The following is a 53,982-nucleotide window of genomic DNA, read 5'->3' as shown; positions in this document are numbered from 1 at the left end:
ACTTAAATGTCTAACCAGTGCGGAGCGGTAGTTCAGTTGGTTAGAATACCGGCCTGTCACGCCGGGGGTCGCGGGTTCGAGTCCCGTCCGCTCCGCCACTTATTTTAAAAGCCTCGCTTAATGCGAGGTTTTTTCGAATCTAGAATATGAAAAATTCTACAGGGGTGTAGCTCCAATTGGCAGAGCAGCGGATTCCAAATCCGCGTGTTGGGAGTTCGAATCTCTCCACCCCTGCCATATTTAAGGCTCTAGTTGAAAAACTAGGGCCTTTTTAATAGTAACTACTCTAATGAAATAGAGCATTGGATTCGCGTATTAGCAAAATAGCGTGAGTCATGAGTTTGAATCTCTCCGGCACTCCTCATTCATATCTAAGGCTCTAGTCGCAAGACTGGAGCCTTTTTCGTTTGGCTGTATTACCAAGTTATCAATGGGCAAACTCGCGGAGCCCCAAAATTACAAGAAATTGGGCGTGTGATAGCGATATTGTCCTAATACGTTACTCCTGTAACTTTTTAAATTTCAAACTTTGTTTGAGTCCATATGTTTGATTTTATTGTTCGAAAAAGGAGCACTCATCGTTACAATAGTAAGTCATTTATTAGGGGGAGTTATGGGGCAGTTTTATATTCTTGGTTTTATTGCAGTCGGTGGTGCGTTCGGTGCCTGCTCTCGCTATTTGATTTCTGAACTTTGTGTGTCGCTATTTGGTCGTGGATTCCCCTATGGGACACTTTCCGTCAATGTTATCGGTTCGCTGATAATGGGATTACTGATCGCTGCTTTTGAAAACGGTACATTAGCGACGGAGCCGTGGCGTCAGATTATCGGTCTAGGCTTCTTAGGTGCATTAACGACCTTCTCGACTTTTTCAATGGATAATGTGCTTCTGATGCAACAGGGCGCCTTTATCAAGATGGGATTGAACGTACTACTTAACGTGGTATTGAGCATTTCAGCTGCTTGGGTAGGCTTTCAGCTACTTATTAAAAGTTAAGCCGTATAACGTATTAAATTTACACAACTCAGCTTGGTTTATCTAAGCTGATTTTATATACTCGTAACACTTGTCGGAGTGCCATAAGGCTGAGACCGTTAATTCGGGATCCGTTGAACCTGATCAGGTTAACACCTGCGAAGGGAACAGGAGTAGATATCTACACTAGTTTTCTATCTAGTGGTCTATCAAACGCTCGAGCGTGGTTAATAACTCGATTATTCAAACACCACAGTTCGACGCCTCTTGTCGCATCTATCCGCCAAGCATTTTTATCCAACTACTTTTTATCTAGCATAACAAAGCAAGGAAAAATGCTATGTCGAGTCGCAAACAAGCGAGACTGGAAGCAAAACAGTTTATTGATACCTTATCGGTACAACCATACCCAAACTCTAAGAAAGTTTACGTTGAGGGCTCTCGCCCTGACATTCGCGTGCCTATGCGCGAAATCACCCTCGCCGACAGCTTAGTCGGTGGTACAAAAGATAACCCAATTTTTGAGCCTAATGAGCCTATACGCGTTTATGATACTTCAGGCGTGTACACTGACCCTGATTACGCTATCGACCTTTACAATGGCTTACCGAAGCTTAGAGAAGGTTGGATTGAAGAGCGTTCGGATACTGAAATCCTTGATGATGTAAGCTCGGTATATACGAAAGAAAGGCTAGAAGACGAAACGCTTGATGAACTGCGTTATGGAAATCTACCACGTATACGACGTGCTAAAGAGGGGCAATGTGTTACTCAGCTTCACTATGCACGCAAAGGTATTATCACGCCGGAAATGGAGTACATCGCTCTACGTGAAAATATGGGCAGAGCGAAGTATCGTGACGAAGTATTAAACCAACAGCACCCTGGACAAAGTTTTGGTGCTAACTTGCCTAAAGACATTACCGCTGAGTTTGTCCGTAAAGAAGTAGCAGAAGGTCGAGCAATCATTCCTTCGAATATTAACCACCCTGAATCTGAGCCAATGATCATTGGTCGTAACTTTTTGGTCAAAGTTAACGCAAATATTGGCAACTCGTCGGTGACATCTTCTATCGAGGAAGAAGTCGAGAAACTGGTTTGGTCTACCCGTTGGGGTGGCGATACTGTAATGGACTTATCGACAGGGCGTAATATTCACGAAACGCGCGAATGGATTTTGCGTAATAGCCCTGTGCCGATTGGTACAGTACCTATGTATCAAGCGCTAGAAAAAGTGAATGGCATTGCTGAGAACCTCAACTGGGAAGTGATGCGCGATACGCTTATTGAGCAAGCAGAGCAGGGCGTCGACTACTTCACGATTCACGCTGGTCTGTTGCTACGTTATGTACCAATGACGGCTAAGCGTGTCACCGGTATTGTTTCTCGTGGTGGTTCTATCATCGCCAAATGGTGTCTTGCCCATCATCAGGAAAGCTTCCTATACACCAACTTCCGTGAGATTTGTGAGATTTGTGCTAAGTACGATGTCGCGCTTTCATTAGGTGATGGCCTGCGCCCTGGCTCGGTTGCAGATGCCAACGATGAAGCGCAGTTTGCTGAACTACGTACTTTAGGTGAATTGACCAAGATCGCGTGGGAATACGACGTCCAGGTTATCATCGAAGGCCCTGGTCATGTGCCAATGCACATGATTAAAGAGAACATGGAAGAGCAGCTTGAGCATTGTCACGAAGCTCCTTTCTATACGCTTGGTCCTTTGACAACCGATATTGCGCCTGGATACGACCACATTACGTCTGGTATCGGTGCGGCAATGATTGGTTGGTACGGTTGTGCAATGCTTTGCTACGTTACGCCTAAAGAGCATTTAGGTCTGCCTAATAAGGAAGACGTAAAGACCGGCCTGATTACCTACAAACTTGCTGCTCATGCAGCTGATCTGGCAAAAGGACACCCTGGAGCTCAGGTTCGTGATAATGCACTGTCTAAAGCACGTTTTGAGTTTCGATGGGAAGACCAGTTTAACCTAGCGCTGGACCCAGATACCGCGCGCGCTTTCCACGACGAAACGCTTCCGCAAGAGTCAGGAAAAGTTGCTCACTTCTGCTCTATGTGTGGACCTAAATTCTGTTCAATGAAGATCTCTCAAGAAGTTCGTGAATACGCTAAGGACACTAAACAAGTCGCAGCTGACCAAGCGATCTCGGTTAAGTTGCTCGATGATCCACTAGAGGGAATGCGTCAAAAGTCTGAGGAGTTTAGAGCAACCGGCTCTGAGTTATACCACCCAGCAGTGACGGCAGAAGCGGAGGAGTGATGACTAAAATCCTTATTCCTGCTGAGTGTCTTGAGCTGACTGGCAGCGTTCAGCAATGCTTGTTATTAGCAGGGGAACAACGATTTATAGTCGACGATATTGAGTTGGGTGTAAGCCCGACTCATACCGTTTTGGTATCTAAGCAAAACGATACCATTGGCTTAGTGGCAGATCTGTATACCGATCTGCCTCCTTGTGTCAGCCAAGACTATTCATTCTCATATACCCTTGCCTATAACAGTAATTTACAGCTTTGTGATGATTTCGGACGAACGGAAAACACGGTGTACCTCGCTGTTCATGATGAAAACCGTTCCCTTGATATTTGGCATCACTGCTTAACTGGTGAGACGCGCGCGTTGTCTTTTAGCTCCGCTAATAAGGCAGATAACTCGCTTCACTTTTCTTGGGTTATCACTCTGCTTGCCATCGATTTTCCGCTTGAAGATTGTCTGACGTTGGCGCGTGCGATGAGCTATGTTTCACGTGAAACATGGACGAATGATTACTCCCATTTTCCAATCCCGGTTATTGAAGACTCACGTTTAGGTATCAAAGTGGGTTGGGGAGTGAACCAAGATACGATCCATTTTCCGACCTTATCTAAACCTAGCCTAGGACTCTATCCTGTGGTTGATAGTGTCAATTGGATAGAACGCTTACTTAACCTAGGTGTGAAAACCCTTCAACTTCGAATTAAGAATCCAGCGCAAGATGACCTTGAGCTACAGGTAAAGCGAGCGATTGAACTTGGCAGACAATTTAAAGCTCAAGTATTTATTAATGATTATTGGCAACTGGCGATAGAGCATGGGGCCTATGGTGTTCACTTAGGGCAGGAAGATCTTGAAGAGTCTAACCTCAAACAGTTGAGTGATGAAGGCATTAGGCTTGGACTATCAACACACGGCTATTACGAACTGTTGCGAATTGTTCAGATTGCACCGAGCTATATTGCGTTGGGACATATCTTTCCAACCACAACTAAGCAAATGCCTTCCAAACCTCAAGGCCTAGTCCGCTTGTCGTTGTACCAAAAACTCATTGATACCATCCCTTATGGAAGTGAGATCGGTGTGCCAACGGTTGCCATAGGCGGTATTGATCTAGCCAATGCAAGTGACGTTTGGCAATGTGGAGTGTCGAGCTTAGCAGTTGTTAGGGCTGTTACTTTGTCTAATGAACCACAAAAAGTGATTCAAGCTTTTAGCCAGATCATGGCCGCACATTCACATAATCAGGAGCCGAGTCATGTTGAGTGATAGCGCATTCCTTAGATACCAACGACAAATTGCGTTGCCAGAAATTGGTGAGATTGGGCAATCGAAGCTTAAACGTTCTTCGGTGTTGATGATTGGTTGTGGTGGTTTAGGAAGTGCCGCTGGGATGTATTTGGCTGCTGCTGGTATTGGTCAGCTCGTGATCTGCGACGATGATATTGTTGAAACCAGCAACCTACAGCGACAAGTGATATACCGCGCGAACGATATCAATACTGCTAAAGTGGACGCAATGGCAAGTCAGATGCAAAGCATTAACGACGAGCTTAAAGTCAGAAAGCTGAATAAACGTCTTACTCAAGAGCAACTCTATCTCGAAGTTATGATGGCGGATGTAGTGCTGGATTGTAGTGACAACTTATCAACGCGCCACTTGGTTAATCGTGTCTGTCAGAGTCAAGCTAAGCCCCTCATTTCAGGCTCGGCGATCGGCTGGCAAGGACAATTTGTTGTTTTTGATTTCGCAGAATCCCAAACCGGGTGCTACCAGTGTTTGGTTCCTGATGAAGTGCTTGACCGCCCAAACAAGTGCAGCGAAAGCGGTATCCTTGGTCCGGTGGTGGGCACGATAGGTAACTACCAAGCGTTAGCGGCTTTGCAGATCATCGCCTTAGATAAAGTCGGTTTTAAAGCCAGCGAATTGCACCTTTTCGATGGCATGAGCCTCAAATGGCAAACTCTAACTATTAGGCCTGACTCGAAATGTCGCATCTGCGGTAAGCATGAAAAAGTGAGTTGAAGTATGGAAACCGCGCGAATTTTAATAAATGACCAAGCTCATCATGTGCAGCTCAATAGCTCGCTATCGACAATCATTGAGCAACTTTCATTGCCCGCGTTAGGGTGCGTATTTGCCATTAACAATACGGTGATACCACGTAGCGAGTGGTCGAGTACACACCTAAATGACGGTGATGCTATCTCACTTTTTCAAGCCATCGCAGGAGGGTAATTGGATGCTGACGATTGCGAATAAAACATTTCAGTCACGCCTGTTTACAGGTACGGGCAAGTTTGCCAACAGTCGAGTTATGGCCGATTCAATTAAAGCGTCGGGCTCTCAACTGTCAACGATGGCACTCAAACGTGTCGACGTGAATAACCAGCAGGACGACATTCTCAAGCCGATTATCGATATGGGTGTGGACTTGCTGCCGAATACATCCGGTGCCAAAAATGCTAAGGACGCCATTTTTGCCGCTCATTTGGCACGTGAAGCACTTGGAACCAATTGGCTTAAATTGGAAATTCACCCTGATCCAAAATATCTGATGCCAGACCCAATTGAGACTTTAGCTGCAGCAGAGCAGTTGGTGAAAGATGGCTTTGTCGTTTTGCCATACTGCCATGCGGATCCGGTCTTATGTAAGCGTTTGGAAGAAGTCGGTTGCGCAGCGGTCATGCCGCTCGGTGCACCAATTGGATCGAACAAAGGGATCGCGTCTCACGATTTTATTGAGATCATTATTGACCAGGCAAAAGTTCCGGTCATCGTTGATGCAGGAATCGGTGCACCTTCTCATGCCGCAAGAGCGATGGAGATGGGGGCTGATGCGGTACTCGTTAATACGGCCATTGCGGCTGCGGCAGATCCTATGGCCATGGCGACGGCGTTCAAACTGGCGGTGGATGCGGGTAGAACGGCTTATGAAGCTGGCTTGGCGGGTAAGGTTTCACACGCCGTTGCATCCAGCCCGTTGACTTCGTTTCTTGATAACTGAGGTGAGAGGTGAACATGAGTTTCGTCGAACACTTTAAACAGTTGAACTGGGATGACGTGTCTATCTCAATCAACAGCAAAACGGTCGCGGATGTCGAGCGCGCGTTGAGTAAGCCAAAACGTGATTTGGAAGACTTCAAAGCGCTGATCTCTCCGGCGGCTGAAGGTTATCTTGAGCAAATGGCACAGTTGTCGTTTACTCTGACGCGTAAGCGATTTGGCAATACCATGTCGCTTTATATTCCTTTGTACTTGTCTAACCTATGTGCCAATGCGTGTACGTACTGTGGCTTTTCGATGGAAAACCGCATTAAGCGCAGAACGCTCAGCCAACAAGAGATCGATGCCGAGATTGACGCTATCAAACAAATGAAGTTTGATAGCGTACTATTGGTCACTGGTGAACACGAAACCAAAGTAGGGATGAACTACTTTCGTAAGGTGCTACCGCAGATCAAACAGCGCTTCAATTATCTTGCGATGGAAGTTCAACCGCTTAAGCAAGAAGAGTATGTAGAGCTTAAAAGTTTAGGCTTAGACGCGGTGATGGTTTATCAAGAAACATATCATCCGTCGACGTACGCGCAACATCATTTACGCGGCAATAAGATGGATTTTGAGTTTCGCCTTGAAACCCCCGATCGGTTAGCAAAAGCTGGGATAGATAAGATTGGTATCGGTGCGTTAATAGGGTTAGAGGACTGGCGTACAGACTGCTTCTTTACTGCTGCACATCTAGATTACTTAGAGCGCACCTACTGGCAAACTCGTTACTCGATTTCGTTTCCGCGTTTACGACCGTGCGCAGGCGCGTTGCAACCCAAATCAGTGATGAGTGACAAGCAACTGGTCCAACTGATTTGTGCCTACCGATTACTTAACCCTGAAGTTGAGCTGTCTCTCTCAACACGAGAATCACCTGAGTTTCGTGATAACGTACTGCCACTTGGAATTACTTCTATGTCGGCGGCATCCAAAACCCAGCCGGGTGGCTATGCCAACGACGACGTTGAACTGGAACAGTTTGAGATCAGTGACGAACGAAGTGCTGCATCGGTTGAATTGATGATTCGTTCAAGAGGGTTCGATCCGGTATGGCGAGATTGGCACTCGGCATACTCCGGATAATGAGTGTTTCACGTGAAACATAAAAAAGGGATTGATGTACTCATCAATCCCTTTTGTGTATCTAAAACTCAGGTAGTCTTAGTGATGGACTAGCGGTTGCGTTGCTGCTCGTAGCCAGTCTTTGACTTCACCTTCGACTAATGGGCTGATGTCGTCCCATACTTTTTGATGGTAGTCGTTCAACCATGCTAATTCAGGGCGAGTAAGCATATCGACATTGATGTTACGTGCATCGATAGGGCAACGTGTGAGAGACTCAAACGCCAATACAGGGAAGTCTCCTTGGGTTGCTTGCTCAACCACAAGTTCAAGGTTTTCAATACGGATACCAAATGCATCAGCACGGTAGTAACCAGGCTCGTTAGATAACACCATGCCTTCAACCAATGGTACATCGATTTGGCGCTTTGAAATGCTCGCAGGTCCTTCGTGAACACTTAAGAAATGACCGACACCGTGGCCTGTGCCATGGTCGTAATCGTAACCTTCTGCCCATAAGTGTTGACGAGCCAGTGTATCGATTTGATAACCGCGAGTGCCTTTCGGGAAGCGTGCGCGAGCTACGCCGATATGACCTTTTAGTGCTAAGGTAAACTGTTTCATCATTTCGTCACTCGGTTGGCCAATAGCGATAGTACGCGTGATATCGGTGGTCCCATCAAGGTACTGACCGCCAGAGTCCACCAAGTAAAGCGTGTTCATTTCTAACTGACCGGGTGTCGGCTGGTTTTCGTGATTGTAGTGACACATCGCTGCGTTGCTTCCCGCGGCTGAGATAGTATCAAAGCTTAAGTCCATTAACGTCGGATCTTGTTTGCGGAAGCTCTCTAACTTATCTGAGAGGGTGGCTTCGTCGTGCAGTCGATGATTTGCTACTTCGCTATCCAACCAGCATAGGAACTTGCTCATCGCCACACCATCGCGGATGTGACATGCTTTCATCCCGGCAATTTCAACTGCGTTTTTCGCGGCTTTTGGCATCAAGCAAGGGTCGGCAGAGTTAATCACAGTGGCGCCTGCATTTTGCAGCACGAGCTTAAACCAAGCGTTGCTGATTGCAGGATCAACTAAAACGCTTTTGCCAGTTAATGCTTCTAAACGAGTTTGTAGTTGCTTCGGTGCGAAGACAGATAACCCAGAACCTACGTGAGCCTCAAACTCGGCAGGTAAGCGTGCTGGGTCAAGGAAAAACTCCACACTTGCATCGCTGTGTAGGATCGCGTGCGATAGTAATACTGGTAAGCGCGAAACATCCAAACCTCGGATATTAAGCAGCCAACAGATGGAATCGAGCGCGGTAATGACAGCGCTGTCTGCGCCAGCTTGTTGAATCAGCTTAGCGATTTGTTGGCGTTTGCTTTCACTCGATTGGCCGACAGATTCAGTCGGCATTAAGCGAACATCTGATACCACAGGTGCCGGACGGTCATGCCAAATCTGATCAATTGGGTTAGCATCAAGTACTTTGAGTTCGATAGAACCAGCCAGCTTGCTTTGTGCTGCGTTGAGCCAAGCTGCACTGTGCATGCGTGGGTCTATCGCTAGATTTGAACCAGAAGCCAAATTCTGTGTAATCCAATCTAAAGCTGGCTCTTCAATTAAGTGGCGGTATTCAAATAACTCGGCAGGTACCTGTTTGGTTACTTGAACGGTATAACGACCGTCAACAAAGATCGCTGCTTTATCTTGCGTAACCACCGCAGCACCTGCAGACCCAGTAAAACCAGTCAACCAGTGCAAACGTTCATTGTGTGCAGGTACGTATTCGCCAAGGTATTCGTCCTCATGTGGGACGAGTAAAGCATCGATGTTGTTCTGAGCAAGCCATTCCCTAATGGCTATCAGTCTTTGTTCTGTCGTAGTTAGCATCTGTTAATCCTTCAATAGGTGTAGGGCGTCCATTCTGTAATGCGGACGATGGAGATAAGCTACTCTTTTTAGTCTATGGCTGCAAATTATCTCAAGAGGGTGGTTTTTTCAGTAATCATCTGCCTTATCCAAGATAGTGCAGGATCATTCTCTCTATCTCTATGCCAAAACAGAGTATATGCCATCGGTGGGAACTTAATGGGTAACGGCAGTACCGCTAACCCGAGTTGCTCTGATGCCAACTCGACAAAATGGCTGGGTGCGGTAAAGATAAAGTCCGTGTAGGAACATAAGCTCGCTGCGCTGTTAAAGTCAGGAACGGTGATCGCGATATCACGTTCATGCCCGTTGTCGGCCAATCGATAATCGAGCAGCCAGCGGTCGTTGCCATCGCAGCGTACTTGAACGTGTCGGTAAGAGAGGTAGCTCGATAAATCCCAAGGTTTGGTAAGCGCGGGATGGTCACTTCGCACCAAGCATTTTTGCGTATCGCGATAGATTTCCTGCTCGCAGATATCATTGGGTGGCAATAAGGTCAGCTTGGCGTCGTTGATGTCGATATCTTTACCTGTCAGCCCGAGATCGAGCTCGCCACGTTGCAGCATTTTAAAAGTGTTGTCTGTCCACGAATGTGTACTGATGGTGACCCCTGGTGCTTGCTGAAATATAGCGGGTAAGAAGTGAGGTAGTATCAGCGGATAAACACTTTCAACGGTGGCCATTTGAAAGCGATAGCTGCTGGTTTGTGGCGAGAACGTTTCCGGCTGGGTAATTTGCTCAAGTTGATTGATCAATATGTCGAGCTTGGGCTTTAGGAATAGTGCCTTTGGTGTTGGTGTTAAACCGTGCGAATGACGGACAAAAAGAGGGTCATCAAACTGAGTGCGAAGTTTAGCAAGGTTTTTACTCACTGCAGATTGGCTTAAGCACAAACGGTGGGCGGTACGCGTGACGTTCAGTTCTTCCAAAAGCACTTTTAAGCAAACGAGCAGGTTGATATCGACTCTGACCAGCTTTTCGAGATTCATGTGAGTTTCCTATATGGAATATCTTTAATGATGAATAATCATTGGTTGGCATATCTAAATGTATCCTACAATACGCATAATTTCATTCGTTATTGTGGAGACATCAGTGCAAACCCCTCAACCAGCCGCGCATGGCAGAACTCAACTTGTTCTGCTGACATTATTGGTGCTATTCAGCCCACTTGCCATTGATATCTATCTACCGGCATTACCGCTGATCTCGGCTGCGTTTCACGTGGAACACGCACTGGCACAAGATACGATTACATGGTTCTTGTTCGCGATGGGTGTCGGCCAATTATTTGCCGGTCCTTTGGCGGACAAATACGGACGTCGAACTGTTGCATTGGGTGGTATCACCATCTACGCGTTGAGTGCTTTATTGGCGTGGAGTGCTCAAAACATCGAGTGGTTGTTGATATCACGTTTGCTACAAGGCTTAGGTGCGTGCGCGACATCGGTAGCAGCCTTTGCAACAGTTCGCGATATTTTCGGTCCGCAGAAAAGCGGCAAGATGATCAGTTACCTAAATGGTGCGATTTGTTTTATCCCGGCACTAGCACCAATACTAGGCAGCTGGTTGACTCAGCAATTTGATTGGCGAGCAAACTTCAGTTTCCTTGCTGGCTTTGCGAGCATCTCACTGGTAGCCATGGTTGTATTCATGAAAGAAACTAACCCAGCGCCAAGTACAGAGCCAGTATTCCGCCCAAGCCGTTATATGGCTGTGCTGAAAACACCATCTTTTGTATTCCACGCTTCGCTTTGTCTATTGGCGATGGCTGTGATTCTCGCTTACGTTACATCGGCTCCTGTGGTGCTGATGGAAAACTACGGCCTGACGATGAATGAGTTCAGCATGTGGTTTGGCGTTAACGCAATCGTCAATATCATCGCTTGCATGCTGGCGCCTAAACTGATGGATAAGTACGGTACTCACGCTACGCTTGTGATCGGTATTGTCACTTTGGCGTTGGGTGGCATCGTGATGTTGTTACTCGCTCAGGAGCAAACAGCTTTGGCATTTATGACCCCAATTTTCTTGTCGTCGGTGGGCTTTGCGCTGATTTTGGGTGCAGCGGCTGGCAAAGCGTTAGCCCCATTTGGTGACAAAGCGGGGACAGCGGCGGCATTGCTAGGCTTGTTCCAAATGAGCGGTTCAGGATTGTTAGTGGGTACTGTGCAACGTTTTGGGATGGAGCCGCAAACCATGATTGCGACACATATGCTTATCGTCGTACCAGGTCTACTGATTTTGATGAGTAAGAGCGGCAGAAGTTGGCACAGCGCGACGGTTCATTAACGAGTTATTTACTTTGAAGCGTGCGGAAAACGATGTATATTTGAGCTCCTTTCCTTAAAAAATTATGGATCAAAAACAAAGATGTCGATGACAACTTATGAGATGGCTCGTGTCCTGGAACAACTAGAAGAATCTCCAGAAAAGATTATGTTTGGCAAACTGCTTAACGAGCTTGGCAACCAGAGTGGCGAGCGTATCCGCAGTGCGGCGAAGCAAGTGCCATTGCATATGTTGCGTGACATTGTTTACCAGTTCCAACAAGTGATTGAAGATCGCAAAGGGGAGCAGGTAGAGCTAATGGCACAAGCCATTACAGAGCAAGGCATTTCAGCAGAAGAGCTGAAACAGTACCTCGAATCTCGTTAATAAAAAGACTCGCAATGGCGAGTCTTTTTATTATGGGTTTACATTGCGGTTGATTGGGTTTTGCAGCGAGATAAGCGTCTCCGTCGATTGCACTTCATCAATCGCCTGCAACTTATCAATCAACACGTATTGAAGTTCTTCAATCGAGCGACACATCAGTTTGACGAAGATATTGTATGCACCTGTCGTGTAATACGCTTCAACCACTTCTTCTAATGCGTTGAGTTTCTCAAGAGCTGAGTGATAATCGCGCGCAGCGTTTAAGTTGATGCCAATAAAACAACACACGTCGTAACCGAGCTTTTTGGTATCAACGATCACTTCCGTGCCTTGGATAATATCGGCCGCTTTCATTTTTTCGATCCTAACGTGAATGGTCGCAGGGCTGACATCAAACTGCTTAGCCATTTCCGCGTAAGGTGTGCGCGCGTCTTCCATCAATGTTTTGAGTATGGCGCGATCCAAATCGTCCATTTTTGTATTGTGCGCGTACATAGTGATCTCCTGTTACCGCTACGCCGGATGAGTGTGGTTCTATTTTAGTGCCGTTTTGGTGCAAGACACCAGTCGATAATCCGCGGTGGCAGCTAAGAAGTTAGTACCACTTAGCAAAATCCATTACACTTGCGCTTGTTAAACTACCATTTTCGGAGCCCATCGTGCAGTTACAACTTATTTGTGAAGAGCCAAGTCAACATGAACAGTTAGAGAGTATTGCTCAGCGCTGGGGATTAGAGCATAGCCCTGATAGTGAGTTCGCGTTGGTGTTGACGGCTGAACGGTTGGAATTGCGAAAACTGGACGAACCCAAGTTAGGTGCGATTTACGTTGATTTGATCGGTGGTGCAGTTGGTCATCGACGCAAATTTGGTGGTGGTAAAGGGCAGGCGATTGCTAAAGCGGCCGGCCTCAACAAAGGCGCAACTCCTACGGTTCTTGACGGTACGGCGGGTTTAGGGCGAGACGCATTTGTCCTTGCATCACTTGGCTGCAAAGTACAAATGGTTGAACGCCATCCAGTGGTTGCGGCGTTACTTGATGATGGATTACAACGGGCAAAACAAGACCCTGAAATTGGTAGTTGGGTAGGTGAGCGTATGTCGTTGATTCACGCCTCAAGCCACACAGCCTTGGATGACTTAGCTCAAGACGAAAGCTTTTCTAAACCAGATGTGGTGTATCTAGACCCAATGTACCCACATCCAGAAAATAAAAAGAAAAGCGCGTTGGTCAAAAAAGAAATGCGCGTGTTCCAGTCTTTGGTCGGCGCAGATTTAGATGCAGATAACTTGCTGCAACCCGCGTTAGCACTGGCGACGAAACGGGTTGTGGTGAAAAGACCCGATTATGCTCATTGGCTCGCGGAACAAAAGCCGACGATGGCGATTGAAACCAAAAAGAATCGCTTTGATGTTTATGTTAAAGCATCAATGACTTAATTATCTCTGCTGTAATCTGAACGCACGAAAGCCTTGCGTAACCTCGCGAGAGAGAGTATATCTTACTAAGAATTATTCGTATTCTTGTGTGGGGTAAGGCATGTCTAAGCGACTGTGTAAAATGAGCCGTAAACAAATCGCAGATAATCTGGGTGAGATCCATCGTTTGGTGGTAGAGCCTAAGTTTGTTTGCCGCTCTTGTGTGCGCTCATCGGCTTCCAAAGGTTCATTGTGCAAGCCTGCAGCCATTCCTCCTCAAGTGTGTCAAACCGCCCCTGTTGAACAGCAGAGAGCGTGTGGCTTGCTTGCCGAAGCGTTACCAGCGCCGATTGAATCTTCAATCAATAATCACAGCGAGCACAAAGCACAAGCGGTGCGCCGTGTGATCGAGCGAGTGAAAGAGAAATCGACGCGCAACCAAGTAGACCACACAATTCACGAAGTGTCCGTCATCCCAGCAGCTCCGTCGCTGGACTTGTCGGATAAAAAGGCGCTGAAGAAAGCCAAGAAGGCATTGAAGAAGCAGTATAAACAGCAGAAAAAGCTATTTAAGCTCGCTAAGAAACAACACAAATTATTGAAGCGCCAACGCAAACTCGAGGCTCAAGTCAGCGAAAATCAAGCTCTGGTGAATGTAATTCCGAGTTTGCTCGAGGTACAGAGCGAGCCACAGGTGCATTAAGGACATAAAAAAACGCTCTCCAATCGGAGAGCGTTTTTTGTTCAGTTCGCAGTGCGATAGCTTTGTTCGACTTTGCGCTTAACCCAGGTTTCATTGACCCACAATGAGAACATGATAATGGCACCGCCGATGGCTAAACGTAGCAAGTCCACGTCGCGGTTCCAGATCACGATGTTGACGATAAGGCCCGCTGGGACTAACGCGTTATTCATTACCGCCAATGCGCCTGCATTAACCATCGTCGCGCCTTTGTTCCAAGCAAAGTAACCCAGACCTGAAGCAATCAACCCGAGATAAATCAGGATTCCCCATTGCGTGCTGGTGGTTGGCATTTTTTCTAAGTTACCCATCAGTGCAAAAGCAACCAATGCCACACATAAAGCACCAAGATAGAAGTAGCCAAAGATAGTGTGTTGAGGAAGGTCGAGAGGCTTTTTCTCCATCAGATATTTATACCCGACTTGGCCAATCGCAAAACAAATGTTCGCGCCTTGTACGACTAAGAAACCGATGACAAAGTTTTCGTTAATACCCGCGAACTTAATGAAAGCTGCGCCGGCAACGGCAATCGCTGCTGTCAGTAGATACCAAGGTGAGAAGCGACCCTTCAAAAAGTCATAAATCAAAGTGACGTAGATCGGCGTGAACACGGTAAAGAGTAGAACTTCTGGTACCGAGAGCAATAAGAACGACTGATAGTAAAAGCAGTACATCAGACCAAGCTGAAAACCGCCAATAACCATCATTTTGGCGATCAAAGACTTTTCAACGCCTTTGAATTTTAAGAAAGGAATAAACACTAGGCTGGCTAATGCCACGCGCATTAACACAGAAAACCATGAATCAACCTGACCAGCGAGGTAAACGCCGATCAAGCTGAACGAGAACGCCCATAATAGGGTGACTGCAGAGAGATAAGCCATGATTAATACTCATTATCAATAATTGCTCTGCAGTCTATACGAAAACTGTCTAACTATCAGTCTTTAAGTGGCACGACCAATAGGTCAACCGGGGTACAGTTAATCAGTTGACGAGTGGAAGAGAGTAGCTTGCTCCAGAAATCCTGATGATGACCACACACCACTAGGTCAAAGTTGAACTCCTGAATGGTTTCACACAGCTCGTTACCCAAGTCGCCGCTACCCACCAAAGTATGTTTGATCGGGAAATTTGCATGGTCTGCAAAGTCTTGTAACTGCTTTTGCGATGCTTGAATCGCTTGGTGCTGCGTTTCGGCAAGGTTGATATCAATTAAACCGGTATACAGTTCGGCATAGTTAACATCGATATGAACGAACGACACTTCGGCGCCAAGAGGTTTCGCTAGAGACACCGCTTTATCGATCAAAAGTTTACTGTCTTCAGAGAGATCGACGGCAACCAAAATATGTTGATAACTCATAGTGCTATCTCCTTTTAGGTGATTAATTAAAGATTAGCACCAAGGTTGGATAATTTATGCCGTAATGATCTCAGATCCACATTCACCCGACAAAGTGTTATGGTGGAAGACATGATATAGTCAGTTAAAGTTCATAGACTTAGTAGGAGTGGCAAATGCTTTCTCAAGCAATGGTTGATCAATTGAATGAGCAAATTAATCTCGAATTTTTCTCATCCAATCTATACTTACAAATGAGTGCTTGGTGTGAAGATAAAGGTTTTGAAGGTGCAGCCGAATTTTTACGTGTGCATGCCGTAGAGGAAATGGAGCACATGCAACGTCTGTTCACCTACGTGAGCGAAACTGGGGCGATGCCGATTCTAGGTGCGATTGAAGCGCCAAAACACGAATTTGCAAGCTTGGGTGAAGTGTTCCGCGAAACGTATGAGCATGAGCAAATGATTACTGCAAAAATCAATAAGCTCGCTCATCTGGCGTTTACCTCCCAAGATTACTCAACTTTCAACTTCTTGCAGTGGTACGTAGCTGAACAGCACGAGGAAGAGAAGTTATTTAAAGGGATTTTAGACAAGCTAGACTTAGTGGGTGAAGACGGCAAAGCGCTGTTCTTTATCGACAAAGACTTAGCGGCTCTAGCAAAAGAAGGTTCATCTTCGATTATGGATGCCCCTGCTGAATAAACTTCAGCGAAAGACTCTGTAAAGATCGTCTTTTTCTTCTGGGCATCATATCCGAAGATGTAAGGGGGAAAAGATGATCACTGTCGATACCATTCTATTCGCGCTAATGTTGGTTACCATTATTAATATGGTTAGATACCTAACTGCGCTGCGTTCTCTTATCTACATTATGCGTGAAGCTCACCCTTTGCTTTACCAGCAAGTGGATGGCAATGGTTTCTTTACCACGCATGGTAACGTCACCAAGCAAGTGAGACTTTTCCACTACCTTAAGAGCAAAGAGTATCACCACCACCATGATGAAGTGTTCACTGGTAAATGTGAGCGAGTAAGAGAGCTGTTTATTCTCTCTACGTCACTGCTTGGCGTGACCTTATTTGCCGCGTTAATTCTCTAACTGGTGAATTGGCAATCAGTTCGATTGCCGCTAGAATAGCGACCTAATTTGCAAAGGATGTGCGTTTAGCACATCCTTTTTTATTGTTTAGTGGTTTAGTTTGAGTGGTTGTCATGGCAGAGAAATTTGACGTTGTCATTATCGGAGCAGGTGCCGCAGGGTTAATGTGCGCTGCAGAAGCAGGTAAGCGTGGACGTAAAGTGCTGGTGCTGGACCATGCAAAAAAACCAGGTCGCAAAATTCTGATCTCTGGCGGCGGTCGTTGTAACTTCACCAACTACGACGTAACAGCCAAAAACTACCTGTGTAGCAACCCTCACTTCGTTAAATCGGCGTTGGCTCAGTACACCAACTGGGACTTTATCTCGATGATCTATAAGCACGGGATAGAGTTTGAAGAACGCGACCACGGACAGCTTTTCTGTGTCGGTGATTGTGACGCAAAAGACATCGTCAAAATGCTAATGGCCGAGTGTGACTTACCGACCGTTGAGCAGCGTTACAAGCAAGATATCCATCATATCGAAAAGAGTGAGAACGGCTTTGTCTTGCACGCCAACACCGATGTGATTGAGTGTCAATCGCTGGTGGTGGCAACTGGTGGTCTTTCGATGCCAAAACTAGGCGCGACGCCATTTGGCTATAAAATTGCCGAACAGTTTGGTTTACCTGTACTGCCAACCACTGCGGGCTTGGTGCCGTTTACGCTACACAAAGAAGATAAAGAAGACTTCGCCGAGTTATCGGGTATCGCGATCCCCGTTGAGATCAAAGCAGAAAACAATAAGGTGTTTAAAGAAGCGCTGCTGTTTACCCACCGTGGTTTGTCGGGCCCTTCGGTTCTGCAAATCTCGTCATACTGGAAGCCGGGTGAGAAAGTAAACATCAACCTCGTGCCAGAAGTGGACGTTGATGAACTATTGGCACGCTCGCTAGAAAAGCATCCGAACCAGAGCTTAAAAAATACCTTATCTAAAGTGCTACCTAAGCGCTTAGTGGAAGTACTGATTGAACGTAAAGTGCTGGAAGATAAACCACTTAAGCAATTTGGCCCTAAGCAACTTAAAGCGGTGACTGAAGTGCTCGAAAACTGGCATATCGCTCCTAACGGCACTGAAGGTTACCGAACCGCAGAAGTGACGCTTGGCGGTGTGGATACTGACCACTTGTCGTCAAAAACGATGGAGTGCAAGAACGTTAAAGGTCTGTACTTCATTGGTGAAGTGATGGACGTCACTGGTTGGCTAGGTGGCTACAACTTCCAGTGGTGCTGGAGTTCCGGTTTCGTTGCCGGGCAGTGGGTTTAGTTCCAATCACAAAAATGCTCAGCCGTGCTGGCTGAGCATGTCATAACGCTTGTCTCTCAGTCGTTTAGTGATGAACAACGCTGAGTTATTCTTGCGGAATGTCTCGTACTAATCTCAACATACCGCTCGTTCTGCGCATTTGGTTTAGCAGTGAACCCCATCCCCTAAAGTTTACCGTGTAGTAGTGTATATAATTGCTATCTAGCATGGCGGTATCTGAGGTGACCGTGATATTTTGGTATATCTCTCCCTTTTGCCTCGCGTAGATTGCCGTGTGATAACCGATCATTGTTTCGTCTGTCGAATACGGCGTATTACTCAAAGCCTCAATTTCTTGCTGAGAGACGTTAATATCGTAACTGAATACGGGATAGTTACCTGGTACGCACTGGTCGTTATAAATACCTACCAACTCTTTGACGCTTGGCAACCGCCAACGATGTTCGATCGAGCCGAGCTGTTGATTCGCACTCTCCACCGCATCCATAGTGACTTGGCGAATATTGGCGTAGAAACTGTCATCGCTTAGTTCATACGGTACGGTAGGGACCTCTAGACATGCATCTTGCAGGCTATCGTATGTTTGACCAACAAAGCAGTAGCTCCATTGCAAGCCAGTTGTGGCGTCATTTACCACTTTATAATCACCAATATCAGTTGAAATGACGTCATGAGAAAAGCGATTATTGGGGTTGAGGTCGGTGTTGGCTCCGCACTGCAATTCTAGCTCTGCTGCGTATGCAGATGAGATAAACATCATCAGGCTTAAACTTAAATATTTCACGCTAGATTCCTTGTTACTGTTTGATATAAAAGCCATCACTGACCAAAACGAGCGAGTTAGAAAGTCCCGCGCTTTTGTAGTAAGTACCGAAATTTACGGCGTTTAATACAAGGTTGTGTGTGCTATCTAAGCTCTTTTCAGCTAACCACATAGTTTGCAGGTGCGGGAAGTATTGGCTATCAACGTTCGCGGGCAAATTTCTGCCGAAAGTACGTAGATTACCGAAATTGAGTATCGAGACTGATTCTTGCAAAGTAGGTAAGCGCCAGTTACTTAACCCACAGCGTTTTTCTTGATTGTACCAATCGATTTGATTACTGACCGTACACTGATTAGGGTCAGTAGAGACTTTGTCAGTACCGTGCTCTGTACATGTACCACTGAATATAGTCGCGTCTTCCACTGGCTTGATGAGGAACTGGTTATCGCTGTCGTATACAGAATATGGGTCATCTTCCTTACGGCGGTACTTTATTTCCCAAACAAGTCCGCTATGTGCATTCAACACACAAGCAAAAGGCTGAGTGTTGTAACTCAAATCCTGACGAGCAAGTGGTTTTCCTTGTTGGTCGAGCTTAACGTAACGAGCACCAAGCAAGCCATCCTCGCTGTTGTTTTCGGCTTTTCCCGTAAGTGGGTCACAGGCAAAACTATTGTCTCTACCACGGGTGCTGTCGTCCCCGGCTAGACCTTTTGTTATCCTTGAATCGGCAATATGAATTCGGCGCGGAGAGTAGGTCATTTGTGCGCTAGCGCTACCCACATTACTTTGCACGCGAAGGTAGTACTGTTTGTCTAGATCCAGACCAGTGATGGTCGCTCGCTGCTTTTCAGTTGGTAGCACATTTGGTGCGTAAGCAACCTGACTGAAGCTCTCCTCACCCCAAGCGAGGGTATAGCTGGACGCGCCCGGTTGAGAGTCCCAACCGATCGTCACCCAATGCCCCAAGCTGTCTTCACCTCTTCCTTCGATACGTAATCCTAGTAGTTGGTTCTCATCGACGAGTGATTGACAACTGGCATCCAGACCATTGACCGGATACACCGTTACCCAACCACCGGGTCTTACACCGCTTGGGAAGTAATATTGATCGGCTTCGGACTCAGCCAACAGAGCGGTCATTGCTTGGGTAATGTGTGAAATATTCACATCGATGTTCTCTATCAATACTTGGCCGATAGCGGATGTCGAAGCTATGCGGTTTAACAGTGTTTCTGCGCTAGGATAGGCGTTATTGTCACTGACTCGGTATTTGCTTAGGTCAATATTCAGTAGCGCGAGTAGGTCGTCGTATAGGTCGGCGCGCTCAGATAAATCGACCAATGAACTGAACAATTTTCCTTTCGCCTGTAATGCTAAAAATGCGGCCAATAGCTCCACTTGCTTACGCGGCATTTGGCTGTATTTCTCAATGATTTGTTCATTGGTTTGAGGAAGGGCGTAGGCAAGGCTGCCAGTCCTTGAAACGATGGACTTTAGTAACATCGCCGCTCGCGCGGTGCTGACATATCCAACATTCAGACGTTCAAACTCATCGTATTCAAGTATGTTATTACTGTTGCCTTGCAGTGTGTCCAATTTAGCGATTTCGCAGAATGACCCGAGCACTGAACGCAGTTCCACACCAGTTTTCTCATCACGAAGATGGATGGTCAGCGTATCCTGCATTTCATCGGCGGTGTACTCCGTGTACTCATAAGCATTTTTATCTAAAGTACCTGGGGCGCAGCGCGAATAGAAGTTATCGATATCGCGCAAAGCAATAGTGGTAATAAAGCTACTTTCACCGCTTAAATCTAAACGGTGCTGACGCTGTCCATTGTTAGTGATTAAATTCACTGGCTGGTGGCGTCGTGGGTAACGACTAGAGTCGTAGTCTGAAATGCGACGACTACCTAAAATAATACTCAGTGACACTTGCTCTAGTTCTTTTGGAAAACGACCACTGATTTTAAGTTGACGCTCCGGAGCAATCGCCAAAATCGAGGATTTTAAAGGATGGTTATAGTTTGCCATCACTAATTCGTTCACCCGCCATTGATAGCGATAAGATTTTTGCAGCTGCGCAGAAATGGAATTTTCTAACTCATTGTATATGATGGGTTTTTCGTTGGTTGGTAATATTTCTTTTTCATAGTGTTGCCATAACGTATAAGACGGCGTAGTTTTGGCTTTCGCTAGGATTTTAGTGCCAATTTGTTCTAACGAGAGACCTGCTCTCGACCACTGCATTGGCTTAATCGTAAATACGTAATCGGCATAGCCATTGTCTTCCACTCCTTGTTGATAAGCCTGATATGCGTTACGCATCTGTTCGGCACTAAACGATAATCTCGCTTTTTCACCGTTCGTGCGGTCAAAAACACCTAACATATCAAGCGTATCAGATTCTATTTCTATACTGTAACTGCCTGCAAATTGTGTGGCTTGCTGTTGGTCTGGATTGAGTAACGCAATTTGCTCATTAAGAGCCGTTTTTTGCTCTCCTCCTATGGTTAGTTTTATATCACTCTGCTTGCTAAGCATCTGGTACAGCACGGCTAACTCAATCACCAAGCGTTGGTTGTAGATGAGTTTTCCATGAACCGCATAGGTCTGAGCAACACTCAGGTTAAATTGGTTGTTTGTTGTTGGTCGATTGCTATCGCGGATGAATAATGTACGAAGCTGGGCGGTATTTAACTCGATAACACGCTGCTCTTGCGGCGTGCTCAACGGGCCATTAATGGCAGCCCATTGTTCAGCGGTTAGCTCTAAAGCATAGGTGCCGTAAAAACGACCAGATTGGCTAGATACATGATTTCTGATGTCTTGCTTTTGACTGTCACTCAGTTCTACCAGCGTTGACTTACTGTTATCAGACAGATAACGACGGACAGCTTCACTCTTTTCTGCATACGGTAGGTTGCCGTAATGACTGAGCTCACTTTTCAGCAAATGTTTGGCGACGGTATTAAATGCGATCGTCACCGGGTCGAGCGAGATGGTCGGTAGCTCCGCTTGATCGATGTAACCATCATCGTTGCTGTCCATCTTCAAAATATTGGTCAGCGTATCCAACTCAGTATGAAAATACGAGGCAGATTGAGCATCGACGCTGGCATTAGAGAAGGCGCGTGCTGAGTTTGCACTTGCTGAAACTAATTTACTCCCTTCCACCGTCACGATTTGGTCCAACGGCCATTGCGACAACTGAAATGTGTATTCAAACCTTCCTTCTGCCACCGTACTTTGCCATTGTTCGCAAACTTGCCCCGAACAGACTTTAAACGCGTACGTATCGGTTTCTTGGCTGCCCGCGACAGGGCCTGAAATAGTTAATGTCGACCGGTTGGTGGGTAGTATTGGAGGGGTGATGTTACCGCCACTTCCGGGTTGGGTGGACGGTGGGACTGGAGTTCCCGTACTGGTACCTGAATCTGAAGTTGTACTGCTACCAGAGTCGTTATCGACATCAGGAGTGGTTGGGGCTGATCCCGACGGTCGATCACTACAACCGCTGATCACCAGCACGATTGCCGCAGACAAAACAAGCTGTCTAAAGAGCATGAATATTCCTTTACACAAAAATCAAAGCAAACAAGAAATAACGTATAGGTGCAATAAGGTGCTTATTGTTTAAACCGTTAATCGTTCGTTATTTCGCGAAATGAAAGAGGTTAATACTGTTTGTAAGCATTTATACGATCGATATGTTTACATATGATCAATAAATTGGCATTTATTATATAAATGAGATTGATTTTTACAATGGTATTGATAATAATTCTCACATCAAAAGAAAAATGAATATTTTTTATAAAGGAATTAATTGAATGAATGGTTTTTTGTCTTTGATTGAGCGCTATATGCATGATGAAGAAGGAGCGACAGCGATTGAATATGGCATTCTCGCGGCTGGATTAGCTGCTGGGATATTAGCGATATTTGGCTCTGATGGCTTATTTATCAGTGCTTTAAAGGAAAAATTTCAAACAATCATTGATGGTATGAACATGGGTTCGGGTGGCGAGTAACTCTTATTTTTTGTTGCAAATTATAACGGTAGTCTTGTTGCTTGCTATTGCATTTAGTGATGTGTCTCAGCGTAAGGTTCCGAATATATTTTTGCTTTTGTTATTAATCGTTTGCGCCACTGTTACGCCTTTTTCTCTTCACTCACTTATAGCCGGAATCACGATAGTGGTCTTTGGGATAGTGGCTTTCCACTACCGTTGGTTGGGGGCTGGAGACAGTAAGTTGTTGGCAGTATGCGCTTACGCCTCTTTGGAACAATGGTATTGGTTGCTATTAAAAACAGCGTTGTTAGGCGGAGTATTAAGCGTCGCGTATTGGCTGTTTAACTACTTCGCGCTAAGGGGAGTGATTGCGGCAAAACCGCAAACTACCGTGCCCTACGCTGTCGCGATATGCATCGCCGCAACCACCACTATTCACTATATGTAGTTTATACCCATCATGAAAAAGTTAATTTTTGTGCTGCTCGGAGGAGCGACCTTGGTCGCGATGCTGGTGGTGGCATGGCTGAGTACAACTCCAGCCCAACCAGATAAACCCGCTGAAGTGGCAGTAGAAGAGAAAGCCGTCGTACCGAGAATCTTAGTCGCGAAATACGCCATCCAAGCGGGTGCCTTACTAAGGGCAGAAGATTTCCGTTGGGCACCAATGCCATCCGACAGTAATACGCAGCTTAACAACGTGTTTCTTGAAGGCTTTATTCAACCTGAAGTGCTTAAAGGCAGCTTATTAACCCGTAGCATTGCAGCCAATCAACCGCTTGCGGTCTCAGACATTATTCGCCCAGAGCAGAGTCAATACATGTCAGCGATGCTTTCGCCTGGTATGCGAGCTGTCACGCTGGAGATGAGCTTGGCGGGGATGAACTACGACTTACTAAGACCGGGCAATTACGTCGATGTCATCTTAACCAGTGAAAATGAGCATGCCTCAGCGAACGGTTTTGGCGAAGTCACCAAACGCGCAACCAGCGTGATTCTCGAAAACACACGTCTGCTCGCGATCAACAACACCCTGACCGATATTGTCAGTGGTCCCAAACGCCAAACTGACAGCGACGTATCGACATATTTGGGAGACACCTTTCCAGTTACTTTTGAGGTTACGCCAGAAGGAGCGCAACGTTTGTTGTTAGCAAAAACGCTGGGGGATTTGTCGCTGATCCTGCGCGGCGTTCAGCAGGAAGAACCGTCAATAACGACCTCAACCGTAGCCACTTTGTGGGATGAGCAATTGTCGGACAACCATCATCCGGATCGCAAACCTCAGCACACCATTCGTATTTTCAGCGGTGAAGATATTCGTACCCAAGAAAAGAGCACAACGAGATAAATCATGTCTTTGCTTCGAAATTTTATACTTTATGTATCGTTGGCTTTGTTTGCTTCACCGTGGGCGGTAGCAGCAAGCCAGACCTTGAATCTCACTATCAACCAAAACCGTCTGATCACGGTAGGCGATGATGTGAAAGATATTTTTGTTTCTGACCCTGAGTTGGTCGTGGTCCATGCACCTTCCAACCGTCATGTGATGGTGTCGGGTAAAGCGTTAGGCGAAACCGACATTCTGGTGCTTGGAGACAACGCCCGTACATTGGCGCACTACAAAATAGTGGTGGCTGCTGACCTGTCTGAGCTGGAGCGAGCAGTGCAACACGCGTTTCCCGATGCTCAAGTAACGTTTGTTCATAATAAAGGCGCGATCGTCGCGATGGGTGAAGTGGCCAATGCGCTTCAAGCACACGAGATCCTGAGTATGGCGTCAGGGTTTGCTAAAGGGCTGCAAGAGGTCGACGAGCAAACCTTAGCTGCACCGACGAGCGAAAGTGGCAGTAGCGGCGGTCGTGGTGAAGGTATGGCAAAACCGGGCGGTGGCATGGGTGTCTACCCATTGGTGGTTAACCAGCTTAAAACCGCAGGCAGCGCTCAAGTGAATATCTCGGTACGCATCGTCGAAATGGAACGTTCGACCAGTGAACAGCTCGGCTTGCGCTGGAGCTCAATCGGTAACATGCGTTGGGGTACATGGGACACGTTGCAGACGGCGTTGGGTGTGACCCCGGGTAATAAATTCCCTGCCAACACTCTGCCTGATGGCAACGGTCAGCATGGCTTGAACGTCATCATTGATGCTTTGGTTGAAGACAGTTTGGTCAACGTGTTGGCAGAACCTAACCTGACAGCAAAATCCGGTGAAGCGGCAACCTTTATGTCTGGTGGTGAGTTTCCTTTCCCTGTCGACAACAGTGACGACGGTGTGAGTATCGAGTTTAAACGCTTTGGTATTTCGTTAGAGCTAACCCCGACGGTGTTGAGTAACAAACAGATCAGTCTTACCGTCGCGCCAGAAGTCTCTACGTTGAGCCGCGAGCACAGCGTCTCTATTGCTGGTGTCGAAGTGCCTGGTATTGAAAGCCGCCGCGCAACGACAACGATTGAGCTAGCCGACGGCCAGAGCTTTGCGCTGGCGGGCCTGGTAAGAACTTATCAAGACCACAAAATCGAAGCGCTGCCGTTTCTTGGTGAAATTCCTTTCCTTGCGCCCTTGTTCAGTAGCAACAGTTTTAAGAACTCAGAAAGCGAGTTAGTCATCATCGCGACCGCTCACTTGGTTGAGCCAACCAGTGATCCGAGCGAATTGACTACGCCGCTAGACCGTTTCCGTCCTGCCAATCGATTTGAACGTCTGTTCCTACGCGATATGGGTGATGACCACGACGCCAGCCAACGTCTGTTTGGCAACTATGGATACAACTATTAAGGATGATGATGAAATTTGCGAAATTAGCTTTGAGCACATTGCCGCTTTTATTGGTGGTTGGTTGTCAGCGTCCGTACGAAACAGGCACGCATTCCACCTTTCATGACAAAACCTCATTTAAGACTACTGCAGCCCAAATCGAGCTGGACATGAAAAATATCCTGAGTCCGGTGAATAAGCGTGAAGAGCAAGGGCAGATTCGTCTCTCGTTACAAGGCGGTAATTTGGACCCACAAACCCAACAAAAACTGCGTACTCAGTTGAGTGATTACCTTCAGCTGCCGGTGGAGCTGACTTATCAGTCGGATAAGCAAAATCAGATCGCTGGTGAGCTGGAAGTGAAGTTGGTTCGAAATACCTGTCGCTACAACCGTCAGTCGTTACCTGTTTCGGCGCATGCTTGTCAGCAACTGCGTAATCAATATCTGAGTGTGGTCAACAAATCGGCATGGCATCACGGGGAAGAGTATCAAGAGTATAACAGCGCCCTGACAACTGGGGCGGTACAACGTTTGTTCAACAATCAGCTTAAATCGGCAGAAAGACAGCCGGTGACAGGAGAGTAAGTCGTGACGGAAAGAGTATTTAATGTTGTCGCGTTTGTTCTCGATAGCCATAGCCAACAAGTGCTTGAGCAGCTAAAAAGCGACTTGACCACACAAGACATTCAGGTGAACAAAGGCGATATCGAAGCGGCGAGGCTTTGGTGTGTCAAACAGGGCGCGCCTGACTTATTGATCGTTGATGGCGGTGATTGTCTGGGATTGGAAGCTTCGCTGCGTAAGCTGGCGGAGTACTGCCCACCGCAGATGAAGCTGATCGTCTTGGGTAAAAAACAAGAAGTTTCACTATACCGAAGCCTAATGTTTGCGGGGGTGAACGATTACCACACCACACCGTTAGATGCCGATGCGATTCGACTGAGCTTATTGCACCTGCAAGGGCACCAAGTGGCAAAACCATTGCGTCATGGGCGCGTGATTTGTGTGTTGGGAAGCACTGGTGGTTGCGGCGCGAGTACCATCGCAGCGAACTTGGGATACTTCTTAGCCGAGCAACAACATCAGTTTGTCGCCTTGGTGGATTTTGACCTGTTCCACAGTCAACACCCGATTCTATTGGGCGCCGATTACGACCCGCACTTAGAGAATATTATTGCCGACGCTGAACGTATCGACGAAACCTTGTTAGCGCACAGTAGCCAGCAACTCACCAAGCGTCTGCATCTGTTTTATGGTCAGGACAGCCAGCTGCCGCAAGACGACGTACAGCAACCCGCAGAAACAATCCAGGCGTTGGCGGAGCACTACGCGACGGTGATTGTCGACGTACCGAACCTTAATCACCCTGCGATGCCAGCGATCGTTGAGCAGGCTGACAACTGCATTTTTGTCACCGACTACAGCCTGAACAGCTTCCGTTATCTGGCCAAGCTGCGAGCCAATGCGCCGTTGAAACACCAGCGACAAATCTTGGTCGGCAACTTGTGCCGTCATGCCAAAGGCCGAGTGCCTAAGCAGGAAATCACCAAAGCGCTGGGATTGGAATTGAGCGTTGAACTGCCGTTTGATGCCAAAGCGTTCGATAAAGCGGAAAGAGAAGGCAAACCGCTGCTGGCGGAGCGTTCGAAATTCAGCAAGAAAATTCATCAACTAGGGCAAGTGCTGGGTGCCGCTTCGGCGGAGCAGAAAGGGTAAATCGATGTTTAAGCAAGATGTGTTAACCCACAAGAGCCGCAGCCACGAACTGTTGTCGATGACCGATGACGCCAAAAGTGCGTTTTACGAACTGGTCGACCCGTCGATCGCCGCGAACTTATCCCGTGATGAGCTACTGCCGCGAGTCAAAGACGCACTCAACGTCATTTCAGGGCGGAAAATGTTGCCCTATAACCGTCAGGAACTGGCGGTTTTAGGCTTGCAACTGGTCGATGAAATGGTCGGTATCGGCCCGATTCAACCCTTGCTCGAAGACCCAGACGTGTCTGATATCTTGGTCAATGGCCCTGAAACCATCTACGTTGAGCGACGCGGCAAGCTAGAAAAAACCGACATCCGCTTCCGCGACGCCAAACATGTGCTCAACGTTGCTCAGCGGATCGTTAACGCGATTGGTCGCCGAGTCGATGAGTCCAATCCGATGGTGGATGCTCGCCTAAAAGACGGCAGCCGCGTCAATGTGATCGCGCCGCCTCTGGCGCTGCATGGGACCTGCATCTCGATCCGTAAATTCCCCGCCAGCAAGTTGATGTTGTCGAATCTGGTCGATAACGACAGCCTGTCCCAGCAAATGGCGGAGTTTCTCGCGTTGGCGACCTACTGCCGCTGCAACATCTTGATTTCCGGTGGTACAGGCTCGGGTAAAACGACCTTGTTGAATGCGCTGAGTCGGCACATCAGCGAAGACGAACGTATTCTGACCATCGAAGACGCCGCTGAACTGTCCTTGGCGCAGCCACACTGGGTGCCGCTTGAGACCCGTAATGCCAGTACTGAAGGTAATGGGGAAGTGACGGTGCGCGATCTGGTGAAAAATGCACTGCGTATGCGTCCGGATCGAATCGTGTTAGGTGAGGTTCGTGGCGCAGAAGCATTCGATATGTTGCAAGCGATGAATACTGGTCACGACGGCTCGTTGTGCACCTTGCACGCCAACAATCCACAAGATGCGATTGTGCGCTTAACCAATATGCTGCAAATGGGCGGAGAACGTTTGTCCGACCACATTATTCGCAGCCAGATTGTTAGTGCGATTGATTTAGTGGTGCAACTTGAACGTATGCGCGACGGGCGTCGCCGGATCACCGCCATCAGTGAAGTGGTTGGCATAAATGGCGAGCAAATCGAACTTAGCCCGGTGTTCCGCTTTGAGCTGACTCGCGCTGAACAACAACATATCTACGGTCAATTTACCGCTCAATCTGTGTCCACAGCGTTGCTCGACAAAGCGGCCCATTTCGCCAAAGAAGAGGCGCTGCGCCAGTGCGTGGAGAAGTCTTCGTGAAACTACTGATCGTCTTGATTGTTTTCTGGTTGGTCGCAGGAGGGTTGATTTGGCTCGTCATCCAGCGCCAAGAGCAATGGCAATGTCAGCTTAAGCGCTACACCTTGTTGAACCTAGCGATCGATGCCGACCAACGTCAACCATTCTGGTGTCACTGGCTCTGGTATCAAAACCTGCAAACCTTTGTCAGCCCAGCCAAGTTAAAACAATGGCAGCTCGGGTTGGCGGCATCCATGGTACTGGCACCCACGGTGCTTTGTTTTAACGGTATGGACTGGTACGTGGCACTGCTGTTGAGTCTAAGTACGGCGTTATTAGTGGTGTGGTTTGCGTATCAACAGTTGCAGCAGAAGGCCAAAGACCAGTTTCGCGACGAACTACCAGATGTCATTGATGGCTTAATCCGAGCGTTGCGCGTTGGTGCACCGATGGCGGATGTGTTTCATGAGATGGCGCAGCAACATCAGGGCGTGACCGCACGCTTGTTTGACAACATGCATGACGAGCTGAAAGTCGGTCAGACGCTGGATGAAGTGATGAAGAACGCCTCGCAACGTATGCCAATCGCCGAGTTTCGTTTTCTCACCATCGTACTCAGCTTGCAGCAGGAAACGGGTGGCCGCTTAACCGGAGTATTGGAGCGGTTAGGGCATACCTTGAGATCGCGCGCAGAGCTGAACGCCAGTATTCAGAGCATCACGTCCGAGTCACGCAACTCCGCCAAAGTACTCGCGGCACTGCCGATTTTGGTGTGCTTAGTGCTATTTACTACTGGGCGCGAGCATTTTGATTTTCTGATGACCTCGAACGGTGGGCAAATCGTTATGGCGTATGTCGTCGGCAGTATTTTGGCTGGATTGTATCTGATTCGCCGTATGACTCAGTTAAGGGGATAACTCATGGCGCAATGGTTCATCTCGTCAACCGCACTTGCCGCTTTGTTGGTCTCGGGTGTGGTGTTTATGTCGGTATTGCTGTGGCTGTTTTTGTCCCAGCAATCTCAAAGTCGTTGGCAGGCTCAGTGTGAGCGCTACGTAAACCCGAGCAACGACAATGCTGTGGTTGCGACTTCGTCGTCGTCATTTCTTGCTGGGTTAGGTGTGTTGTATCCCACTTCCGACAAAGAAAAACAGCGTCTACAGCAAATGCTGGAACACGCGGGCATTGCTTCGTCTAGCGCGTTAAATACGGTGCGTGGTGCCAAGCTGTTTCTCGGTTTGTTTAGTGCCAGTGCCGCGCTAGTTTGGCAGGCGGTATCTGGTGAACTGCTCGATGCCTACACCCTAATGATGACGTTAATCGGTTATGTGCTCGGTTCCAACTTGCCGGAATACTGGTTGCGTCGCCAAGCCAATCAGGCGCAACAAAAGCAGCAGCAAGTCGTCCCTGATGCCATCGACCTGATGGTGATCAGTGTTGAAGCGGGGTTGTCGCTCGAGCGCGCGCTGGAGAAAGTCGGGCTGTATTTGCTCGATGTTGAGCCGATGTTGGCGCGACAGTTATTGCGCACCCACGCCGAGATTCAAGTGCGCGGGGAGTCGGCCCAGTGCCTGAAAAAGTTGGCGTGGCGCACCGGACTGAAAGAGCTCGAACGTCTCGCCAGTACGCTAGCGATGGCTGAGCGATATGGTTCGCCATTGGCGGAAACCATGCGCACCATCAGCGCGGATGCCAGACAGCTGCGCAAAACGGCGTTGCAAGAGCAGGCCGGTAAACTGCCGGGACGCATTACGTTGATTCAAATGGCTTTCATTATGTTGCCACTGATGGTGCTGATCGTCGCACCGACCATGAACCTGTTGTTGGAGAGCTTGAAATGATGACAACAAACCCGATCAAATGGCTGTTGTTGGTCTGTCTTAGTCCTTTGCTATTTGGCTGTGCGACGGCGAGCAAAGTGAAAAAGCAAACCGAAGATAATACCCAAGCCCTTGCCGAAGCTGCGTTTAACTATGGTCAGTATGGCAAGGCAGAGCAGCAGTATCTGAAGTTGCTTGAACTATCGCCGGACAATCTCAAATACCAAATGATGCTGGCTCGTAGTCAGTATCGCCAGGATAAGAAAGAAACCGCGATGGCGAAACTGCGTTATGTCTGTGCGCAGCCAGAGCCTGTCTCGGCGCAGGCGTGTATGTACCTTGGCCGCTACTTGCTTAGTAACGGTCGTGTAACCGAAGCCACTGAAGCGTATCGGTTAGGTTTGCCTAAAGCGGACGAGCAGCAGGTTGAAGCGCAGCTGCATAATGGCTTAGGTATCGCGCTGTTAGACAGTGATGCCCAGCAAGCAAGAACTGCGTTGCAGCAAGCGATTCTGCTTTCACCGGATAACCCTCATTTTCGTTCGAACTTGGCGATCAGTTATCTGCATGACAATCAGGTCGAGAAAGCTCGCACAACGTTTTCGCCGTTGTTGGCGTACCAACAATTACCTCAACAGGTTGAGCTGAATTTCGCACTGTTGTTACTGGCGGAAGGCAACGAGGACCAAGCCCGAGCGCTACTAGCTCGTCATTTGCCAGCGAGTGAAGTCGAACGTGACCTCTCGCTACTTAATGCGCGTTTGGCGGCAATGCGGAATACCCAATGAGCCAGCGTCGTACTCGCCAACGTGGTGTTATCAGTTTAGAAACGGCGCTGCTGTTTCCCGCTGTGTTAGCGGTGTTGTTAGCCTTCTTTGATATCACCCGAGTCCATTTGCAATACGGATTGTTGGAGCACGCGATGCGTAGCTCTCTGCGGGTGCTGTTAGCCGAAGATTGGCGCGTTAAGCCGTTGAATCCCTCAGTCATCAAACGAATGATTGATGACAACAGCTACGGATTTATCGACCAGGTGGATGTCAGCATCATTCGTTATGACTCGTTAGAAGAGTTGCTCCGAGTGGGCCAGGACGACGATGAGGTCAGCGCGGTGTTTCGCCCAAGAGATCCAGTGTTTCAGGTGACTGCGACGCTCTCCACACAAATGGAAATCAGCCCGTTAGCTATGTTGTATCCAGAACCTTTGGTGTTTACCAGCACCTTGATTGCTTCACAGGACTTGTTGTTCGATTAACTATGTTTCGATACCCGATTTTTTCCGCGCGTAAACGTCGTTTACAAGGCAGTGTCAGCCTAGAAGTTGCTTTGATCCTGCCGATGCTACTGACCGTGATTATGGCGGCGTCAGAAATACTGACCATCCTTCGCGTCGAACAACGCTTGGTAAACCTCAATTACAACATTCTTGAGATGGTGGGCAACCGTCGGACCCTGACGATTGAAAACAATATCGCCCAGCTCCCGTATTTTAGTGGCTTTGCCGAACAGCAACTTTCGAACATTGCTAAAGGCAACGTGAATTTGTCGATCGCGATGCACAACGCGGCGACTAAGGAAACCACGCCTGTGATGGTGAGTTCATCGTGCCCGTTGAGTGGACAATGGCCCGACTTCTCAGTCGGTAGTCTGGTAGAAGTCGCAATCTGTTTCCAGCCTCATTATAGTGTCAGCAGCAACGCGATTTGGAAGTTATGGCCAAATGGTCGTTTCTACTCTCATATGATTAGGGAGACCAACTGATGACGGCACTATCCACATTTGTTGTTGCTCGTCGCCATCAGCTTGGCGTGGTCTCGGTTTCGGCAGCGATATTTCTCGCCGGCATGCTGACCTTCTTTAGTTTTGTACTGTTAGTGGTGGTCACCAGTACCACAGATAGCCGCTTATCTATGCTGGCGGATGCTGTGCTTTATTCTTCGTCTGACAGCGTCAGCGCGGATCAAGACGCCAATCAATTGCTGCACGCGAACATCAACGATGAGACAACCAGTCTCGCCGCCCCTCGCTCAAGGCTAGATAAACGTGATGGCCTCACCACGACAACCGTGACAGGTAAAGTGAAGGCCAGCGAACTGGTTCTTAATGAGGAGTTGATTTCCGGAGATCTGCGGATTCGTCACCAAGCGGCTTCCCGCTTACATCAGACGACACTGGAAATCGTCATCATGTTGGATGTTTCGGGCTCGATGGAAGGAGCACCCATGACTCAGGCGATCGACGGACTGCGCGACTTTGCCGACATCTTATACGCCGAAGAACGTCGAAATCTGAGTAAAACCATCAGTATTGTTCCCGCAACCGGATTGGTTAATGTTGGGTGGCGTCCTAATTTTCTTAAATCTGACGCGGTAGCGATTCCACGCTCATTGCGTCCATTGGCAAAGGAGCAGGGTTGGAAGAATCTGCTTAGTCCAACGGTGCCAGGGCGCTGGCGCGAAGCCATGTGTATGCAGTTACCAGAAGTTCAGTCGGACTTAACCGCGCCAAACCTGTTAAGCCCAAACTGGATCCGTAGCTTAGAGCTTGGGCCGAGGCAGCAAAATATCCGTTTCTATCTCGAAACCCAACTGAAACCACCACCAGCCGCAACCTACAAAAATGGCATGCCGCTGCATTCCTATATCCCAAGTGAGAATTCGCCATACAACCCACAGTGGAAACACATACACGCGCTGTTTGACTCGTTTGACTGTGGGGTCAGCAGTATTCAGGCATACATGTCCAACTATCGCGAATTTATTGATGGTTTAAAAACACTGTACCCAGAGATGAACACCAATAACGCTGAGGGGGTGATGTGGGCATGGCGTCTGCTGTCTCCCGAGTGGCGTGGTGAATGGGACCGTACCAAGAGTGAACTACCCCGTGATTACGGCCTGAAAAGCAACAAGAAAGTCATGGTGTTGTTTACCGATGGTGACCACCTAGTAGATCCCGAAGTGCGCGACCGAAAACAAGTGATGTTGTGTCGAGAAATGAAGCGCAAAGGGATTGAAATCATCGCGGTGGATTTCAACAACCGTTCGCCGTCGATGAAGTCCTGCGCCAGTCCGGGCGCTTACCATCAAGCGAGCACCCGCACTATCCGTAACGTATTACAACAAGTGGCCACCACACTGAACAAAATTGAACTGGTGGAGTAACAATCATTATGAAAGGAAATGTATGTCGTACCGAAAAGAGCAGCTAGAACGTTTACCCGAAAAGATTCAGGGGTTTATTCAGCAATTTTCAACCGCCCAGTTGGGTACTGTTGATGGACAAGGCACGCCACTGGCGAGCTACGCTCCGTTTGTTCGCCAAGGCAACGACTTTGTGATGTTGTTGAGTACGGTCTCCCAGCATGCTCGTAACTTGCAACGCACTCCTAGAGCGTCGTTGATGTTAGTCGAGCCAGAAGACAAAGCGCGTCATTTGTTCGCTCGCGAGCGATTGGTCTTAGACTGCGATGTGATTTGTATCGATAAGCACTGTGAAGAAGCCGCACCACTCAAACAACAAATGCAGCAAAAGTTCGGCGAGATCGTCGAGCAATTGTGCGGCATGAAGGATTTCAGCTTTTATCGTTTTTCGCCACGCTCGGGCAATTACGTAAAAGGTTTTGGTCAGGCATTTCGTCTCAATGAAACACTGCAACATGCCGTGCATCAGACGGAAGGTCACACCGAAGAAGAGAAGCAGTTACAACCCGCTTAAAAACTTGCGAGGGTAACCTCGCATTTTTTCAAATAACAATAGCGCAAAGCCGTATAGGCCCAAGCGCAGTGAAATTCAGCCCTTCATTACGACAGATAACCGACAGAATGAATTGGAACATGATTAAAAGATATACCTTTTTGACCATAGGAGTCAGTGCGACTGGGCTGGGTATGGTTGGTGTGTTTATTCCATTATTGCCCACCGTACCTTTTGCGCTGCTGGCACTTTACTGCTTTAGCGTTAGCTCGCCGCGTTTTCAGGCTTGGCTGTTAGCCAACCGCTTGCTTGGCCCTACGCTGAGAAACATCAAAGAGAATCGCGGCCTGAGCATAAAAGAGAAAGTGCGAGTACTGCTGGTGGTTTGGGGGTCGATACTGGCGACCGTCGTATGGTTGCTCGATGAGCGCCCGTCGGCACAAATCACGTTGTTGGTGATCGCACTTATCGAAACCTACGTGATTGCACGTTACAAAACACGCGTTGAGCCAGTTGAGGAAAACAAATGATAGGTCGAATTCTTCAAACTGCGAAACCTTGGTTGCTGGGCTCAGTTAGCAGTGGCGTGTTGGTGATTCTCGGTTTAGTTGGCCAGTATTGGCTAGTAAGTCGAGTGTTCAGTGACAGCTTTGAACATATCGCGATACAGGTGTTATTAGCGTGTGTGATGCTGTTAGCGGTGCGCTTTGGTGTGGTGATTATCCATCGTTACTTAGGGGCGAAAACAGCGCAGCAAGTCAAACAGTCCCTACGCACTCAACTGCTTGATAAGTTAGCGGTTTTAAAACCCGCGCAAATGACGCCTGAACTTCGTGGCAAGCTCAATTACCTGCTCGGTGAAGGGGTAGAAGTACTGGACTTATATTGGGGATTGTTTGTCCCACAGTTTTTTATCGGCCTGCTTGGTCCGTTGTTGGTGTGCGTGTTTATTGCACTTATCGACCCATTTTCTGGCTTGATCTTGCTGTTAATGATTCCGGTGATTCCCGCCATTCTAATGCTGGTATTTAAACGTTTTGCCAGCGTCAGTGCGACTTATAAGCATAACTTGGCGCGACTGACCGAACTGTTTACCCAGAGCTTGCACGGCTTACCCGTGTTAAAGCTGTACCAGTACTCTAAAAGCTGGGGAGAGGAGATTGAGCAACATGGTGAGACATTACGCCGTTCTACCATGTCTCTACTCAAAACCAATCAACTGGTGATCTTATTGGTTGATTTGCTGTTTTCATTGGGCACGATCGTCGCGGCATCGCTATTGGCGATCACGCGTTATCAAGCAGGCATTCTCGACGCGGCGTCGGCAGCGTTCATTATTCTGGCTAGCGTCGAGTTGATACGGCCATTGTCTTTAATGGGAGCATTCTTCTTCGCTGGTGCACTGGGGAGAGAAGTGCAGGCGGACGTACAGCAAATCTTGTCTTTGGACGAAAATGAAACCCACCATCTTACACCGCAAAATCATCACATTGCGCTTGATATCCACGGTTTAACTTTTGGTTATCCTCAGCAAGAAAAGTTGTTTCAACGTGTCGATCTAACCGTATACAAAGGTGAACTGGTGGTGCTGCAGGGGCCAAGCGGTTGCGGTAAATCCACTTTGTTCAAACTGATCCGTGGTCAGTTGGTACCCGACGCGGGTGTGATTACCCATCAGTCGGTGGGTTACTTACAGCAGATGCCGTACGTGTTTCACCAGACGCTGGAAGATAACTGTCGTCTAGCGGCGCCTAGCGCTTCACAAGATGAGGTGCGTGATGCGCTAAAACAGAGTGCGCTGGACGAATGGCTTGAGCAGCCAGAAACACTTTCACTTCAGCCGGGAGAAGGTGGCAAGCACATCTCCGGTGGGCAGGCGGCTCGGCTTGGTTTATCCCGAGCATTCTTATCCGATCATGCGCTGATGTTAATCGACGAGCCCACCCGTCAGTTGGATGAGGAAAGCGAACAAAAAGTGATTGATGCACTCCATCAGCTCAAGCAACAAGCGGGCGTATTGGTGATCAGTCATTCACCGCGAGTCATCGCTCAAGCGGATCGTGTGGTGGATATCAGTGGTTGGCGCGATGCCACCAGAGTCAGAAGCTCGGAGGCTTGGGCATGATCAATCAGTTATTACATCTTGCCAGACCACATATGATGCCGCTTGGTTTGTCATTGGTTTGTCGGATACTAAATCAGTTAGGCACCATTGCTATCCTTGTTGTCGCAGGGCAATACGCACAACACTTGTTCCTTGAACAACCTGTATCGATTTGGCCACAACTACTTTGGCCGTTGCTATGGATTGGTATCGGCAAAGCAATCTGTCGTTACATCGAGCAACTTTCAGGGCATAACGCCGCATTTCGTATTCAAGAAGACTTACGTAACCAAGTGTATTGGCGACTAGAGCAACAAGCGCCGGATAACATTCACGATTTGTCTACCGGTGATTTGACCGCGCGGGTGGTATCGGACATCGAGCGCATTGAAGTGTTTTATGCACACACCATTGTGCCTGTGTTGTCTGCGCTGGTGGTGTCGCTGTTGGTCACCGCTTACGGATACTGGTTAGTGGGCTCAGTGGCAATCGTCTTATGTTTACTGCTACTGGTTGTCGGCGGAGTGTTGCCTGCGTGGCACCTTAGCCGCAACGGCAAGTTGGGGCAGGAGATTCGCAGTCAGTTTGGTCAACTGAATACCGTGCTGACCGACGTGGTGTCTGGTTTCAATGAAATACAGAACTGGTCGGCGATGGCGTTTTTTCAGCGCAAAGTGACCAAACAAGGACGAGTGCTGCAGCGGTTGCATAACGCCTTAGCGGTGCGCAATGGCATCAAGGATGCGCTGACAGACTTATCTATCGCTAGTGGCTTTATCGCTATGATTGTGCTGGCTTGGTGGCAAGGAGAGTCGTTATCGTTAACGGCGTTGTGTTTGTATGCAGGTGCTTTCGGTCCGGTGCTTGCGTTAACGCGAACCTTTGAAGACTTGCCGCAGACGTTTCCTGCTTGCCGCCGAGTTTTGGCGATATTGGAAGCAGAGCCATCGACAGAGCTTAGTGAGGGTAATCGCGTTCCAGCGACAATCCACTCTGATGCTCTACTCAGCATCGAAGATTTAAGCCATCGATTTGGTGCGACAACAGGCTGGCTGTTTGAGGATTTATCGCTTGAGCTTTCTGCGGGAACTCATTTGGTCATCCAAGGGCAAAGTGGCAGTGGCAAGACATCACTGCTGCGTTACTTGGCGGGTATCTATCTTTCCGATACGTCACCTTTACGTTTTAAAGGCGAAGCCGTTACTCGTTTGAATCGAGAAGCGGCCTGGCAGCAAATCAGCTATGTGCCGCAGCAGAGTGTGATTTTTCCTGCCTCTTTGCGCTACAACTTATCGCTAGGTGGTCACTATAGTGATGAGAAACTGATGCACGCGCTGAAGCTGGTTTGCTTAGACACCATGTACCTTGCATTAGCCGATGGCTTAGATACGGAATTGGGGCTTAACGGCACTCGTCTCAGTGGCGGGGAAGCGCAGCGGGTCGCATTGGCAAGAGCGTGGTTGCGTGATACTCCGGTGTATTTGTTGGACGAAGCGTTCAGCGCTTTGGATAAACAGACCGAACGGGTCATCCGCCTACGTCTTAGCCAAGATTGGCAATACAAATTGGTTGTGGAAGTGGCGCACCAACCGCAGGGGTTAAGCTCGCAGTGTCAACGCTGGCTAATGAAAGAGGGTCAGCTGACAGTTTTAAGCCAATAAAAAGAGAAAAAAAAATGCCGGAGTCGTCCGGCATTTTTTATCGCAGTGAGATGAATGCACCTCATTTAAGTTGTGTTACAACAATGTTAACCCGCAGCTTGCGAGAGATCTTTTTTGCCAAATTTGATCTGCTGGATCACTAACCCGCTGATAATCAACACCAAACCAATGAGGGTGGTTGGGTGAATCTCTTCGCCAATGATGGTCGCGAGCAATATCAGCGAGACAAACGGCGAGGCAAAGATCAGGTTGCTGATGCGCGCGGTATTTTGAGTGAGCTTCAATGCGCTTAACCACAACACAAACGTGACGCCCATTTCAAACAGCCCGACGTACGTCACGGCTAACCAACCTTGAGGTGAAATCTGTTGCCAGCTCGTCCCTTCGTAGATACTGATACCAATCGCAAACGGGATCGCGACCAGAAAGCCAAGTAATACTGCAACAATCGGATCGGCTTTGTTCTTGGCGTTAAGAATCCAATATCCCGCCCACAACAAGGTTGAGAGTAGCGCCAACCCTACGCCGAGAGGGCTTTCAAAGTTCAAACCGAGGATATCGCCCTTGGTCGCAATCACGATCACGCCAAAGTAGCTCAACGAACACGCCACCCAATCTTGTTTACGGATTTTCTGCCCTAAAAACAGCGCCGCCATTAAGGTCAGGGTAATTGCCCAACTGTAGTTAATCGCTTGTGCCTGAGAGGCGGGCAATAAATCGTAAGCCTTAAACAGAATCAAGTAATACGCCAACGGGTTAATCAGCCCCAACAATAAGTAATACCAAGGATTAGAGAGGAAGGTGCTGAGTATTGAAGCAAGCTTGCCGCGCACGGCACAAATCACCGTGAGGGCGAGTGCAGACACGATACTCGCGATGGTCAGCATTTGAATCGGGGTAAACTCTGCCAGAGTCAGTTTGAATGCGGTGGCCACCGTTGACCACAAGAGTACAGCGGCTAAACCAAACCCTAGCGCGCGACGTTCGTCCATGATGCTCCTTATCCTAAGACCGATGGGTGGATCCCTGAGTTTCCTGAGAGGGAATGAAGTACGGTGAGCCTAGTCTATCTGTTCGATATCTAGTCGACAAACTGGACATTTATCCAGTGGTAAAATACCATTAAATCAATATCTGGAATAGAGAGTTAAACCTTTATTATGCAATGGATTCTTGAGAATCAGGGCTTGATCGTCAGCGCGCTCAGTGGAGCTGTGATTAGCGGGCTGGGTGTTGGCTGGTGGGTAAAGCAAAAAATGCAGTTTAGTCATCAGCTTATGGAACAGCAGCTGACTTCAAACCAGCAGCTTGCTAATAGCCAAATCAACCAGCTACAACAAGAGCTGCAGCAAGCCCAGCAAGAATTGGATGAACTCGATAGCGAGCGCGACAAAGCCGCATACGAGTCCAAGCAGTTGCACGGTAAGATGATGGCGGTGATGGAGAAGCTGCGTTACTTCGAAGCGGTCAAACAAGAGCGCCAGCAATACGCCGATGACCTGAATCGCGTCCGTGAACAAAAGTCGCAACTCGAAGCGCAGTTACGAGAACAAGAAGCGCGCCACGAACAACAAACCAAAGCCAGCCAAGAGAAGCTCGAGTTACTGGAAAAAGCCGAAGAGCGTCTAAAGCAGCAATTTGAGCACTTGGCGAACCAACTGTTTGAAAGTAAAACAGCCAAAGTCGACCAACAAAACCGACAGAGTTTAGAAGGGATTTTGACGCCGCTGAAAGAGCAGTTGGAAGGGTTTAAAAAACAGGTCAATGACAGCTTTACCGTGGAAGCGAAAGAGCGTCATACCCTGGTGCATGAGCTAAAAAATCTGCAGCGCTTAAACGAACAAATGACGCGTGAAGCGGTTAACCTGACCCAAGCGCTAAAAGGCGACAACAAGCAGCAAGGCAACTGGGGTGAAGTGGTGTTAGCGCGCGTGTTGGCCGAGTCAGGTTTGCGCGAAGGCCACGAATACCAAACACAAGTGAGCTTGCAGAATGAAGCCGGTAAACGCTACCAACCGGATGTGATTGTTCACTTACCGCAAGACAAGCAAGTGGTCGTGGATTCGAAAGTTGCCTTGGTTGCGTATGAGCGTTACTTCAACGCCGAGACTGATAATCAAAGGGATAAAGCGTTAAGTGACCACTTACTTGCACTGCGCGCGCACATCAAAGGATTGTCACAAAAAGATTACCATCAGCTTAAAGGCATTCAGAGCCTCGACTACGTACTGATGTTTATTCCGGTCGAACCCGCGTTTCAGGTCGCGATTCAAGCTGACCCAAGTTTGGTGAAAGATGCGATGGAGCAAAACATCATCTTGGTCAGCCCAACCACCTTGCTGGTGGCATTGCGCACCATCGACAATTTGTGGCGCAACGAGCGACAAAACCAAAATGCTCAGGTGATCGCCGAACGCGCGAGCAAACTCTACGATAAATTACGTTTGTTTGTCGATGATATGGAAAGTCTCGGAGGCGCGCTGGACAGAGCCAATCAGAACTACCAAGGGGCGATGAACAAACTGGCAACCGGACGCGGCAATGTCATTCGCCAAGCGGAAAGCTTTAAACAGCTTGGTGTGGAAGTGAAGCGACCGATTTCGGCCAAGCTGAGTGACATGGCTCATTATGATGGCCTCACAGAAAACAACACATTGGGTGAAAATGATTCGCTCGCAGAAAGACATCCGGCTGAGGATAAAGTAAACTAATCGCCCGCAGTGCTCAGGCCGTATATATTCATTAGCACTGCTCAAAGAGGAAACATCATGACGGATACAAGCGTGCAATCGAATACAGCCTTAGAATCGAGTGAAACAACGCACTTTGGTTTCACCACCGTAGCAAAAGAAGAAAAAGTCGAGAAAGTGGCTCAGGTATTCCACTCTGTCGCAGCGAAATACGACATCATGAACGATTTGATGTCGGGTGGTGTTCATCGTCTTTGGAAACGCTTTACCATCGATTGTAGTGGTGTTCGTCCAGGCCAACGTGTGTTGGACCTCGGTGGCGGTACCGGTGATTTGACCGCGAAGTTCTCGCGTATTGTTGGTGAAAAAGGTCACGTGATTCTTGCTGACATCAACAACTCCATGCTGAATGTTGGCCGCGACAAACTGCGTGACAATGGCATTGTGGGCAATGTTCATTACGTGCAAGCGAACGCAGAAGAACTGCCGTTCCCAGACGACTATTTTGACGCGATCACCATCAGTTTCTGTCTGCGTAACGTAACAGACAAAGATAAAGCACTACGTTCTATGTTCCGTGTACTTAAACCGGGTGGTCGTCTATTGGTGCTTGAGTTTTCAAAACCAATCCTTGAGCCGCTATCAAAGATTTATGACGCTTACTCGTTCCATCTATTGCCAAAAATGGGTGAACTAGTGGCAAATGACTCAGAGAGCTACCGCTACCTAGCGGAATCTATCCGCATGCACCCAGACCAAGAAACACTCAAAGGGATGATGGAAGAAGCGGGTTTCGAGAAAACCAACTACTACAACCTCACTGGCGGTATCGTAGCGCTGCACCGTGGTTACAAGTTCTAAGGTAGGAACGTTATGCCATTTGACCCTCTTGTAACGGCTGTAGTCGAAACCTCTCTCAATACCTTAATCAAAGACGACCCTGAATTGGGTCGTCGCTTAGCTCGTCTCAAAGGGCAAGTGATTCAGGTACATCTTAAAGAAATCAATAAAACCCTGACGTTCGTTTTCAGCCAGCAAATCGATGTATTGGCGAATTACGAAGGTGAGCCTGATTGCTACCTGTCGCTGAACCTTGCGGTGTTACCTGAACTGCGTGACCAGTCAAACATCACTAAGCTAATCAAGCAAGATAAGCTGGTGCTGGAAGGCGATATCCAGCTAGCACAGAAGTTTTCTCAGCTAATGACCGATTGTAAGCCAGACATCGAAGAATGGCTGTCTCGTGCAACAGGTGATGTGGTCGCACATACCTTGGTGAAAGGCGCAGAGAATCTTGGTCAGTTTGTCAAAGCGCAAGCAAGCAAACACCAAAACCATCTCGCGCAAGTGCTGACTGAAGAGTGGAAAATCGCTCCAGCTCCGCTGGAAGTGGCGTATTTCTGCGACCAAGTTGATGATCTAAAAAGCCACGCGGCTCGCGTAGAAGCTAAGCTAAACCAACTTCTGGAGCGTGCATGACTCTCTCTGAGCTAAAGCGTCTTTACCATATTACCAAGGTTCAACTGGAATACGGTCTTGATGAGTTATTGCCCAACCATCAGCTTTCCAAAGCGCCGCTGCTAGCGCGTAAAGGCTTGTTCTGGATTAAGAATAAGCATAGCGACAAAGAGCTTGGTCAGCGTTTACGCTTGGCGTTGCAAGAGCTCGGTCCGGTATGGATTAAATTCGGCCAGATGATGTCGACGCGTCGTGACTTGTTTCCGCCGCACATCGCTGATCCTCTCGCGCTGCTGCAAGACCAAGTTTCCCCATTCGACGGCCAACTGGCGAAAGAGCAAATAGAGCTCGCGCTTGGTGGTCCGTTAGAAAACTGGTTCAACGATTTTGATATCACGCCACTGGCGTCTGCTTCCATTGCTCAAGTGCATACTGCGAAGCTAAAAGAGACTAACCAAGAAGTGGTATTAAAGGTTATCAGGCCAGATATTCGCCCAGTCATTGATGCAGATCTAAAACTGATGTACCGCATGGCACGTATAGTCGCCAAAGCGCTTCCTGAAGCACGTCGTTTAAAACCGGTGGAAGTGGTACGCGAGTACGAAAAGACTTTGCTTGATGAGTTGGACCTGCGCCGTGAAGCGGCTAACGCGATTCAACTTAGAAGAAACTTTGAAGGCAGCGAAGAGTTATATGTGCCGGAAGTTTTTTCCGACTTCAGTAATAAAACTGTCATGGTTTCTGAGCGAATATATGGCATTCAAGTCTCTGATATTGAAGGGTTGAAGGCAAACGGCACCAACATGAAGCTATTGGCTGAACGTGGTGTTAGCGTGTTCTTTACCCAGGTGTTTCGCGACAGTTTCTTCCACGCTGACATGCACCCAGGCAACGTCTTTGTTGAACCTAAGCATCCAGAAAATCCACAGTGGATCGGACTGGACTGCGGCATTGTCGGTACGTTAAACAGTGAAGATAAGCGGTACTTAGCGGAAAACTTCTTAGCGTTCTTTAACCGAGATTACCGCCGAGTGGCAGAGTTGCATGTTGAATCTGGATGGGTTCCACGTGAAACAAATATCGATGAGTTTGAGTTTGCGATTCGCATCGTTTGTGAACCAATCTTCGCCAAGCCGTTGTGTGAAATCTCGTTTGGTCACGTGCTGTTGAACCTGTTTAACACTGCGCGTCGATTCCATATGGAAGTGCAACCTCAACTGGTCTTGTTGCAAAAGACCTTGCTTTACGTTGAAGGCTTAGGCCGTCAGCTGTATCCGAAGTTGGATTTGTGGGAAACGGCGAAACCATTCTTAGAAGAGTGGATGATGAACCAAGTTGGTCCGCAAGCGGTGATCAATGCCGTTAAGGACCGAGCGCCGTTCTGGGCAGAGAAACTGCCAGAGTTACCTGAGTTGCTCTACGACAGCTTACGCCAAGGTAAAATGATGAACCAACGTATGGATCAGCTCTACCAAGGCTACCGTGAGAGCAAGCGTCAGCAGGCGACAGGAAAATTTTTGTTTGGTGTTGGTGCAACATTAGTCGTATGCTCGGCAATATTGGTCAACACTACGTTTGAGCAGCTTTCAATGGCGAGCGCTATTGGTGGCGTCACATTTTGGTTGCTTAGTTGGCGAGCTTATCGTCGATAGACGTTAAACTCTTTGAATAAGTTATTTTTAATAAGACCCGAGGTAAAAAAGAATGGGTGGTATTAGTATTTGGCAACTTCTGATTATTGCTGTGATTGTTATTCTGCTTTTTGGTACTAAAAAGCTACGCAACATCGGCGGTGACCTAGGTAGTGCGGTTAAAGGTTTCAAGAAAGCAATGAGCGATGAAGAGGCTGCGAAGAAAGACGCCGAAGCAAAAGACGCTGACTTTGAACCAAAGAACATCGAACAGCAGAAGTCTGCAGAGACTTCTGAAACTAAGAAAGACAAAGAGCAGGCATAAGACGTGTTTGATATCGGTTTTTGGGAACTGGTATTAATATCTGTCGTCGGGCTGGTGGTTCTTGGGCCTGAGCGTTTGCCTCACGCAATTCGTAGCGTTTCCCGTTTTATCGGTGCTGCGAAAAACATGGCAAACAGTGTGAAAGACGAACTTTCGCATGAGCTGAAGGTGCAGGAACTACAAGAAAACTTGCGTAAAGCTGAGCAGATGGGCATGGAGGATTTAGATCCCCAGTTAAAATCGTCAGTTGAAGAGCTAAAAAGAGCCGCGCAAGAAGTTCAGCGTCCATACGCGAACGAACAATCCGCTGAGAAAAAAGCGGAAACAGCAGAGGCGGAAAACAAACCCGCTTCTGACGCTCGTGAGCCTTCAGCAGATAAAAAAGCCGAATAGTCTCTCTCGAGGAGCTGCATCTTGTGTGGCTCCTTTTTGATCTTATAAACGAGGTTAGCTATGTCTTCGGTTGAGCAGACACAACCTTTGATCAGCCATCTTTTAGAGCTTCGAAACCGTTTATTACGCGCAATTTTAGCGATATTGGTGGTGTTCGTTGGCCTGATCTACTTTTCTAACGAAATATACGAGTTTATCTCTAAGCCTTTGGTAGAGCGTCTACCAGAAGGGGCGACAATGATCGCAACCGACGTTGCGTCGCCATTTTTTACCCCATTAAAGCTGACTCTGATCGCCGCTGTCTTTCTTGCGGTGCCGTTTATCTTGTATCAGGTCTGGGCTTTTGTTGCTCCGGGCTTGTATAAGCATGAACGCCGCTTGATTATGCCGCTGATGTTTTCCAGCTCGTTGCTGTTCTACTGTGGTGTCGCGTTCGCATACTACGTAGTGTTCCCGCTGGTGTTTGGCTTCTTTACCGCGATCTCTTTAGGCGGAGTTGAGTTTGCCACTGACATCTCGAGTTACCTCGATTTTGTCTTGGCGCTGTTCCTCGCGTTTGGTATTGCGTTTGAAGTGCCAGTCGCGATTATCCTATTGTGCTGGACAGGGGCAACCGACCCGAAAAGCCTCAGCCAGAAGCGACCATACATCATCGTTGGCGCGTTCGTAGTCGGTATGATGCTGACGCCGCCGGATATGATTTCGCAAACCTTACTCGCTATCCCGATGTGTTTGCTGTTTGAAGTCGGCTTGTTCTTCGCCCGTTTCTATGTGCGTAAGAATACTGACGAGGAATCAGAAGGCGAAAACGAAAGCGAAAGCTAAATAATGAGAATGAAAAAAGGTTGGCGATCGCCAACCTTTTTCTTTATCTGCCGGACGTTCGCAGCCGCTACAAAGCAAACAAGCGATTAGCATTGCGGTTAGTCATCGCTTGAACGTCGTCAATCGATAGCTCTCTCAAAGAGGCAATACGCTCTGCAACTAGCGGAATATACGACGGCTCATTACGTTTGCCGCGGTGCGGAACTGGCGCAAGGTAAGGGCAGTCGGTTTCTAAAATCACATAATCCATATCAAGGTGAGGGATCACTTTATCCATACCACCATTTTTAAATGTCGTCACACCACCCAAACCAAGATGGAAACCGAGGTCATTAATCGCCTTCGCTTCTTCAACGCTGCCGCCAAAGCAGTGGAACACGCCAGACAGCGAGCCATCTTGCTCTTTTTCCAGCAGTGCTAGCGTCTCTTGGATTGAATCACGAGTGTGAATCACCACTGGCAGTTTCATCTCTTTTGCCCAGTTGAGCTGAGTGGTGAACGCCATCTCTTGCTCTGCTTTATAGGTTTTATCCCAGTACAGGTCGATACCGATTTCACCCACGGCAATGAAGTTATGCTTGGCAAACCACGAATGAATGATCTCAAGCGTTTGCTTTACGTTGCTATCCACATAGCAAGGATGGAGCCCCATCATCGAACGACAAATCTCTGGGTAGGCCGCTTCGGTTTGTAGCATCGGCTCAATCGAATCTAGGTCGATGTTCGGTAGCAGAATCTTTTCGACGCCTTGAGCTAAAGCGCGCTCGACGACCTGATCGCGGTCATTATCAAATTCGCTGGCGTAAATATGGGCGTGGGTATCGATCATGTTGTTTCTCAAGTCTGGTTGGTTGGGGTGAGTATAAGGCAGTGTGAGCCTTTGGTCATTTTTTGCATTTTTCTACTCTGTCACTGGTGTCAAAAGTGTGGAGTGATATTATGCAGCTCATGCAGTTTCACAACTCAGCACTTTCACCACACAAGGAGAACAGAGTGTCAGTTTCGATTCAAGGTCAATTCCCAGGCCGTCGTATGCGTCGTATGCGTAAACATGACTTTAGTCGCCGTCTAATGGCAGAGAACCAGTTGTCGGTAAGCGATCTTATTTACCCAATGTTCATCCTAATGGGTAAAGACCGTCGTGAAACCGTTGAATCTATGCCTGGTATCGAGCGTTTGTCTATCGACTTGATGTTGGAGGAAGCGCAGTACCTTGCTCAGTTGGGCGTACCAGCGATCGCTCTGTTCCCAGTCGTCAACCAAGATGCGAAGAGCTTGTGTGCCGCTGAAGCCTACAACCCAGAAGGTTTGGTGCAACGCGCGGTTCGTTCATTGAAAGAGCACGTACCAGAAATCGGTGTTATCACCGACGTCGCGCTTGACCCATTTACCACTCACGGCCAAGACGGCATCATCAATGAAGATGGCTATGTCCTGAATGATGAGACCACCAAAGTACTGATTAAACAGGCACTGTCTCACGCGGAAGCGGGCGCAGACGTAGTAGCACCATCAGACATGATGGATGGTCGTATCGGCGCAATTCGTGAAGCGCTGGAGCAAGCGGGTCACATCAATACGCAGATTATGGCGTACTCAGCGAAATACGCGTCTTGCTACTACGGACCTTTCCGTGATGCAGTCGGCTCGTCAAGCAACCTCAAAGGCGGCAACAAGAAGAACTACCAGATGGACCCTGCCAACACGGATGAAGCGATTCATGAAGTGGCAATGGACATCAACGAAGGCGCAGACATGGTTATGGTCAAGCCAGGTATGCCATACCTAGACGTGGTTCGTCGTGTGAAGTCTGAACTGAGCGTACCAACGTTCGCTTATCAGGTGTCTGGCGAATACGCGATGCACAAAGCGGCGTTCCAAAATGGTTGGCTGAAAGAGCGCGATACCGTGATGGAGTCGCTATTGTGCTTTAAACGTGCAGGGGCAGACGGCATCTTAACCTACTTTGCGAAAGACGTAGCAGAGTGGCTAGCCGAAGAAAACGCGCAAGCATCGCAGTACCTTAAAGGCGAAAAATAGTGAAGTTTGCGAGCGATAATGGCTCGCAGATTAAGTAAACAAAGGCTGGCAATTGCTGGCCTTTATTGTTTTAGGGAGAACGTCATGAGTGTGGTTTATCGACAAGGTACATTGCAAGAGTGTGTCGAAGCGGTCGAGCAAATCAGCGAGTTTGTCAGCAAAGAAACGGTTGAGTCTTTGTCAGAGCGGTTAGACGGCAAGCGCCATCTGATTCTTGTCGCGCAGGAAGGACAACATATTCTTGGCTTTAAAATTGGTTATGAACTGGATGGTGAGACTTTCTATAGTTGGTTTGGTGGCGTGACACCTCGAGCAAGAAACAAAGGCGTTGCCCAAGCACTTTTGGATCAACAAGAGCATTGGGTACGCGGACAAGGCTACTGTCAGCTTAAAGTGAAGTCTCGCAATCAATTTCCAGCGATGCTGAGATTGCTGTTGAGAAATGGCTATATGATTGAAAAATTTGAAGAAAAAGAGAATTTGATTGAATCTCGCCTTCATTTTGTAAAGTCACTAATCGTGTCATAAAAAATAAATGAGATTTTTTCTCATTTAGTGCTTGCAGTAATAAATGAGAATGGTTATTATTTATCTCGTCTTAGGGAATGAGAGAAGTTCACAAGGACGTTGAGTTACCAGATTCAAATTGGAGACGGTGATGACACTGAATTTAAACGAACTTGCACGAGTTCTTTTTGACACGACATTGCTCACATTGCTTCCAGTGTAATTTATAGCTTTCTGGCAAAGCCGACACTCATTTGAACAAGCTTTGACCTGTTTTTGCTAGGCGACATCGAAAGATGTCGCTTTTTTTATGCCCCAAGATCAGCGCTGAATAAAAGGACACCAATAGTCTTTTCCACAATCGAAGATCGTTAATGGATCGATCTTTGTATGATAGATCTGTGTTTTATCTGTTTAATAACAATGGGTTAAAGTGTTTTGTTTGTTGTTGGGACTCATGTTTGTAGGCAGTGGATAAATAATATAAACAGAGTTATCCACAGATGAGTTCTAAGTGTGGGTAAACAATCGACAAATGTGTGAGTTGGATTCATTGAGTTAAAATGGATTCACTCTCGCAGTCATGGCATCCTAGGCAGATCTTTATTTTAGGATGCTAAAAGACTATGGCTCGTATTCCAGACAATCCATTGATTTTGATTGATGGCTCTTCTTATCTATACCGTGCATTTCACGCTTACCCAGGCACCATGAGCAATGGTGATATCCCAACTAACGCCGTTTACGGTGTGGTAAACATGCTGCGTAGCATGATGCGTCAGTTCAACAGCGAACGTATCGCGGTTGTCTTTGACGCAAAAGGGAAAACATTCCGTGATGAGATGTACGCAGAATACAAAGCCAACCGTCCACCAATGCCAGACGACCTGCGTTGTCAAATTGAACCACTATACGACGTGATCCGTGCGATGGGATTACCGCTGATTTGTGTCCCGGGCGTTGAAGCCGATGACGTAATCGGTACGCTCGCGCATCAAGCGTCAAAGCAGGGCATGCCAGTACTTATTAGTACCGGTGATAAAGATATGGCGCAGTTGGTGGATGACAACATTACCTTGATCAACACCATGACGAACGTGGTGATGGATCGCGAAGGTGTGATTGAAAAATTTGGTATCCCACCTGAATTGATCATCGATTACCTCGCGCTGATGGGTGATAAAGTCGATAACATCCCTGGTGTACCAGGCGTAGGTGATAAAACCGCAACGGCATTACTTCAAGGTATCGGCGGTTTAGATAAGCTGTATGAAAACCTTGATGACATCGCTCCGCTTGGTTTCCGTGGTTCTAAAACCATGGCGAAGAAGCTGGTGGACAACAAAGACAACGCGATGCTGTCTTATGAATTGGCGACGATCAAACTCGATGTTGAACTCGACGAAACGCCAGACTCGCTGATCAAGACCACGCCAAATAAAGATGAGCTTATTAAGCTTTACGGCCAACTGGTATTCAAATCATGGCTGAATGAACTGCTCGACGGCGGCACTGGGGTAGTAGAAGCGGTAGAGAAATCAGGCGCAAGCGCGTCTTCTTCTAACCTTGCCCCTGAACTGGAAACACCAGCGGTTACCATCGACCGCAGTCAATACGAAACGATTCTAGACGAAGAAACGTTCAACGCTTGGCTTGAAAAGCTAAAAGCGGCAGAGGTGTTTGCGTTTGATACGGAGACCGACAGTCTCGACTACATGGTCGCAAATCTCGTTGGTTTGTCGTTCGCGACTGAAGAAGGGGTGGCGGCTTATGTGCCTGTTGCCCACGATTACTTAGACGCGCCAAAACAACTCGACCGCGATTGGGTACTGGCGCAGCTAAAACCAATTTTAGAAGACGACAACCAGGCGAAAGTCGGCCAGAACCTTAAGTACGATGCCAGCGTGTTAGCGCGCTACGATATCGAGCTGAAAGGGATTAAATACGACACTATGTTGGCGTCTTACGTCTACAACAGTGTCGGCGGCAAGCACGATATGGATAGCTTGGCGCTGCGTTTCCTTCAGCACAGTTGCATCTCGTTTGAACAAATTGCGGGTAAAGGCAAAAAGCAGCTGACTTTCAACCAAATCGAGTTAGAGCAAGCATCACCGTATGCAGCGGAAGATGCAGATGTAACTCTGCGTCTACACAACCGCTTGATTGCCAACATCGAAAGCGATGACAAGCTCAAAGCGATTTACGAACAAATTGAAGTCCCACTGGTGCCTGTGTTATCGCGTATCGAACGCACTGGTGTTCTGATTGATGACATGAAGCTCTCTGCGCAATCACAAGAAATTGCCCAGCGTTTGGATGAGCTAGAACAGAAAGCGTATGAAGTGGCAGAGCAGGAGTTCAATATGAACTCGCCGAAGCAGCTACAAGCGATCTTGTTCGAGAAAATGGGATTACCAGTTGTTAAGAAAACCCCTTCAGGCACGCCATCGACGAATGAAGAGGTACTGCAAGAGCTAGCGCTGGATTACCCACTACCAAAACTGATCTTGGAATACCGTGGTCTGGCGAAACTGAAGTCGACTTATACTGATAAGCTGCCGAAGATGATTAACCCTGAAACGGGCCGAGTGCATACTTCTTATCATCAGGCGGTGACTGCGACGGGTCGCCTATCTTCAACCGATCCAAACTTGCAGAACATTCCAATCCGCAATGAAGAAGGTCGTCGCATCCGTCAGGCGTTTATCGCGCCGCACGGTTATAAGATCATGGCGGTCGACTACTCGCAGATTGAGCTACGCATTATGGCGCACTTATCGGGTGACAAAGCGTTACTTGAGGCTTTCCAGCAGGGTAAAGATATCCACGCGGCAACCGCGGCGGAGATCATTGGCGTCAACATCGAAGACGTGACCAGTGAGCAACGTCGCCGAGCGAAAGCGGTGAACTTCGGTCTTATCTACGGTATGAGTGCGTTTGGTCTGGCAAAACAGCTCGCTATTCCACGTGGTGAAGCGCAGCAGTACATGGACACTTACTTTGAGCGTTACCCTGGCGTGATGCAGTACATGGAAGACACGCGTAGTGCGGCGTCAGAGCAAGGCTATGTTGAGACGATTTTTGGTCGTCGTTTGCACTTGCCGGAAATTAAGTCTCGTAATGGTATGCGTCGTAAAGCGGCAGAACGCGCGGCGATTAACGCACCGATGCAAGGTACTGCGGCGGACATTATCAAGAAGGCAATGCTACTCGTCGACGAATGGATTCAAAAAGAAGGTGATGGTCGTGTGAAACTATTGATGCAAGTGCACGATGAATTGGTCTTTGAAGTTCAAGAGTCGTCTTTAGCCGAAATTGAAAGTAAAGTACAAGAATTGATGGAATCTGCAGCACAGCTTGAAGTGCCTCTAGTGGCAGAAGCGGGTCATGGTGACAACTGGGATCAAGCGCACTAGACACTATTTGAGCAGTTTTGACTGATTTGTATGAGCTGGCGCACAAACGCCAGCTTTTTTTTATCTCTAAATAAGATCTCAGATGTCTTGGTGAAATGTAGTTTAATAAAACCTTAATGAAAAAAAACTACAAAAAGAGTTTTCATTTCTGACCAATTGTTGTACATTAAACGGCGTAGGGTACAGAGGTAAGATGTTCTATCTTTCAGACCTTTTGTTTCACGTTATTGGATTAGGCTGATTCAGCCGCCCCAGTCAGCTTTTGACTGGGGCGTTTTTTATTGGGGCAAAGAAAACTTTTACCGCCCGACTAACATCGATTATTTCCCTATCTTGGTGTTATTTCCTCTCGCCACGCATTACGCCACTTCCCTTGTTCTTGTTTGTAACTAAGCAAAATTTTGTAATAAAACTCCATTCACACTTTTGTTATTTCAATTCGAAAACCAATGCATAAATCCTGCAATTTGACTTATGAACTTATAGGTTATCTTTTTACTTATCAGTGTCTTATGTTGGTGTTGTTAATGATGGTGGGAACATTTATGGGATGGGAAAAGGGGATTGCATATCGCATCAGTTTCGACAATCCTTAGCACACAATAATTATTACTACTATTTCTCTCCCGTTTCCCCGCCAGGATGGTGGGGATTTTTGTATCTGCGGTATATAAAAAAGCCCCACTCGGTGAGTGAGGCTACTTAGATAGTCCAGAGCGTTATTCTTGCTCGTCGCTTTGCTGTTCTTCTTCAACAATCTCTTCGACCACTGACTCTGTAAGCGCAGGTGCGAACCACTCGTCAAGTTTGCTACGAAGTACGTCGACACCGATGCCTTTCAGGGAAGAGAACGCCGCCACGCTGACATCACCGCCAAAACCTTTCGCGTCTTGTTTGATTTTCAGCACTTGTGCTTTACGCGCGCCGCTTTTCAGCTTGTCTGCTTTAGTCAGCAACACTTGCACTGGGATGCCGCTATCTACCGCCCAGTAGATAAGTTGTTGGTCGAGGTCTTTCATTGGATGACGGATATCCATTAAAACCACGAGTCCTTTCAAACATTGGCGTTTTTGTAGATACTCGCCGAGAGACTTTTGCCACTTTTTCTTCATTTCAAGTGGGACCTGCGCGAAACCGTACCCTGGCAAATCGACGATGTGGCAGCCGTCGGTGACCTTAAATAAGTTGATTAGCTGAGTTCGACCTGGGGTCTTACTGGTTTTTGCTAAACTTTTCTGGTTCGTCAAGCGGTTAAGAGAGCTCGACTTACCGGCGTTGGAACGTCCTGCGAACGCAACTTCGATACCTTCATCTTCAGGCATGTGACGAATGTCAGGTGCGCTGGTGATGAAATGGGTGTTTTGATAATGAATTTTTACGCTCACTGTTAACTCCATCTCGACTTTGTGTAGTCGATTGATTACTTTTTTGTGAAATTGTGTAAAATAACCGTGCTCGGCATAAGGTCGCCTATTGTACCATGAGTGTTAACGCAGAGTGGTACTGGAAGCTTGATAATTATAATGGAATGTCATGAAGAAATTAGCGCTAATCTTGAGTCTTTTAGCCAGCTGCTCTGTGTGGGCCCAAGGCAGCATTGAAGCTGGTAAAGCAAAATCCCAAACTTGTGTTGCCTGCCATGGTGCTGATGGCAACAGTCAACTCGCAATGTACCCTAAACTTGCAGGTCAGCATGCTAAATATATTGAGAAGCAGCTGAAAGACCTGAAACTGGGTATGACTAGCAACGGTAAGCAAGGTCGTTACGACCCTGTAATGAGTGGTATGGCAATGCCACTGTCTGAGCAAGATATGCAAGATCTTGCTGCTTACTACGCTTCACTACCAATTTCTCCTAATACAACACCTGAAAACGTTGTAGAGAAAGGTAAATCTCTATACACCGCTGGTGATGCTGAGCGTGGCCTAACGGCTTGTATCGCTTGTCATGGTCCACGTGGTAACGGTACAGAGCTGTCAGGTTTCCCTAAAATCTCTGGTCAGCACGCCGATTACATCAAAGCTCAGCTAGAAAAATTCCGCGATGAAAAACGTGGTAACGACATGAACGCTATGATGCGTGATGTGGCTAAAAAGCTGACAGATGACGATATCGCTGTACTTTCGAAATACGTTGGTGGCCTACACTAAGCCCTACTTATTCGTTCGAGCACAAGTTGTAATGAAAAAGCCCAGAGTTCTCTCTGGGCTTTTTCATTTGATCGCTGTCACTGTGCAAGTACGCCGCTCATTTCTTTTCTCGCCATCCACTTTGTGAGAGATCGGCTATTCGTGGTACTGAAATTGGTCGCAGCGATTCATTAAGTTATTGAAAAATATATCAGCTAAAATTTGACCTAAAAAAAGTGCCGAATATTTATTCGCGATGATTGCTTGGAAATATAATCGCAGTAAAGTGTCTACATCGGCAGGGGTGCTGATAAGGGAAATAAGACTAGGATGGTCTTAAAGGGATGCAGGCAAGGGATGCTTGTGAAATAAGTAAGGAAAGGGGTAAGCAGGACGCTTACTCGATAGGGATGGTCGACTTGTCTAACGGTTTAGACATTGTAAGGGAACAGGCTCAGGATTAGCCCCAATACAGGAAGTAACACGGAAAGCCAAAATTCACTAGGATGGTGAAAAACGACACCTTTTTGCAGGGAAAGCGCGAAAAACAAAAGGATATTTGGTGCACTATACTCGGTGCAACACAGTTTGGCCTTCGGGCATTTAGAAAGCGATGGGGACTTCCTATCGCTTTTTTTATTTCTCTTAATCCGCCTCTGGATATACTCTTCATTCTCACCGCTAAAAGTCAGTTAACTAAAGTCTTAAGCACGGGTTTACTTATCTCGTGGCTCTGATTCCTGCATGATTCGGGAATATTTCCTTGGATCGATGATTATTTGTACAATAGTACTCCACTCTCCGGCCAGTTTCTGGTATGTTTCGCATCCCTGTTTGAGGATGTAACAATGCACCACTGCCCACTTTGTCAAAGCTTG

54 protein-coding genes, 2 tRNA genes and 1 riboswitch (1 of these 57 cut by a window edge) are annotated in these 53,982 nt (G+C 47.7%); of the genes, 46 read left to right on the top strand and 10 right to left on the bottom strand.

Annotated features, from left to right (window positions below):
• Positions 1 to 21: 21 nt before the first annotated feature.
• From AKJ31_RS21375 to thiH, 9 genes are all read left to right on the top strand, one after another.
• Positions 22 to 98 (top strand) — tRNA-Asp (locus AKJ31_RS21375).
• Between the two features lie 62 nt (positions 99 to 160).
• A tRNA-Trp gene (locus AKJ31_RS21370) sits at positions 161 to 237 on the top strand.
• Positions 238 to 613: 376 nt separating this feature from the next.
• On the top strand, positions 614 to 997 hold the full coding sequence (gene crcB, locus AKJ31_RS21365; RefSeq protein WP_053411050.1) for a fluoride efflux transporter CrcB: 384 nt from the start codon (positions 614 to 616) through the stop codon (positions 995 to 997).
• 64 nt (positions 998 to 1,061) lie between these two features.
• Positions 1,062 to 1,160: riboswitch (TPP riboswitch) on the top strand.
• Positions 1,161 to 1,316: 156 nt separating this feature from the next.
• Positions 1,317 to 3,257, top strand: a complete 1,941-nt coding sequence (thiC, locus tag AKJ31_RS21360; RefSeq protein ID WP_053411049.1) for a phosphomethylpyrimidine synthase ThiC — start codon at positions 1,317 to 1,319, stop codon at positions 3,255 to 3,257.
• Positions 3,257 to 4,519: a thiamine phosphate synthase gene (locus AKJ31_RS21355; protein ID WP_053411048.1), complete on the top strand. Its 1,263-nt coding sequence runs from the start codon at positions 3,257 to 3,259 to the stop codon at positions 4,517 to 4,519. The genes thiC and AKJ31_RS21355 overlap by 1 nt, the downstream gene beginning before the upstream one ends.
• Positions 4,509 to 5,276 carry a HesA/MoeB/ThiF family protein gene (locus AKJ31_RS21350; RefSeq protein ID WP_053411047.1) on the top strand — a complete coding sequence of 256 codons (768 nt, stop codon included), beginning with the start codon at positions 4,509 to 4,511 and terminating at the stop codon, positions 5,274 to 5,276. The genes AKJ31_RS21355 and AKJ31_RS21350 overlap by 11 nt, the downstream gene beginning before the upstream one ends.
• 3 nt (positions 5,277 to 5,279) lie before the next feature.
• Positions 5,280 to 5,489 (top strand): sulfur carrier protein ThiS, encoded by a 210-nt coding sequence (gene thiS / locus AKJ31_RS23120; protein ID WP_072161419.1) that lies wholly within the window; start codon positions 5,280 to 5,282, stop codon positions 5,487 to 5,489.
• 4 nt (positions 5,490 to 5,493) lie between these two features.
• Positions 5,494 to 6,258, top strand: a complete 765-nt coding sequence (locus tag AKJ31_RS21345) for a thiazole synthase (RefSeq protein WP_053411046.1) — start codon at positions 5,494 to 5,496, stop codon at positions 6,256 to 6,258.
• Positions 6,259 to 6,272: 14 nt separating this feature from the next.
• Entirely contained in the window at positions 6,273 to 7,385 is a 1,113-nt protein-coding gene (gene thiH, locus AKJ31_RS21340; RefSeq protein ID WP_053411045.1) for a 2-iminoacetate synthase ThiH, read from the top strand.
• 78 nt (positions 7,386 to 7,463) lie between these two features.
• Here the strand turns inward: thiH and AKJ31_RS21335 are convergent, their stop codons facing one another.
• Positions 7,464 to 9,254: an aminopeptidase P family protein gene (locus AKJ31_RS21335; RefSeq protein ID WP_053411044.1), complete on the bottom strand. Its 1,791-nt coding sequence runs from the start codon at positions 9,252 to 9,254 to the stop codon at positions 7,464 to 7,466.
• A gap of 86 nt (positions 9,255 to 9,340) precedes the next feature.
• Positions 9,341 to 10,282 (bottom strand): LysR family transcriptional regulator, encoded by a 942-nt coding sequence (locus AKJ31_RS21330; RefSeq protein ID WP_053411043.1) that lies wholly within the window; start codon positions 10,280 to 10,282, stop codon positions 9,341 to 9,343.
• Positions 10,283 to 10,388: 106 nt separating this feature from the next.
• On the opposite strand from AKJ31_RS21330, the gene AKJ31_RS21325 reads away from it, so the two are divergent.
• Positions 10,389 to 11,585, top strand: a complete 1,197-nt coding sequence (locus AKJ31_RS21325) for a multidrug effflux MFS transporter (protein WP_053411042.1) — start codon at positions 10,389 to 10,391, stop codon at positions 11,583 to 11,585.
• Between the two features lie 81 nt (positions 11,586 to 11,666).
• Positions 11,667 to 11,951 (top strand): H-NS-like global regulator TsrA, encoded by a 285-nt coding sequence (tsrA, locus tag AKJ31_RS21320; RefSeq protein ID WP_053411041.1) that lies wholly within the window; start codon positions 11,667 to 11,669, stop codon positions 11,949 to 11,951.
• Between the two features lie 30 nt (positions 11,952 to 11,981).
• Here tsrA and asnC read toward each other — a convergent pair whose 3' ends face one another.
• Positions 11,982 to 12,446 (bottom strand): transcriptional regulator AsnC, encoded by a 465-nt coding sequence (gene asnC / locus AKJ31_RS21315; RefSeq protein ID WP_053411040.1) that lies wholly within the window; start codon positions 12,444 to 12,446, stop codon positions 11,982 to 11,984.
• A 164-nt stretch (positions 12,447 to 12,610) separates the two neighbouring features.
• Here asnC and AKJ31_RS21310 point away from each other — a divergent pair, with 164 nt between their 5' ends.
• Complete coding sequence (locus AKJ31_RS21310) at positions 12,611 to 13,390, top strand: class I SAM-dependent methyltransferase (protein ID WP_053411039.1); 780 nt, start codon at positions 12,611 to 12,613, stop codon at positions 13,388 to 13,390.
• A gap of 100 nt (positions 13,391 to 13,490) precedes the next feature.
• Positions 13,491 to 14,072, top strand: coding sequence for a hypothetical protein (locus tag AKJ31_RS21305; RefSeq protein ID WP_053411038.1), 582 nt, complete (start codon positions 13,491 to 13,493; stop codon positions 14,070 to 14,072).
• A gap of 41 nt (positions 14,073 to 14,113) precedes the next feature.
• Here the strand turns inward: AKJ31_RS21305 and AKJ31_RS21300 are convergent, their stop codons facing one another.
• Positions 14,114 to 14,995 (bottom strand): carboxylate/amino acid/amine transporter, encoded by an 882-nt coding sequence (locus AKJ31_RS21300; RefSeq protein WP_053411037.1) that lies wholly within the window; start codon positions 14,993 to 14,995, stop codon positions 14,114 to 14,116.
• Positions 14,996 to 15,051: 56 nt separating this feature from the next.
• On the bottom strand, positions 15,052 to 15,477 hold the full coding sequence (locus AKJ31_RS21295; protein ID WP_053411036.1) for a universal stress protein: 426 nt from the start codon (positions 15,475 to 15,477) through the stop codon (positions 15,052 to 15,054).
• 155 nt (positions 15,478 to 15,632) lie between these two features.
• On the opposite strand from AKJ31_RS21295, the gene ftnA reads away from it, so the two are divergent.
• From ftnA to AKJ31_RS21280, 3 genes are all read left to right on the top strand, one after another.
• Positions 15,633 to 16,160, top strand: a complete 528-nt coding sequence (ftnA, locus tag AKJ31_RS21290) for a non-heme ferritin (RefSeq protein ID WP_053411035.1) — start codon at positions 15,633 to 15,635, stop codon at positions 16,158 to 16,160.
• A gap of 73 nt (positions 16,161 to 16,233) precedes the next feature.
• Positions 16,234 to 16,557 carry a universal stress protein UspB gene (gene uspB, locus AKJ31_RS21285; protein ID WP_053411034.1) on the top strand — a complete coding sequence of 108 codons (324 nt, stop codon included), beginning with the start codon at positions 16,234 to 16,236 and terminating at the stop codon, positions 16,555 to 16,557.
• A 113-nt stretch (positions 16,558 to 16,670) separates the two neighbouring features.
• Complete coding sequence (locus AKJ31_RS21280) at positions 16,671 to 17,864, top strand: BaiN/RdsA family NAD(P)/FAD-dependent oxidoreductase (RefSeq protein ID WP_053411033.1); 1,194 nt, start codon at positions 16,671 to 16,673, stop codon at positions 17,862 to 17,864.
• 85 nt (positions 17,865 to 17,949) lie between these two features.
• Here AKJ31_RS21280 and AKJ31_RS21275 read toward each other — a convergent pair whose 3' ends face one another.
• Positions 17,950 to 18,648: an Lcl C-terminal domain-containing protein gene (locus AKJ31_RS21275; protein ID WP_053411032.1), complete on the bottom strand. Its 699-nt coding sequence runs from the start codon at positions 18,646 to 18,648 to the stop codon at positions 17,950 to 17,952.
• A 13-nt stretch (positions 18,649 to 18,661) separates the two neighbouring features.
• Positions 18,662 to 22,198 carry an Lcl C-terminal domain-containing protein gene (locus tag AKJ31_RS21270; protein WP_053411031.1) on the bottom strand — a complete coding sequence of 1,179 codons (3,537 nt, stop codon included), beginning with the start codon at positions 22,196 to 22,198 and terminating at the stop codon, positions 18,662 to 18,664.
• A gap of 266 nt (positions 22,199 to 22,464) precedes the next feature.
• Here AKJ31_RS21270 and AKJ31_RS21265 point away from each other — a divergent pair, with 266 nt between their 5' ends.
• The 17 genes from AKJ31_RS21265 (at position 22,465) to AKJ31_RS21185 (ending at position 37,689) form a co-directional block, all read left to right on the top strand.
• Entirely contained in the window at positions 22,465 to 22,665 is a 201-nt protein-coding gene (locus tag AKJ31_RS21265) for a Flp family type IVb pilin (RefSeq protein WP_053411030.1), read from the top strand.
• Positions 22,655 to 23,095 carry an A24 family peptidase gene (locus AKJ31_RS21260; protein WP_053411029.1) on the top strand — a complete coding sequence of 147 codons (441 nt, stop codon included), beginning with the start codon at positions 22,655 to 22,657 and terminating at the stop codon, positions 23,093 to 23,095. The genes AKJ31_RS21265 and AKJ31_RS21260 overlap by 11 nt, the downstream gene beginning before the upstream one ends.
• 12 nt (positions 23,096 to 23,107) lie before the next feature.
• Entirely contained in the window at positions 23,108 to 23,998 is an 891-nt protein-coding gene (gene cpaB / locus AKJ31_RS21255) for a Flp pilus assembly protein CpaB (protein WP_072161418.1), read from the top strand.
• Positions 23,999 to 24,001: 3 nt separating this feature from the next.
• On the top strand, positions 24,002 to 25,426 hold the full coding sequence (locus tag AKJ31_RS21250; RefSeq protein WP_053411028.1) for a type II and III secretion system protein family protein: 1,425 nt from the start codon (positions 24,002 to 24,004) through the stop codon (positions 25,424 to 25,426).
• Positions 25,427 to 25,575: 149 nt separating this feature from the next.
• On the top strand, positions 25,576 to 25,992 hold the full coding sequence (locus tag AKJ31_RS21245) for a pilus assembly protein FlpD (RefSeq protein WP_245639086.1): 417 nt from the start codon (positions 25,576 to 25,578) through the stop codon (positions 25,990 to 25,992).
• A 3-nt stretch (positions 25,993 to 25,995) separates the two neighbouring features.
• A complete protein-coding gene (locus AKJ31_RS21240) occupies positions 25,996 to 27,123 on the top strand; it encodes a CpaE/TadZ family protein (protein WP_053411027.1) in 1,128 nt (375 codons plus the stop codon).
• Between the two features lie 4 nt (positions 27,124 to 27,127).
• Complete coding sequence (locus tag AKJ31_RS21235) at positions 27,128 to 28,429, top strand: TadA family conjugal transfer-associated ATPase (protein WP_053411026.1); 1,302 nt, start codon at positions 27,128 to 27,130, stop codon at positions 28,427 to 28,429.
• Positions 28,426 to 29,325: a type II secretion system F family protein gene (locus AKJ31_RS21230; RefSeq protein WP_053411025.1), complete on the top strand. Its 900-nt coding sequence runs from the start codon at positions 28,426 to 28,428 to the stop codon at positions 29,323 to 29,325. Before AKJ31_RS21235 ends, AKJ31_RS21230 begins: the two co-directional genes overlap by 4 nt.
• 3 nt (positions 29,326 to 29,328) lie before the next feature.
• Positions 29,329 to 30,249, top strand: a complete 921-nt coding sequence (locus AKJ31_RS21225; RefSeq protein ID WP_053411024.1) for a type II secretion system F family protein — start codon at positions 29,329 to 29,331, stop codon at positions 30,247 to 30,249.
• Positions 30,246 to 31,016, top strand: a complete 771-nt coding sequence (locus AKJ31_RS21220; RefSeq protein ID WP_053411023.1) for a tetratricopeptide repeat protein — start codon at positions 30,246 to 30,248, stop codon at positions 31,014 to 31,016. The genes AKJ31_RS21225 and AKJ31_RS21220 overlap by 4 nt, the downstream gene beginning before the upstream one ends.
• A complete protein-coding gene (locus AKJ31_RS21215; protein ID WP_053411022.1) occupies positions 31,013 to 31,483 on the top strand; it encodes a TadE/TadG family type IV pilus assembly protein in 471 nt (156 codons plus the stop codon). Before AKJ31_RS21220 ends, AKJ31_RS21215 begins: the two co-directional genes overlap by 4 nt.
• Before the next feature lie 2 nt (positions 31,484 to 31,485).
• Entirely contained in the window at positions 31,486 to 31,989 is a 504-nt protein-coding gene (locus AKJ31_RS21210; RefSeq protein WP_053411021.1) for a TadE/TadG family type IV pilus assembly protein, read from the top strand.
• Positions 31,989 to 33,392, top strand: a complete 1,404-nt coding sequence (locus AKJ31_RS21205) for a vWA domain-containing protein (RefSeq protein ID WP_053411020.1) — start codon at positions 31,989 to 31,991, stop codon at positions 33,390 to 33,392. Before AKJ31_RS21210 ends, AKJ31_RS21205 begins: the two co-directional genes overlap by 1 nt.
• A 22-nt stretch (positions 33,393 to 33,414) precedes the next feature.
• Positions 33,415 to 33,945, top strand: a complete 531-nt coding sequence (locus AKJ31_RS21200) for a HugZ family pyridoxamine 5'-phosphate oxidase (protein ID WP_053411019.1) — start codon at positions 33,415 to 33,417, stop codon at positions 33,943 to 33,945.
• Between the two features lie 119 nt (positions 33,946 to 34,064).
• Positions 34,065 to 34,454 carry a YbaN family protein gene (locus AKJ31_RS21195; RefSeq protein ID WP_053411018.1) on the top strand — a complete coding sequence of 130 codons (390 nt, stop codon included), beginning with the start codon at positions 34,065 to 34,067 and terminating at the stop codon, positions 34,452 to 34,454.
• Positions 34,451 to 36,049: an ABC transporter ATP-binding protein/permease gene (locus AKJ31_RS21190; protein ID WP_053411017.1), complete on the top strand. Its 1,599-nt coding sequence runs from the start codon at positions 34,451 to 34,453 to the stop codon at positions 36,047 to 36,049. The genes AKJ31_RS21195 and AKJ31_RS21190 overlap by 4 nt, the downstream gene beginning before the upstream one ends.
• A complete protein-coding gene (locus AKJ31_RS21185) occupies positions 36,046 to 37,689 on the top strand; it encodes an amino acid ABC transporter ATP-binding/permease protein (RefSeq protein WP_053411016.1) in 1,644 nt (547 codons plus the stop codon). The genes AKJ31_RS21190 and AKJ31_RS21185 overlap by 4 nt, the downstream gene beginning before the upstream one ends.
• A gap of 86 nt (positions 37,690 to 37,775) precedes the next feature.
• On the opposite strand, the gene AKJ31_RS21180 is transcribed toward AKJ31_RS21185, so the two are convergent.
• Positions 37,776 to 38,681 carry a DMT family transporter gene (locus AKJ31_RS21180; protein ID WP_053411015.1) on the bottom strand — a complete coding sequence of 302 codons (906 nt, stop codon included), beginning with the start codon at positions 38,679 to 38,681 and terminating at the stop codon, positions 37,776 to 37,778.
• Positions 38,682 to 38,849: 168 nt separating this feature from the next.
• Between AKJ31_RS21180 and rmuC the strand changes: the two genes are divergently transcribed.
• From rmuC to tatC, 7 genes are read left to right on the top strand one after another with little or no spacing between them, the layout of a single operon-like run.
• A complete protein-coding gene (gene rmuC, locus AKJ31_RS21175) occupies positions 38,850 to 40,400 on the top strand; it encodes a DNA recombination protein RmuC (protein WP_053411014.1) in 1,551 nt (516 codons plus the stop codon).
• 57 nt (positions 40,401 to 40,457) lie between these two features.
• Entirely contained in the window at positions 40,458 to 41,240 is a 783-nt protein-coding gene (ubiE, locus tag AKJ31_RS21170; protein ID WP_053411013.1) for a bifunctional demethylmenaquinone methyltransferase/2-methoxy-6-polyprenyl-1,4-benzoquinol methylase UbiE, read from the top strand.
• A gap of 12 nt (positions 41,241 to 41,252) precedes the next feature.
• Positions 41,253 to 41,858 carry a ubiquinone biosynthesis accessory factor UbiJ gene (locus AKJ31_RS21165; protein WP_053411012.1) on the top strand — a complete coding sequence of 202 codons (606 nt, stop codon included), beginning with the start codon at positions 41,253 to 41,255 and terminating at the stop codon, positions 41,856 to 41,858.
• Positions 41,855 to 43,489: a ubiquinone biosynthesis regulatory protein kinase UbiB gene (gene ubiB / locus AKJ31_RS21160; RefSeq protein ID WP_053411011.1), complete on the top strand. Its 1,635-nt coding sequence runs from the start codon at positions 41,855 to 41,857 to the stop codon at positions 43,487 to 43,489. The genes AKJ31_RS21165 and ubiB overlap by 4 nt, the downstream gene beginning before the upstream one ends.
• A gap of 52 nt (positions 43,490 to 43,541) precedes the next feature.
• Positions 43,542 to 43,793, top strand: a complete 252-nt coding sequence (gene tatA / locus AKJ31_RS21155; protein WP_053411010.1) for a Sec-independent protein translocase subunit TatA — start codon at positions 43,542 to 43,544, stop codon at positions 43,791 to 43,793.
• Between the two features lie 3 nt (positions 43,794 to 43,796).
• Positions 43,797 to 44,186, top strand: coding sequence for a Sec-independent protein translocase protein TatB (tatB, locus tag AKJ31_RS21150; protein ID WP_053411009.1), 390 nt, complete (start codon positions 43,797 to 43,799; stop codon positions 44,184 to 44,186).
• 60 nt (positions 44,187 to 44,246) lie between these two features.
• Positions 44,247 to 45,011: a twin-arginine translocase subunit TatC gene (gene tatC, locus AKJ31_RS21145; protein ID WP_053411008.1), complete on the top strand. Its 765-nt coding sequence runs from the start codon at positions 44,247 to 44,249 to the stop codon at positions 45,009 to 45,011.
• A gap of 67 nt (positions 45,012 to 45,078) precedes the next feature.
• Here the strand turns inward: tatC and AKJ31_RS21140 are convergent, their stop codons facing one another.
• The gene (locus AKJ31_RS21140) at positions 45,079 to 45,840 is read right to left on the bottom strand and encodes a TatD family hydrolase (protein WP_053411007.1); all 762 of its coding nucleotides are present in this window, start codon (positions 45,838 to 45,840) and stop codon (positions 45,079 to 45,081) included.
• A gap of 164 nt (positions 45,841 to 46,004) precedes the next feature.
• Between AKJ31_RS21140 and hemB the strand changes: the two genes are divergently transcribed.
• From hemB to spfP, 4 genes are all read left to right on the top strand, one after another.
• Complete coding sequence (hemB, locus tag AKJ31_RS21135) at positions 46,005 to 47,051, top strand: porphobilinogen synthase (RefSeq protein WP_053411051.1); 1,047 nt, start codon at positions 46,005 to 46,007, stop codon at positions 47,049 to 47,051.
• Positions 47,052 to 47,135: 84 nt separating this feature from the next.
• On the top strand, positions 47,136 to 47,579 hold the full coding sequence (locus tag AKJ31_RS21130) for a GNAT family N-acetyltransferase (protein ID WP_053411006.1): 444 nt from the start codon (positions 47,136 to 47,138) through the stop codon (positions 47,577 to 47,579).
• Between the two features lie 605 nt (positions 47,580 to 48,184).
• A complete protein-coding gene (gene polA / locus AKJ31_RS21125; RefSeq protein ID WP_053411005.1) occupies positions 48,185 to 50,974 on the top strand; it encodes a DNA polymerase I in 2,790 nt (929 codons plus the stop codon).
• A 193-nt stretch (positions 50,975 to 51,167) separates the two neighbouring features.
• The gene (gene spfP, locus AKJ31_RS23660) at positions 51,168 to 51,215 is read left to right on the top strand and encodes a small protein SpfP (protein WP_438356636.1); all 48 of its coding nucleotides are present in this window, start codon (positions 51,168 to 51,170) and stop codon (positions 51,213 to 51,215) included.
• Positions 51,216 to 51,693: 478 nt separating this feature from the next.
• On the opposite strand, the gene yihA is transcribed toward spfP, so the two are convergent.
• Positions 51,694 to 52,359, bottom strand: a complete 666-nt coding sequence (gene yihA / locus AKJ31_RS21120) for a ribosome biogenesis GTP-binding protein YihA/YsxC (RefSeq protein WP_053411004.1) — start codon at positions 52,357 to 52,359, stop codon at positions 51,694 to 51,696.
• A 148-nt stretch (positions 52,360 to 52,507) separates the two neighbouring features.
• On the opposite strand from yihA, the gene AKJ31_RS21115 reads away from it, so the two are divergent.
• Both AKJ31_RS21115 and AKJ31_RS21105 read left to right on the top strand, forming a co-directional pair.
• The gene (locus AKJ31_RS21115) at positions 52,508 to 53,125 is read left to right on the top strand and encodes a c-type cytochrome (RefSeq protein ID WP_053411003.1); all 618 of its coding nucleotides are present in this window, start codon (positions 52,508 to 52,510) and stop codon (positions 53,123 to 53,125) included.
• Between the two features lie 827 nt (positions 53,126 to 53,952).
• Positions 53,953 to 53,982, top strand: the beginning of a protein-coding gene (locus AKJ31_RS21105) for a class I SAM-dependent methyltransferase (protein WP_053411001.1). It continues 609 nt past the right edge of the window; the window shows 30 of its 639 coding nt (coding positions 1-30); its start codon is at positions 53,953 to 53,955; its stop codon lies beyond the right edge, outside the window.

Source organism: Vibrio hepatarius, assembly GCF_001274785.1.
GTDB lineage: Bacteria > Pseudomonadota > Gammaproteobacteria > Enterobacterales > Vibrionaceae > Vibrio > Vibrio hepatarius.
Note: the sequence above shows the minus strand (reverse complement) of the source record. Positions and strands in the feature narration are given on the sequence as shown.

Bases quoted from the DNA above. Each gene is read 5' to 3' on its own strand.
- AKJ31_RS21180 (WP_053411015.1), bottom strand. From the start codon at position 38,681: ATGGACGAACGTCGCGCGCTAGGGTTTGGTTTAGCCGCTGTACTCTTG.
- AKJ31_RS21330 (WP_053411043.1), bottom strand. From the start codon at position 10,282: ATGAATCTCGAAAAGCTGGTCAGAGTCGATATCAACCTGCTCGTTTGC.
- AKJ31_RS21205 (WP_053411020.1), top strand. From the start codon at position 31,989: ATGACGGCACTATCCACATTTGTTGTTGCTCGTCGCCATCAGCTTGGC.
- AKJ31_RS21335 (WP_053411044.1), bottom strand. From the start codon at position 9,254: ATGCTAACTACGACAGAACAAAGACTGATAGCCATTAGGGAATGGCTT.
- thiC (WP_053411049.1), top strand. From the start codon at position 1,317: ATGTCGAGTCGCAAACAAGCGAGACTGGAAGCAAAACAGTTTATTGAT.
- AKJ31_RS21115 (WP_053411003.1), top strand. From the start codon at position 52,508: ATGAAGAAATTAGCGCTAATCTTGAGTCTTTTAGCCAGCTGCTCTGTG.
- ubiE (WP_053411013.1), top strand. From the start codon at position 40,458: ATGACGGATACAAGCGTGCAATCGAATACAGCCTTAGAATCGAGTGAA.
- AKJ31_RS21185 (WP_053411016.1), top strand. From the start codon at position 36,046: ATGATCAATCAGTTATTACATCTTGCCAGACCACATATGATGCCGCTT.
- AKJ31_RS21195 (WP_053411018.1), top strand. From the start codon at position 34,065: ATGATTAAAAGATATACCTTTTTGACCATAGGAGTCAGTGCGACTGGG.
- AKJ31_RS21190 (WP_053411017.1), top strand. From the start codon at position 34,451: ATGATAGGTCGAATTCTTCAAACTGCGAAACCTTGGTTGCTGGGCTCA.
- AKJ31_RS21165 (WP_053411012.1), top strand. From the start codon at position 41,253: ATGCCATTTGACCCTCTTGTAACGGCTGTAGTCGAAACCTCTCTCAAT.
- AKJ31_RS21345 (WP_053411046.1), top strand. From the start codon at position 5,494: ATGCTGACGATTGCGAATAAAACATTTCAGTCACGCCTGTTTACAGGT.
- AKJ31_RS21350 (WP_053411047.1), top strand. From the start codon at position 4,509: ATGTTGAGTGATAGCGCATTCCTTAGATACCAACGACAAATTGCGTTG.
- asnC (WP_053411040.1), bottom strand. From the start codon at position 12,446: ATGTACGCGCACAATACAAAAATGGACGATTTGGATCGCGCCATACTC.
- ftnA (WP_053411035.1), top strand. From the start codon at position 15,633: ATGCTTTCTCAAGCAATGGTTGATCAATTGAATGAGCAAATTAATCTC.
- AKJ31_RS21130 (WP_053411006.1), top strand. From the start codon at position 47,136: ATGAGTGTGGTTTATCGACAAGGTACATTGCAAGAGTGTGTCGAAGCG.
- rmuC (WP_053411014.1), top strand. From the start codon at position 38,850: ATGCAATGGATTCTTGAGAATCAGGGCTTGATCGTCAGCGCGCTCAGT.
- thiH (WP_053411045.1), top strand. From the start codon at position 6,273: ATGAGTTTCGTCGAACACTTTAAACAGTTGAACTGGGATGACGTGTCT.
- AKJ31_RS21305 (WP_053411038.1), top strand. From the start codon at position 13,491: ATGTCTAAGCGACTGTGTAAAATGAGCCGTAAACAAATCGCAGATAAT.
- AKJ31_RS21140 (WP_053411007.1), bottom strand. From the start codon at position 45,840: ATGATCGATACCCACGCCCATATTTACGCCAGCGAATTTGATAATGAC.
- AKJ31_RS21270 (WP_053411031.1), bottom strand. From the start codon at position 22,198: ATGCTCTTTAGACAGCTTGTTTTGTCTGCGGCAATCGTGCTGGTGATC.
- AKJ31_RS21250 (WP_053411028.1), top strand. From the start codon at position 24,002: ATGTCTTTGCTTCGAAATTTTATACTTTATGTATCGTTGGCTTTGTTT.
- AKJ31_RS21220 (WP_053411023.1), top strand. From the start codon at position 30,246: ATGATGACAACAAACCCGATCAAATGGCTGTTGTTGGTCTGTCTTAGT.
- AKJ31_RS21245 (WP_245639086.1), top strand. From the start codon at position 25,576: ATGAAAAATATCCTGAGTCCGGTGAATAAGCGTGAAGAGCAAGGGCAG.
- AKJ31_RS21280 (WP_053411033.1), top strand. From the start codon at position 16,671: ATGGCAGAGAAATTTGACGTTGTCATTATCGGAGCAGGTGCCGCAGGG.
- AKJ31_RS21210 (WP_053411021.1), top strand. From the start codon at position 31,486: ATGTTTCGATACCCGATTTTTTCCGCGCGTAAACGTCGTTTACAAGGC.
- crcB (WP_053411050.1), top strand. From the start codon at position 614: ATGGGGCAGTTTTATATTCTTGGTTTTATTGCAGTCGGTGGTGCGTTC.
- tatA (WP_053411010.1), top strand. From the start codon at position 43,542: ATGGGTGGTATTAGTATTTGGCAACTTCTGATTATTGCTGTGATTGTT.
- uspB (WP_053411034.1), top strand. From the start codon at position 16,234: ATGATCACTGTCGATACCATTCTATTCGCGCTAATGTTGGTTACCATT.
- AKJ31_RS21235 (WP_053411026.1), top strand. From the start codon at position 27,128: ATGTTTAAGCAAGATGTGTTAACCCACAAGAGCCGCAGCCACGAACTG.
- cpaB (WP_072161418.1), top strand. From the start codon at position 23,108: ATGAAAAAGTTAATTTTTGTGCTGCTCGGAGGAGCGACCTTGGTCGCG.
- tsrA (WP_053411041.1), top strand. From the start codon at position 11,667: ATGTCGATGACAACTTATGAGATGGCTCGTGTCCTGGAACAACTAGAA.
- AKJ31_RS21265 (WP_053411030.1), top strand. From the start codon at position 22,465: ATGAATGGTTTTTTGTCTTTGATTGAGCGCTATATGCATGATGAAGAA.
- AKJ31_RS21300 (WP_053411037.1), bottom strand. From the start codon at position 14,995: ATGGCTTATCTCTCTGCAGTCACCCTATTATGGGCGTTCTCGTTCAGC.
- tatC (WP_053411008.1), top strand. From the start codon at position 44,247: ATGTCTTCGGTTGAGCAGACACAACCTTTGATCAGCCATCTTTTAGAG.
- polA (WP_053411005.1), top strand. From the start codon at position 48,185: ATGGCTCGTATTCCAGACAATCCATTGATTTTGATTGATGGCTCTTCT.
- AKJ31_RS21355 (WP_053411048.1), top strand. From the start codon at position 3,257: ATGACTAAAATCCTTATTCCTGCTGAGTGTCTTGAGCTGACTGGCAGC.
- AKJ31_RS21225 (WP_053411024.1), top strand. From the start codon at position 29,329: ATGGCGCAATGGTTCATCTCGTCAACCGCACTTGCCGCTTTGTTGGTC.
- AKJ31_RS21200 (WP_053411019.1), top strand. From the start codon at position 33,415: ATGTCGTACCGAAAAGAGCAGCTAGAACGTTTACCCGAAAAGATTCAG.
- ubiB (WP_053411011.1), top strand. From the start codon at position 41,855: ATGACTCTCTCTGAGCTAAAGCGTCTTTACCATATTACCAAGGTTCAA.
- AKJ31_RS21295 (WP_053411036.1), bottom strand. From the start codon at position 15,477: ATGAGTTATCAACATATTTTGGTTGCCGTCGATCTCTCTGAAGACAGT.
- thiS (WP_072161419.1), top strand. From the start codon at position 5,280: ATGGAAACCGCGCGAATTTTAATAAATGACCAAGCTCATCATGTGCAG.
- AKJ31_RS21215 (WP_053411022.1), top strand. From the start codon at position 31,013: ATGAGCCAGCGTCGTACTCGCCAACGTGGTGTTATCAGTTTAGAAACG.